40 protein-coding genes and 1 pseudogene (1 of these 41 running past the window's edge) are annotated in these 57,671 nt (G+C 68.9%); 14 read left to right on the top strand and 27 right to left on the bottom strand.

Translation table 11 applies throughout. The features are described from left to right. The 3 genes from ACFYL4_RS09710 to ACFYL4_RS09700 all read right to left on the bottom strand — a co-directional run. Nucleotides 1–620, bottom strand: the 5' portion of a protein-coding gene (locus tag ACFYL4_RS09710) for a family 2 encapsulin nanocompartment cargo protein terpene cyclase (protein ID WP_387517892.1). 637 nt of this gene lie to the left of the window's left edge; only the first 620 of its 1,257 coding nucleotides appear in the window; it begins with the start codon at nt 618–620; its stop codon lies beyond the left edge, outside the window. A 31-nt stretch (nt 621–651) separates the two neighbouring features. Continuing rightward, nucleotides 652–2,055: a family 2B encapsulin nanocompartment shell protein gene (locus ACFYL4_RS09705; protein ID WP_357763394.1), complete on the bottom strand. Its 1,404-nt coding sequence runs from the start codon at nt 2,053–2,055 to the stop codon at nt 652–654. A gap of 481 nt (nt 2,056–2,536) precedes the next feature. Then, nucleotides 2,537–4,045, bottom strand: a complete 1,509-nt coding sequence (locus tag ACFYL4_RS09700; RefSeq protein WP_387517890.1) for a cryptochrome/photolyase family protein — start codon at nt 4,043–4,045, stop codon at nt 2,537–2,539. 1,041 nt (nt 4,046–5,086) lie between these two features. Here ACFYL4_RS09700 and ACFYL4_RS09695 point away from each other — a divergent pair. Beyond that, nucleotides 5,087–5,962, top strand: a complete 876-nt coding sequence (locus ACFYL4_RS09695) for a hypothetical protein (RefSeq protein ID WP_387517888.1) — start codon at nt 5,087–5,089, stop codon at nt 5,960–5,962. A 458-nt stretch (nt 5,963–6,420) separates the two neighbouring features. Continuing rightward, nucleotides 6,421–6,495, top strand: a pseudogene (locus tag ACFYL4_RS09690) (hypothetical protein); the annotation flags it as partial. Between the two features lie 57 nt (nt 6,496–6,552). Here the strand turns inward: ACFYL4_RS09690 and ACFYL4_RS09685 are convergent. The 7 genes from ACFYL4_RS09685 to ACFYL4_RS09655 form a co-directional block, all read right to left on the bottom strand. Then, nucleotides 6,553–8,709 (bottom strand): DEAD/DEAH box helicase, encoded by a 2,157-nt coding sequence (locus ACFYL4_RS09685; RefSeq protein WP_387518216.1) that lies wholly within the window; start codon nt 8,707–8,709, stop codon nt 6,553–6,555. 32 nt (nt 8,710–8,741) lie between these two features. Beyond that, nucleotides 8,742–10,067, bottom strand: coding sequence for a BREX system ATP-binding protein BrxD (brxD, locus tag ACFYL4_RS09680; protein ID WP_387517886.1), 1,326 nt, complete (start codon nt 10,065–10,067; stop codon nt 8,742–8,744). Further along, the gene (gene pglZ / locus ACFYL4_RS09675) at nt 10,064–13,027 is read right to left on the bottom strand and encodes a BREX-2 system phosphatase PglZ (protein WP_387517884.1); all 2,964 of its coding nucleotides are present in this window, start codon (nt 13,025–13,027) and stop codon (nt 10,064–10,066) included. The genes brxD and pglZ overlap by 4 nt, the downstream gene beginning before the upstream one ends. Then, nucleotides 13,024–16,842, bottom strand: coding sequence for a phage resistance protein (locus ACFYL4_RS09670; protein WP_387517882.1), 3,819 nt, complete (start codon nt 16,840–16,842; stop codon nt 13,024–13,026). Before ACFYL4_RS09670 ends, pglZ begins: the two co-directional genes overlap by 4 nt. 435 nt (nt 16,843–17,277) lie before the next feature. Then, nucleotides 17,278–21,003 (bottom strand): BREX-2 system adenine-specific DNA-methyltransferase PglX, encoded by a 3,726-nt coding sequence (gene pglX / locus ACFYL4_RS09665; protein WP_387517880.1) that lies wholly within the window; start codon nt 21,001–21,003, stop codon nt 17,278–17,280. 155 nt (nt 21,004–21,158) lie between these two features. After that, the gene (locus tag ACFYL4_RS09660) at nt 21,159–21,491 is read right to left on the bottom strand and encodes a hypothetical protein (protein WP_387517878.1); all 333 of its coding nucleotides are present in this window, start codon (nt 21,489–21,491) and stop codon (nt 21,159–21,161) included. A gap of 107 nt (nt 21,492–21,598) precedes the next feature. Beyond that, nucleotides 21,599–22,165, bottom strand: a complete 567-nt coding sequence (locus tag ACFYL4_RS09655) for an ATP-binding protein (protein ID WP_387517876.1) — start codon at nt 22,163–22,165, stop codon at nt 21,599–21,601. A 237-nt stretch (nt 22,166–22,402) separates the two neighbouring features. Between ACFYL4_RS09655 and ACFYL4_RS09650 the strand changes: the two genes are divergently transcribed. The 4 genes from ACFYL4_RS09650 (at nt 22,403) to ACFYL4_RS09635 (ending at nt 25,301) form a co-directional block, all read left to right on the top strand. After that, nucleotides 22,403–23,266 (top strand): helix-turn-helix domain-containing protein, encoded by an 864-nt coding sequence (locus ACFYL4_RS09650; protein WP_387517874.1) that lies wholly within the window; start codon nt 22,403–22,405, stop codon nt 23,264–23,266. Then, on the top strand, nt 23,263–23,445 hold the full coding sequence (locus ACFYL4_RS09645) for a DUF397 domain-containing protein (protein ID WP_387517872.1): 183 nt from the start codon (nt 23,263–23,265) through the stop codon (nt 23,443–23,445). Before ACFYL4_RS09650 ends, ACFYL4_RS09645 begins: the two co-directional genes overlap by 4 nt. 982 nt (nt 23,446–24,427) lie before the next feature. Beyond that, nucleotides 24,428–24,697 carry a hypothetical protein gene (locus ACFYL4_RS09640; RefSeq protein ID WP_387517870.1) on the top strand — a complete coding sequence of 90 codons (270 nt, stop codon included), beginning with the start codon at nt 24,428–24,430 and terminating at the stop codon, nt 24,695–24,697. After that, complete coding sequence (locus tag ACFYL4_RS09635; RefSeq protein ID WP_387517868.1) at nt 24,690–25,301, top strand: DUF6879 family protein; 612 nt, start codon at nt 24,690–24,692, stop codon at nt 25,299–25,301. Before ACFYL4_RS09640 ends, ACFYL4_RS09635 begins: the two co-directional genes overlap by 8 nt. 733 nt (nt 25,302–26,034) lie before the next feature. Here the strand turns inward: ACFYL4_RS09635 and pglW are convergent. Next, nucleotides 26,035–30,321 carry a BREX system serine/threonine kinase PglW gene (pglW, locus tag ACFYL4_RS09630; protein WP_387517866.1) on the bottom strand — a complete coding sequence of 1,429 codons (4,287 nt, stop codon included), beginning with the start codon at nt 30,319–30,321 and terminating at the stop codon, nt 26,035–26,037. A 376-nt stretch (nt 30,322–30,697) separates the two neighbouring features. Here pglW and ACFYL4_RS09625 point away from each other — a divergent pair, with 376 nt between their 5' ends. Continuing rightward, nucleotides 30,698–31,795: a hypothetical protein gene (locus ACFYL4_RS09625; RefSeq protein ID WP_387517865.1), complete on the top strand. Its 1,098-nt coding sequence runs from the start codon at nt 30,698–30,700 to the stop codon at nt 31,793–31,795. Here ACFYL4_RS09625 and ACFYL4_RS09620 read toward each other — a convergent pair. The 5 genes from ACFYL4_RS09620 to ACFYL4_RS09600 all read right to left on the bottom strand — a co-directional run bounded on the left by ACFYL4_RS09620 (nt 31,749) and on the right by ACFYL4_RS09600 (nt 35,319). Further along, nucleotides 31,749–32,387, bottom strand: coding sequence for a hypothetical protein (locus ACFYL4_RS09620; protein WP_387517863.1), 639 nt, complete (start codon nt 32,385–32,387; stop codon nt 31,749–31,751). The two genes, ACFYL4_RS09625 and ACFYL4_RS09620, sit on opposite strands and share 47 nt — an antisense overlap. An 85-nt stretch (nt 32,388–32,472) precedes the next feature. Then, nucleotides 32,473–34,362, bottom strand: coding sequence for a DNA/RNA helicase domain-containing protein (locus ACFYL4_RS09615; protein WP_387517861.1), 1,890 nt, complete (start codon nt 34,360–34,362; stop codon nt 32,473–32,475). Then, nucleotides 34,362–34,706: a hypothetical protein gene (locus ACFYL4_RS09610; RefSeq protein ID WP_387517859.1), complete on the bottom strand. Its 345-nt coding sequence runs from the start codon at nt 34,704–34,706 to the stop codon at nt 34,362–34,364. The genes ACFYL4_RS09615 and ACFYL4_RS09610 overlap by 1 nt, the downstream gene beginning before the upstream one ends. A gap of 21 nt (nt 34,707–34,727) precedes the next feature. Continuing rightward, entirely contained in the window at nt 34,728–34,997 is a 270-nt protein-coding gene (locus ACFYL4_RS09605) for a hypothetical protein (RefSeq protein ID WP_387517857.1), read from the bottom strand. 46 nt (nt 34,998–35,043) lie between these two features. Further along, a complete protein-coding gene (locus ACFYL4_RS09600; RefSeq protein WP_387517855.1) occupies nt 35,044–35,319 on the bottom strand; it encodes a hypothetical protein in 276 nt (91 codons plus the stop codon). A 258-nt stretch (nt 35,320–35,577) separates the two neighbouring features. Between ACFYL4_RS09600 and ACFYL4_RS09595 the strand changes: the two genes are divergently transcribed. Both ACFYL4_RS09595 and ACFYL4_RS09590 read left to right on the top strand, forming a co-directional pair. After that, nucleotides 35,578–35,790, top strand: coding sequence for a hypothetical protein (locus ACFYL4_RS09595; RefSeq protein WP_387517853.1), 213 nt, complete (start codon nt 35,578–35,580; stop codon nt 35,788–35,790). A gap of 320 nt (nt 35,791–36,110) precedes the next feature. After that, the gene (locus ACFYL4_RS09590; protein ID WP_387517851.1) at nt 36,111–37,526 is read left to right on the top strand and encodes a GntP family permease; all 1,416 of its coding nucleotides are present in this window, start codon (nt 36,111–36,113) and stop codon (nt 37,524–37,526) included. A gap of 137 nt (nt 37,527–37,663) precedes the next feature. On the opposite strand, the gene ACFYL4_RS09585 is transcribed toward ACFYL4_RS09590, so the two are convergent. The 11 genes from ACFYL4_RS09585 to ACFYL4_RS09535 all read right to left on the bottom strand — a co-directional run bounded on the left by ACFYL4_RS09585 (nt 37,664) and on the right by ACFYL4_RS09535 (nt 50,151). Next, nucleotides 37,664–38,476, bottom strand: a complete 813-nt coding sequence (locus ACFYL4_RS09585; RefSeq protein WP_387517849.1) for a hypothetical protein — start codon at nt 38,474–38,476, stop codon at nt 37,664–37,666. Between the two features lie 7 nt (nt 38,477–38,483). Next, complete coding sequence (locus ACFYL4_RS09580) at nt 38,484–40,637, bottom strand: hypothetical protein (protein ID WP_387517847.1); 2,154 nt, start codon at nt 40,635–40,637, stop codon at nt 38,484–38,486. Then, on the bottom strand, nt 40,627–41,502 hold the full coding sequence (locus ACFYL4_RS09575; protein WP_357763414.1) for a hypothetical protein: 876 nt from the start codon (nt 41,500–41,502) through the stop codon (nt 40,627–40,629). Before ACFYL4_RS09575 ends, ACFYL4_RS09580 begins: the two co-directional genes overlap by 11 nt. 132 nt (nt 41,503–41,634) lie before the next feature. Further along, nucleotides 41,635–42,363 carry a Crp/Fnr family transcriptional regulator gene (locus tag ACFYL4_RS09570; RefSeq protein ID WP_387517845.1) on the bottom strand — a complete coding sequence of 243 codons (729 nt, stop codon included), beginning with the start codon at nt 42,361–42,363 and terminating at the stop codon, nt 41,635–41,637. A gap of 145 nt (nt 42,364–42,508) precedes the next feature. Then, nucleotides 42,509–43,912, bottom strand: coding sequence for a DUF5685 family protein (locus ACFYL4_RS09565; protein WP_387517843.1), 1,404 nt, complete (start codon nt 43,910–43,912; stop codon nt 42,509–42,511). A gap of 104 nt (nt 43,913–44,016) precedes the next feature. Next, on the bottom strand, nt 44,017–44,751 hold the full coding sequence (locus tag ACFYL4_RS09560) for an SEC-C metal-binding domain-containing protein (RefSeq protein ID WP_387517841.1): 735 nt from the start codon (nt 44,749–44,751) through the stop codon (nt 44,017–44,019). Between the two features lie 63 nt (nt 44,752–44,814). Beyond that, nucleotides 44,815–46,998: a hypothetical protein gene (locus tag ACFYL4_RS09555; protein ID WP_387517839.1), complete on the bottom strand. Its 2,184-nt coding sequence runs from the start codon at nt 46,996–46,998 to the stop codon at nt 44,815–44,817. Between the two features lie 142 nt (nt 46,999–47,140). Then, nucleotides 47,141–48,112: an aldo/keto reductase gene (locus ACFYL4_RS09550; RefSeq protein WP_387517837.1), complete on the bottom strand. Its 972-nt coding sequence runs from the start codon at nt 48,110–48,112 to the stop codon at nt 47,141–47,143. After that, a complete protein-coding gene (locus ACFYL4_RS09545) occupies nt 48,112–48,519 on the bottom strand; it encodes a MerR family transcriptional regulator (RefSeq protein WP_357763432.1) in 408 nt (135 codons plus the stop codon). The genes ACFYL4_RS09550 and ACFYL4_RS09545 overlap by 1 nt, the downstream gene beginning before the upstream one ends. A gap of 126 nt (nt 48,520–48,645) precedes the next feature. After that, entirely contained in the window at nt 48,646–49,305 is a 660-nt protein-coding gene (locus tag ACFYL4_RS09540) for a TetR/AcrR family transcriptional regulator (protein WP_387517835.1), read from the bottom strand. Between the two features lie 51 nt (nt 49,306–49,356). Then, complete coding sequence (locus tag ACFYL4_RS09535) at nt 49,357–50,151, bottom strand: hypothetical protein (RefSeq protein WP_387517833.1); 795 nt, start codon at nt 50,149–50,151, stop codon at nt 49,357–49,359. A 547-nt stretch (nt 50,152–50,698) separates the two neighbouring features. Between ACFYL4_RS09535 and ACFYL4_RS09530 the strand changes: the two genes are divergently transcribed. The 5 genes from ACFYL4_RS09530 (at nt 50,699) to ACFYL4_RS09510 (ending at nt 57,502) form a co-directional block, all read left to right on the top strand. Beyond that, nucleotides 50,699–52,423 carry an ABC transporter family substrate-binding protein gene (locus tag ACFYL4_RS09530; protein WP_387517831.1) on the top strand — a complete coding sequence of 575 codons (1,725 nt, stop codon included), beginning with the start codon at nt 50,699–50,701 and terminating at the stop codon, nt 52,421–52,423. Nucleotides 52,424–52,793: 370 nt separating this feature from the next. Beyond that, nucleotides 52,794–54,305, top strand: coding sequence for an ABC transporter permease (locus ACFYL4_RS09525; protein WP_387517829.1), 1,512 nt, complete (start codon nt 52,794–52,796; stop codon nt 54,303–54,305). Nucleotides 54,306–54,321: 16 nt separating this feature from the next. Beyond that, entirely contained in the window at nt 54,322–55,338 is a 1,017-nt protein-coding gene (locus ACFYL4_RS09520) for an ABC transporter permease (RefSeq protein ID WP_387517827.1), read from the top strand. Next, nucleotides 55,338–56,495: an ABC transporter ATP-binding protein gene (locus ACFYL4_RS09515; protein ID WP_387517825.1), complete on the top strand. Its 1,158-nt coding sequence runs from the start codon at nt 55,338–55,340 to the stop codon at nt 56,493–56,495. The genes ACFYL4_RS09520 and ACFYL4_RS09515 overlap by 1 nt, the downstream gene beginning before the upstream one ends. Further along, the gene (locus tag ACFYL4_RS09510; RefSeq protein WP_387517823.1) at nt 56,492–57,502 is read left to right on the top strand and encodes an ABC transporter ATP-binding protein; all 1,011 of its coding nucleotides are present in this window, start codon (nt 56,492–56,494) and stop codon (nt 57,500–57,502) included. Before ACFYL4_RS09515 ends, ACFYL4_RS09510 begins: the two co-directional genes overlap by 4 nt. Nucleotides 57,503–57,671: the final 169 nt, after the last annotated feature.

The following is a 57,671-nucleotide window of genomic DNA, read 5'->3' as shown; positions in this document are numbered from 1 at the left end:
TGGTCGATCACCGAGTGGGCGATCGCCAGCCGCTGGCCGAGCAGTTCCGGCCGGGCCTCCTCCACCTCACCGTCCATGTAGTGGTCGTCCACCGACCACTCCGACAGCGCGCACTTGGCCGCGGCCAGCAGCCGTTCGGGGTCGTCCGACTCCGGGTGGGCGAGCATGATGAGGCGGCCGAAGTCGCAGGCCCGCACACGGTCGAGCTGACCGGGGTAGACCCCGACCTCCTCGGCCCACTCGACCAGCCGGTCGTTGACCTCCTCCCCGAGCGCCGGGTCGTCACGGACCGCGGGCGGGCAGTACAGCACTGGAACGGATGAGGCCCCCTCGCCCTTGGGGAGTCCGGGACCGGCCGGCGCGGCGGGAACCGGGGACGGGATCGGCTCCGGACGCGGCGCCGACGCGGGCGGGCGTTCGGGCAGCAGGACACGGGCGGCCGACGTGCCCAGGCCCGTGGGCCCGCCGGGGAGGGCGAGCCCGCCCACCGAACGGGGCGGAGCCGCCGGGGCGAGCAGGTCGGGGCTCCCCGGTCGTTGCGGGTCGCGCAGCAGCGACCGCACCAGTTCCGCCGTCGCGTGTCCGGCGCTGGTCGAGGACATCCGGGACAGCAGTGACACTCAGTCCTCCTTCCCTGTCGGGGCCGGTCGCTCAGGCACGGGGGCGGACCTCGACGTTTTCCAGGACACCCAGGGCGTCCGGGACCAGTACGGCCGCGGAGTAGTAGGTGCTCACCAGGTAGGAGATGAGCGCCTTGTCGTCGATGCCCATGAACCGGGCGTTGAGGCCGGGCTCGACCTCGTCGGGCAGACCGGTCTGGTGCAGGCCGATGACGCCCTCGTTGTCCTCGCCGGTACGCACGGCGATGATCGAGGAGGTCTGGTGGTCGGAGATCGGGATCTTGCCGCAGGGCAGGATCGGCACTCCCCGCCACGCGGGCAGGTGGTGGCCGCCGACCTCCACGGTGCCGATGTTGAGGCCCAGCTTGTTGCACTCCTTGCCGAAGGCCGCGATGGCCCGGGGGTGGGCGAACATGAACTGGGTGTTGCGCCGCATGCTCACCAGGTCGTCGAGGTCGTCCGGGGTGGGCGGGCCCGAGTGGGTCTGGATGCGCTGCCGGAAGTCCGCGTTGTGCAGCAGACCGAACTCGCGGTTGTTGACCAGTTCGAACTCCTGCCGCTCGCGCAGGGCCTCGATGGTCAGCCGCAGCTGCTGCTCGGTCTGGTTCATCGGCTTGTTGTAGAGGTCGGCGACCCGTGTGTGGACGCGCAGCACGGTCTGGGCCACGCTCAGCTCGTACTCACGGGGCTTGAGCTCGTAGTCGACGAAGGTGCCCGGGAGTTCGATCTCGCCGGAGTGCCCGGAGGAGAGCGCGATCTCGGCCTCGCCGTACTTGTTCTGGCCGCGTCCGGGGACCGACAGGAACGCCTGGACCTGGGCCTGGAGGCTGGGCGAGTCGTCCAGGAGGGCGATGAACTCGCGGCGCGGCAGCTCCAGCAGGGTGCCCGCCGTGGCCGCCTTGACGGTGTAGTCCCAGACGGGGTCGGTGTCCAGCAGGTAGCGCTCACCGACGTTGTCGCCGTCGGCCAGGACCCCGAGGCGGTTGGTCTCCCCGTAGGCGCCGTCGCTGGTCTGGTGCACGCGGCCGTGCGCCAGCAGGAACAGCCGGTCGGCGGGAGTGCCCTCCTGCGCGAGGACTTCCCCCGGCGCGAACTCGCGCTGCGTGAAGCGCCCGGCCAGCGCCTCCAGGACCTCGATGTCGTCGTAGCCGCGCAGTACGGCCAGCTCCCCGAGCTCGCGCGGGATCACGCGGACCTGGGAGCCGGTCTGCTCGAAGTCGATCCGGCCGTCGCCGATGGTGTAGCTCAGACGGCGGTTCACGCGGTAGGCGCCGCCGTCGGTCTGCACCCAGGGGAGCGTCTTGAGCAGCCAGCGCGAGCTCTTGCCCTGCATCTGCGGCGCGGACTTGGTGGTGGTGGCCAGGTTCCGCGCGGCCGCGGTCGCCAGGCTCTGCTGTTCGCTGGTCCGAACCTCGGGGGCTGAGTCGATCGACATCGGAGGTGTCTCTCCTCATGGTGGTCGCGTGTACCCGTGCGGCGGTGGGGCCACCGTGCACGGACTGAGAGGGCGAAAGGGACGCGAAACCGCCGGGACGTGCGCGAATACGAGCACTCCCGTACCGTCCCCCACAAACCGCGGCCCACCTTACGAGGAACACCACCGCGAAATCTCAGGAATCTCATTTTCAGTCACCAGAAGCCCCATCCGGGAAACACCGATACGCACATCGGACCTACAGCCCAAAGCGTCCGCGGCGAACGCGCCACCACCGTGATGATCAGCAAAGACATCAGCCCGACCGCACACCGACCCGGAATCGGACCAGCGTGGAATCATCCCCTACAAACCCCTCATAACCGTCCTGTCCCGCCGTGCGACACACGCGTCCATGGCCACCGAACTCCTCGCTTTTCGGTCAGGTGGAGAAACACGCCAAAGTCGCAAAACGGCCATTCTCCCGCCGGTGTCCTGCCCGTCACCCTTCGGGCCCCTCCTCCCGCAGCCGTTCCTGCTCGACGAGCGCGTCGAGGTCCGGCAGGCGACGCATCGTCGCGAGGGGCCGCGCCATCCGGTGGTTGGCGGCCAGGGCGTCCTCGTTGCGCCTCATCCACGCCCAGTACCCCGCTGTGAACGGACAGGCCCGCGGACCCACCCGCACGCGCGGGTCGAACGGACAGTCGCCGCAGTGGTCACTCATGCGGTGGATGTAGGCGCCACCCGAGGTGTAGGGCTTGGTGGCCACCCGACCACCGTCCGCGTACTGGCTCATCCCGGTCACGTTGGTCGTCATCACCCAGGGGAACCCGTCGACGAACGAGGTCGCGAACCACGAGCTCAACGCGTCGGGCCGGTAACCCCTCTGTAGGGCGTGACTACCGAGGACCATCAACCGCTCGATGTGGTGGGCGTACCCCCGGTCGCGCACTCCCGCCACGGTCGTCCTCAGGCACCGGGCCTCGATCCGCTCCGGGTCGAGCGCGCGCCACCACCCGGGCAGCTCCTCGCGCGCACCGAAGTGGTTGGACCGCGTGTACTCCGGCCCCAGGTGCCAGTACAGGTGCCAGGTCCACTCCCGCCAGCCCAGCACCTGCCGGACGAAACCCTCGACCGACGCGAGCGGGGCCCGGCCCTCCCGGTACCGGCGCTCGGCGGCCTCGACCACCCGGAGCGGGTCCAGCAGCCCCAGGTTGAGCGGCACCGACAGGAGCGAGTGCGACATGCTCCAGTCGTCCTCCAACATGGCGTCCTGGTGCGTGCCGAACGTCGGCAGCCGCTCGTCGAGGAACCGGCGCAGCGCCCGCCCCGCCTCGGCGCGGCCCACCGCGAACAGACGTGGGCCGTCCCTGCCCACCACCTCGCTTCCGGCCTCCCCGCACAACGCGTCCAGGTCCCGCCGAACCCCCGCGTCGACCGCGTCCTCCCGAGGACGGTAGGGGGCGGGCACTCCGAGCGAGTCCGCCCCACGGGGCGGCCCCTCGCGGTTGCGCGTGTCGAAGTTCCACCGTCCCCCGACCGGCCCGCCGTCGGGTTCCAGCAGGACGTCGAACCTGCGGCGCTGGTCCCGGTAGAAGTCCTCCATCCGCAGGCCCGACCGGCCCTCCACCCACGCGGCGAACGCCGCCCTGGAGAGCGCGAAACCCGGAGTGTCCAGCACCTCGCCGACCAAGCCCGCTTCGCGCAGGCGCTCGACCAGCGACGCCGCCGCGTGCGAACCCGGTTCGTGCACGTCGACCACACGGCCGAACCGGCGCAGCCCCTCCCGGTAGGTCGGCGCCCGTACGTAGGTGACCCGCTCCCCCAGGTCCTCCGCCAATCGCCGCATGGCCGCCAGGACCAGGTGCAGCTTCTGCCGGTGGTAGGGGCGGCGGCGCAGGGCCAGCTCGGACTCGATCAACAGGATCGGGCGGCCCCGGTTGCGCGGGGTCCCGTGGAAGTGCCCGCCGAGCTGGTCACCGAACAACCACAACGGCCTGCCGTCACCCATGGGACCCACCTCCGGCGTCGAGGCCCGCAACCCACCCTGACCTGGGGGGGTCGTCCCCGCGCACCCGACCATGACCCATCAGGCCGGGGCGGGCAAGCCCTGACCCACGCGTGTCCGCGGCGATACCGACGACGGCCCGACCGGAACCGTGGGAACAGAGCGGGCTCCGCGCGCACCGGCGGGGTCGGGACGGGTGGCGCCGGGGCGGTCCTCCGCGGGTCCGGCTCGCTCAACCCACGATGAGCTCCTCGGCCACCCAGGCCGCTACCAGCACCGATCCGGCGCCCAGGAAAAAACGGACGTAGGGGCAACACCATGGCCGAAGACCAGAGTGCGGCTCGGCGGGTCGGTGTTCATCGGAGGAGTCTTGCAGGACGGGCCGTCTCCGCTGGGAGCACTGCCGACTCGACCGGCGCAGAGGACTCAGGAATACCGTCCTAGGGACTCCGCGGACGCCCCTTCATACCGAAGGCCGACTCCCCAGAGCCGTCACGATCGGCGGGAGCGCGCACGTTATCGCGATCTTCACCGGTGCACACACCTATGAGCACGATGACCTGAACCCCCGAGCGACCCACCCGCGCACCTTCACCGGCGACGACGGGGCAGTCTACGGTGTGCTCGCCGCTGTGGCGGTCTCAGTTCACGCGGAGCCACTACGAGACCGCAGCGGACTCATTCTGTGTGACCGCCCACGACTACCTCTCACAGCGTCCCTGCTTCCAGGGGCCCGCGGCGCAGCCCGTGATGCCTGAAAAGTCCTCAGAACGGCGTCCCGCGTGCACGATTCGTGCGTGACGGACACGCCCCCCAGGGATTCACTAAGAGAGTCACGAAGAGCTCCGCATTCCCTACCTCACCTTCCTACATGGAACACGGTTCTATCCGAAAGGTGATACCGCGATACCTCCCGTCGCTGGTAATTCTTGGCCAGCAGCCAAGCGAATCACGGCCACCGCTTGCCCGACGCAACTCCCCGAATGGAAAGCCCGACGGGCTCGCGCCGAGCCACCAGGTAAATCACCTCCCAAGGGAGAGCACTTGCCCGCTATTCCCCCCAAGCCGCACACCAAACACAACCACGCCTGTGAGAAGGCCAAGCAGGCCGACTGCAAGTGCCCCTGCCGCGGTGCCGGGCATCAGAACGACCTACTCGAGCGTGCCTCGACGTGCTCGAACCACACCGCCTATGCGGACCTCCAGGCCGACTTGAGGAGCATCTTCGGTGGCTTCCACCGGAGTGCAAGGGACGTCACGACCCACTCGCGCGGCGCGCGCAGGGTTCCGAGCCCGAACGAGATACCGCATCTGCGGCTCACCGTGGGTAGGGGCGCGACTTGGCTGGAGACCCTCCTGGTCGACGAGGCCCTGCACGCGGCCCTTCTTCTCCTCGCGCGAAGGAGCCTCCGACTCGACGACGCGGAACGCCAGGCGCAGGGTCTGTACATCGCATGGGTCACACAGAGCGCGATCGACGTCGTCCGATCGCCTTGGCCCTCCACCAGTTCAGTGGACGCGCACGTCTGGTGCGGCATCGTCTCCGAATACCTGGCGTCATTGAGCTCCCCGGAATGCGCAGCGCCGCACCCCGACAACTTCGCCGACATCCGGTATCCACGCAAGAGCAAGGGGCGGACCCCCGTTTCACTGGAGGGCGTCCAGAAACGAGGACTGCGGCACCTCGCCGACACCTTCGAGGCGCACGAACTCCTTTCGCGTGTCCGAAAAATCGAACTCCTACGACTCGTCGGAGCGGCTACCTGCCCCGACCTGTGGAGCCATTCCGCGGCCGTCCGCTTCTGTCTCGACCCCTTCGTTCGAACGGAGTCCTGGCCACCGGAGAGCACGACGAGAGTCGCCGTGAGGCCCAACTTCGATCAGCTTCGCGACCGGTGGAGCCGCAAGAAGAACTGGTGAGCCGCCGCGTCGCCTCGACCACGCCTACTGCGTGACTCGGTTCTCACCACCTCGACTCATCCGCGTGGGTCCGGCCCGGAGGAGAACCGGACCCACGCACATTCTCTGATCCGGCCTGGGTTTGTGGGCGGCCTTCGAGCGCACCCGGCCTATCCGGCGTGCTCCTCCCATGGGAGGGCGTTGACTCATGCCGGGCAGGCCGCCTTCCCCTGGACGGTGAGAGGCGGTCTCAGTTCGCCTCTGGCATGGCGGGATCTGACTCCAGAGGACACGATTACCTGACTTGGGGCTCTCTCGTCGTGCTGTGGCGGGTGATCGGTAATCCTTCCTGGGGAGGGCTGCGCCATACCCGAACAAGGGAAACCACGAGTGGTGTCTCATTGACGGGCCCGACCTGCCGAGTGGTACCAGCATCCTGCCCCGGCTGTCCGAACCACGCGAGCTGACCAGCGCATCAGCTGCGCTACGCACCGGAGATCAATGCTCCGCTAGCGCTCCCCTACCCCCTCCACATGGCCAAACTGGCAGTGGAATACGTGTTGCCAACAGCCGAGAACTACATGCGTGTCGAGTGCCAAGTGACTCGCAGGCTACGTCTGCACAAAACGGGTGGGAGCCCTCAGCAGGGCTACGGCACCTTCGACGTCGGCCAGCCTCGCGGACAGGGTGCGTTCGGCGAGATGCTTCGGAAGCGCAGCGTTGAACTTGAGGCCGTCCAGTGCCCGGGCGGAGACCCCGGGGAGCACCACCCGTTCCCGGGCCGCCTGTTTGGCGGCGGCCCAGGAACGCGGGTCCAACTCAGGGTTGAGGCGCAGGCACGCGTCCGTGGGCTGCTGTTGGGGATCGGCGGCAGGACCGAGGGTGGCTGCCAGGGTCAGGTTGGCCCGCGCCCCAGCCCAGGTCCACCAACGTAGGTCGCCGTTGGAGGCACGGACGATGACCGTTCCCCCGGGGTGGACCATGTCCATATGGTCCTCGCGGGCCTCCGCCAGAGCCTTGACCGCGCGCTGGGTGAGCCGCACCTTGGGGTCGGCTCCGAGCAGCACCTCCCGAACGGCTCGGGTCAGGGCGAAGAAGGAGCCCAGGTGACCGCCCGAGTCCCACTTGGCCTTGCCACCCCCGCCTTCGACCGGTTCGACCTGGCAGCGTTGCCGGCGCCAGTCCACCCAGGTGACCATCCAGGTACGACCCGCGAGGAGCAGTCGACGCGGCCCGGCCTCCTTCTCGTCCGCGGCCAACAGCGACGGGTCCACACGGCCGATCTCGGTACGCCCGTGCAGGGCGGTGAACTGGGGCGGCGCGGTGAAGACGCTGGTCAGTTCCATGAAGTGGCGGTGCCCGAAGCGCTTCTCCGCTTCGGGGCCGACCATCATCAGTCCGCCGTCGAGCTCGATGAAGCCCTCGCGAACCAGGTGCCCTGCGATGGGCTCCCCCTGGCAGAACGGTTCCAGGTCGCCCCACCACTCGGGCCACAGCTCTCGTGCCACCTGGGGTTCCTGCAGGCACAGGGCGAGCAGTTGCTGGGCGACGATGTGCCGGGGTTCCGGGGTGGGAACCACCGGTTCGACCCAGTGCTCGCCCCACAGGTGCAGGAGCGCGGCGGCGTCCAACAGGCCGGGCTTGTCCACCGCGAGGAACAGACAGTTGCGGACACTCCCCTGGCGGCGCCCGGTGCGACCGATGCGCTGCAGGAACGAGGCGACGGTCCCTGGCGCGTTGATCTGGATGACCCGGTCGAGGTCGCCCACATCGATGCCTAGCTCCAGGGTGCTGGTCGCAACGATGACGCAGTCGCGGGCCTCGGAGAAGGCCGCCTCGGCGCGGCGGCGTTCGTCCAGGGCAAGGGAGGCGTGTGACAGGAAGGTGGTCACCCCGAACTCGCGCAGGGTATGGCCGAGTTCCTCCACGTACTTGCGGGAGTCGCAGAACACCAGGCGTTTCTCGCCCGCGTGAAGGGAGGCGATGACCCTGGCGGCGTTGCGCAGCGAGCCCACGTAGTCGAGTTCGACCTCCCCGGGTGGCGGCTCTTCGGGAACACGACCGGCCTGGGGCAGGCGTACCCCGGGGGCGACCACCCGGCCGGGTCGCTTGCCCGCCTGCGAGCCCTGCAGCCAGGTCAGGAGTTCGTCGGGGTTCCCGACGGTCGCGGACAGCCCCACCCTCTGGATCGGACGCCCCGCCACCCGGCCGAGGCGTTCCAGGACGGCGAGCAGGTGCCAGCCGCGGTCGTCCCCGGCGAAGGCGTGTACCTCGTCCACGACGATGCCGTGCAGGTTCTTGAAGAACGCCCGGTGGTCGACCTTGGTACTCACGAGCATCGACTCGAGGGACTCGGGGGTGGTGAGCAGAATGTCGGGCCGGTGACGCAGGATGCGCTGTCTCTCTGCCGAGGAGATGTCACCGTGCCACAGCTCGGCGGTACGGCCCATCCACCCGGCGTAGGCCTGGGCCCGGGGCAGCAGGTTGTTGAGCAGCGCCTTGATGGGGCACACGTACAGCAGGGACAGCCCCTCCCCCGTTCGCCCGGCCATGGTCGTGAGTAGGGGGAACAGGGCCGCCTCGGTCTTACCTCCAGCCGTGGGGGCGAGCAGGATCGCGTCGTCCCCGTCGATGAGCGGGCCCAGGGCCTCGCGCTGCAGGGGGCGCAGCCCCGGCCACCCCAGGGTGTTGACGACGTGGTGGGCGAGCGTGGGGTGCAGCAGGTCCAGGGTGCTGGGCTCCGCACCGGCGGGAGCCGAACCACCCACCCTGCTGCCCTCCCCTGCGGCGGAGGAGGCGTTCACAGGTCGAGCTCCACCTCGTCCGCGCTACTGGCCCGCTGCACGTGGGCGCCGCGTTCGACCTCGGTCAGTTCACTGCCCCCCACGGTGAGGTGGTAGTGCAGACGGGGGTCGAAGTCCTCGTTCTGGTCCACCCGGTCCATCACGTCCACGAGTTTGCGCAGGTACAGCCTGGGCGCGATGCCGACCTTGCCCCCCAGCTCGCCCGCGACCGTCTCGGCGAAACCGAGCAGGTAACTGTCGTCCACCCGGCTCCGGACCCGCTGGGGCGCGTCGGCCCCGTCCGCGTACAGCTCCCGCACGGACACTCCCAGCTCGTGGAGCTTGTCCAGGTCGAATCCGCCGAGGCGGATCTGGGAGGCGTACAGGTTGTCGTGCCGGGGGTCGGGGAGGAAGTCGGTGTGCAGGCGCTGAGCCAGGGGTGCCAGCCGCTGCACTCCCTGGGGGCCGTCGAAGAACGCCGGTGTTCCGGTGATGACCAGGTACAGCCCGGGAAACTGCCTGTTGGCGATCTCGTCCAGCAGCTGTCGCAGCGCGTTGAGCCCTTTCTCCCGGGTGTCGGTGCGAGCCCGCTGGAGGGTCTCCAGCTCGTCCAGGACGACCACCAGTCCCGGGTGGCCGCAGTCGCGCAGCAAAACCAAGAGCCCCTTGAGCGCCGCCAGTGCGCCGAAGTGGTCGAGGTCGCCCTTGATCCCCGCGTAGCGCTTGGCCGCGGCGGCGACGTTGGGTTGTCCGCCCAGCCAGGCGATGAGCGCCTCGGCGATGGCCGGCTGGCCTTCGGCCTGGGCACGGTGGTAGCCGCGCAGTGCGGCGGCGAACCCGGGGTTGGTGGCGGCGACCTCGGTGAGCCGACGCTCGAGGAGAGCCGTCACGGCCTGGTTGAGCGCCTCCTCGTCGGTCTCCTCCACCGTTCCGTCGGCGAGGACGTCCTCCTCCAGGGAGTACACCCAGTTGTCCACGATCTCGCGCAGCGCGCTGGGGGGCTGGGTGGACGTGGTGAGCCGTTCGGTCAGGCGCCGGTAGACGGTCTCCAGCCGGTGCAGCGGCGTCTCGGTCTCGGAGATCTGGATCTCGGTGACCGCGAAGTTGGCCCGCTTGGCCCGTTCACCCAGCCAGCGAACGAAGAACGTCTTGCCGGAGCCGTACTCACCGCGCACGGCCTTGAAGTCGGCTCCGCCGGTGCTGACGTTACCGAGTTCCTTGTCGAGGGCGTTCTCGTAGCGGTCGAGTCCGACGGCGAACAGGTCGAGGCCGCCGTGCGGCACGGTGCCGCGACGCAGGGCACTGACGACCTCCTCACGGCGTGCGGCGCTGACGGAGTTCACGCTCGGCCCCCTCGGAGGAACTGCTGCTGGAGCAGGGCGGTGTTGAGTTCGACGCTACGGTCGCCGTCGGTCAGGGTGAGGACCGGGTAGGCCTCCACGTTGAGGACCTTGCCGACCATCTTGAGGAAGCGCACGGCCCGTGGATGGCTCTGGGGCCCGTTGGCCGCGCGGGAGGCCGCGCCGACCGGGAGACGCGGGTTGCCTCCGCCCACGGCGGCGAGGGCGTCGACGAGCGCGGCGATCTCCTCCGCTGCCGGGGCCCGACCGACTCTGCTGAGACTGGCCTTGAACACGGAGGTGTCGATCACCTGGGCCCCGAGGGTCTGGTCACCGAAGAGGGCGGGGGTCTGCTCGGGCTGGGCCTGCTTCTTGCCCTGCCGTCGTTTCGGGGTGTTGGCGCCCTTCTCCTTTCGGGGGTCCCGGGTGACGGACCCGGTGAAGTCGTCGCACCGCGTGTGGGGCCCGCTGTCGGCCGCCGGGGTGCTCTCCAGCGGTTGGGACCACCAGACCGGCTCGACCTCGGCAGGGCCCAGTCGCTGCCAGCCCTGCGGGGCGGTGGCGTGACCGCTCTCCCCCGAGCCTCGGCGAGCTGCCTCCACGGGTACGAACACCAGCACGGGGATGACCATCTCGGCTGCGGAGAAACCGCCGTGGTAGCCGTCCTTGCGGTCGGTGTAGCGGATGTCCTCCCGGTAGGGCACGACGAGGGTGCCGTCGCCGAACAGGACGCGGTCTCCGCTCGCGAGGATCTCACCGTCACCGGGTTCCCCGACGCGGTAGCGGGCGGACTCCCCCGAGACCGTCTTGGTGGCCTGCCCCCGGTCCCACACGTGACCGTGGTCGGAGGTGAGCACGACGGGGCGACCGGCCCGAGCCGCGGCGTCCAGGAGCGAACCGAGCTTGCCGACCTGCTTCGTGGACCAGGTGGCCTGGTCCGCTTCCCGGCCACGGGAGAGGGCGTCGTCGATGGTGTTGAGGACGACTCCGACGACGGTCTCGGTGTCGTCGATGTCCTCCTGTACCCGCGCGGGAAGGTGGAGTCCGGCACCGACCTCCAGGTCGCGTTGGTAGTAGAGCACCGCTCTGCGCTGACCGAAGGCCGTGCTCTTCCACAGGGCGGTGAAACCGGAGCGTTCGCGGTCCTGTTTGCCCGTGGCGAGTTCACCGGTGAGCAGGGAGGCACGGGAACAGTTGGTGATGGAGGGAACGGTGGCCAGGGCGCCTTCGCGCGCACCGGTCTGGGTTCCCTTCGCGGTGCGGCCGACCTCGGCGAGGCGTCCGCCTCCGTTGACGTCCTCCGCCAGCTGGACGGCGACCTCCACGCTCATCCCGTCGAGCACGATGACGAGCGGTGCCTGGTCCTGTGCGAGCGGCAGGGCCACTCGGCTGAGGAGGTTCTCGGCCCGCAGTTGGGTGTCGGTGGGCGCGTGCCCGCTGTTCCAGCGGTTGACGGCGGTGGCGAACGCCGCGTCGACGCGAGCACGCCAGGCGCGGACCCGCGTGTAGAGGGTGCTCAGGGCCTGGACGAAGGCGGGCACGTCACCGTGGTGGTGCCAGATCGCCGAGGCCGCGCGGTCCACCCATCCGGTCTCCTGCACGTGGACCTGGATCCACCCGCGCGCGGTGGCGGGTGTGGTGGCACCCAGCGGGCGGTCCGAAGAACCGAGCGCCAGGCGGCGCAGCAGTCGTACCGCGTTGGTGGCGGCGCTTGCCTGCTCCTGCTTGTCCCGGGAGCCGTGGCGGCGATGGTCGCGCAGCAGCCCCAGTGCCCGTTCCACCTCCCGCAGATCCTGCGGCAGGGGCCCTCCTCGGCCGTCCTCGCCCAGGGCGAGGGTGATCTGACGCCCCAGTTCGGCCAGGCGGGTGTGCAGCCCGGCGTCGAGCAGTCGGCTGGCCTGGGCCACGGGCGCGGCGTCGAGCTGGAAGAGGAGCTCCTCGGTGCGGCGGACGGTCTCGTCGGCGTGGTCCTCCTCCGCACCGTCGAGCAACCGCACCAGGGACGCCGTGCAGGCGTTGCCGAACTCCCTCAGTTCTCCGGCCTGTGGCTGGTTGGCTCCGAAGTACCGTTCCTGGGCACGGATCAGGGCGTGCTGGGCCGCGCGGGCCGCGTCCCGGTCCCCGTCGGGGCGGTCCTCCTGGGCGGCCTCGTCGAGTTCGGACAGGGTGAGGCCGATGGGGACGGCGTCGAGCGCGTGGCCGCGGTCCAGGAGTTTGAACAGCACCCGCGGGACGGCTCCGAGGTTCTCCTCGACCTCGCGGCGCAGGTCCTCCCGTTCGTCCTCGTGCAGACGGGTGAAGGCGGACACGGAGGCGGGGTTGCGGGTCCAATCCAGGAGCGCCGCGCTGTCCACCTGTTCGCCGGGTTTGCGGCCGAAGCGCGCGGAGACGGCGATGGACAGTGCCTGTTCGAGCTTGAGCACACCGGTGCCCAGTTTGAATTGGTGGGTGGCCCTGACCTCGCGCAGGGTGTCGGCCAGCCAGCTCAGTCGGCCCGAGTACAGCCGTGGGTCGATCCGGGTGACCTTGAGTTCGCCGCGCAGCAGCTCCCAGTCGTCGAGGCGGACCACCTCCTCACCGAGGAAGCGGCCCAGCAGCGCCTCACCGAGGTCGGCGGGGTCGAGCGGGGTGAGGACGACCACGTGGTCGACGTCCTCGTGGTTACCGCTCAGCGCGTGCACGAGGGTCAGGACGCTGTCGGCGCCCACCACCCGTACGGTTCGCCGCTCGTTCGTGCCCTGACCCGTCTCGATCTGCACGGTGAGGGTGTCGGGGCCGTCCCAGTGGGGGGCCGCGGACAGGGCCAGAGCGGTGGCGCCGGAACGCGGGTGGCCCTTGGCCACCCGACGAGCCTCGGCGTCCAGCGCGCGCTCCAGCGCACCGGCCAGGCTCTCCGCGCTCACCCGTCCCAGGGCCGGGGCGGTGGGCCGGGAAGCACCTTCGCGGGTGGTGGCGCTGTTCACTCGGCCTCCCGGATGGTGATCTGGATCTTGCGGTCCTCGGGGATACCGAGCCGGGTACGTAGCTCGGCGACGGCCACGTCCACGCCGACCCCGGGGTCGACCGTGGCCCACGCCCCGGCGGAGGTGGCCGGGGGCTGCGGCAGGGTGGGACCGGCTCCACCTGTCACTCCGGTGTGTTCCGGCACGGTGCCGCCACCCGGCTGCGTACCCGGCGGGGTCCCCTGTCCTCCGGAGGCCTCACGGATGATGAGGTTGTTCAGCGCGCTGGCGGCGCTGTTGGCGGAGCTGAGAGCATTGGCCAGTTTCTGGCTGCTCTCGTTGTGTCGTGCCGCCTCCCGGAGCGCGCCCAGGATCTGTTCGGCCCGGGTGGAGTGCTTCCCGCCCGACTGGATGATGGTCTCCAGCGCCTCCAGCAGGTCCCACCGGGCAGCGGCCAGGGCCTGAGCGAGGTTGCCCGCCCCCGTGATGCTGAGGTGGTAGACGCCGCTCTCCTCGGGCAGGTCGGCCTGGCCGAGCGCCCTGACCAGTTCGGTGTCGTCCGCCAACCCGCTGAGTCGGCCGAGGAGCTCGTCCGAGGCCCGTGCGGTGCGCAGGCGTGGGGCCTCGTCGTTCAGGCCGAGCACCTGGGTGTGCTTGGTGAGTTCGCGGACCAGGTGTTCGCTGCCCGCCTGGAGCCGGTGCGCCTGTTCCTTGAGCTGCTCGGCCATGCGCTGCACGGACCGGCTGTTGAGCAGCGGCTGGGCGGGGAGCCCGAAGATCCGCTGGGCGCGTTCGTTGGCCCGTTGGAAGTCCTCCTCGGAGGGCAGTTCCTGGCGGCGGAGCACGATGTCGTCGGCTAGCTGGCCGATCTCCGCGCCGGTGTAGCGCTTGCCCGCCCGGATCCAGGCTCGGTCGCTCTGCACGGCATAGACCAGGACGAGGAGGTCGACGATGTCCTCGGGGAGCCCCTGCCCGTCCTCGCGGGCGCGGATCCACTTCTTGAGGTCGCCGACGCGCACGTCGGTGCTGGTGGGCATGTTGACCTTGACGAACCGATCGATCTCGCGCTGCCAGTCGTCCCGCAGCACGAAGACCTCGCCGACGGTGGCGATGCGCAGCGGACCGGCGATGTGTCGCAGGGTGGGCAGGTCGCTCTTGGGGGCGTTCTCGTACCGGTTGAGCCTGTCGGCCTTGGCCTCTTCCACCGCCTTGAGCACGATGCTGAGGTCGCCGCGCCGCAGCGCGGACTTCTTGGTGGGGCTGGCCAGGTCGGGGTGCTCGGGGTAGAGGTGGTCCAGGAGCTTGGTGGTGATCCGCTCGAGGGCGGCCGGGAACTGGCTGCCGGCCTCCAGAGGGATGTTCAGGCCCTGGGGCATCGGCTCGATGTGCGGGTCGGCGGGGGCGCCGTAGTCGCTGCTGTCCCGCTCCACCTCCACCAGGCCGTAGGCGCCGCGCAGCAGGTTGCCGATCTGCGTGGTGAGCTGGTTACGCTGGTTGTCGAGCTGGGCGCGGGCCTCACGGCGGTCGTCGCTGCTCCAGTCGGGTGCCTTCTCCTCGATCACGTTGGGTTCGAGGAGGTACTCCATCATGAGGATCCGGCGGGCGTCCTCCAGCTTGCCCGGCGACAGGAACGTCGGAAGCCAGACCAGACCCGGGACGGTCTCGCCGAACTCCTCCCGCAGGGCCTGCACACGGTAGCGGTCTTCGGAGGGGCTGTGGTCACCGTCGTCGAACGGGTAGTCGATGACCACCCGGACGGCGTTCGTGGCGACCGGCCGGAACTCCTCCCGGCCGAGGTCGTCGGTGGAGCGTACGTTGCCGAAGACCAGCTCGACGGAGCGCTGGGTGCCGCGCCAGACCACCCCGGCGCGCTCGGCCCCCGGCTCCAGACCGAACTGCTGCCACAGCAGGCGCTTGAACAGCCGACGCAGGGCGTGGTCGTTGGCGGCGGAGTAGGCGCTGCGCATCAGGGACTCGGTGTCCACCCGCAGTAGGTTCAGGGACAGGGTGGGGTTGTCGCTCTGCGCGCCGACCCGCACCTCACCGAACTGGGCGGCCATGTCCTGGAAGAACGTGGTGGCCGCCTTGACGTCCTGCCCAGGGCGGCGGGCCTTGACGATGCCCTGGTTGAGCGCCATCGCCCGACCCACGGTGAGGTCCTTGAGCGCGGGCACGTTGGGGGTGAGCGCGCTCAGCAGGAGGGTCTTGACCAGCAGGTCGTCCCGGCGGAACGGGGAGCGCACGTCCAGACCGGCCACCTCTGCCTTGGTGACCTCGTGCTTCTCGAGCAGCCAGGGCTGGACCTTGTTGAGGTAGAAGTTGCTGATCTTGGCGTACTCGGCGCTGAGGTGATCCTTGAAGGGCTTGGCCTCGCCCTCGATGAGCACGTCGAAGACGGCGCCGATCGGCACCATCTGGCCCACGGGCAGGGTGGTGCGGTACTTGACCAGCAGTTCCAGGAGGAGCTTGATGGCGCTGCGCTGGCGCTGCAGGGCGTAGGACATCTCCACCAGGACGTGCAGCGCGGCGGGGCTGAACGGGTAGAGGCTGCGGAAGTCCTCCCAGGTGCTGGTGTCGGCTCCGCCCGCGCTGTCGAGGAGCGTGTCGCGTACCTCGGCCCGGCTGCCGCGCATCCGCTCGAAGGCCGCGTCGATCTCGGCGGCGGCCTCGTCGCTGCGGGGCTTGATGAGGCGGTGGCGAGCGATCTCGGTGAGGTTGGCGTCGGCGAGCTTGATGTGGCCGAAGCGGCCGTCCCAGTAGCTGATGGTCTGGGAGATGCCCTCGGTGCCTCCGCCGAGCCCGACGAGCTCGCGCAGGTCCCGCTGGCGGGGCACGAAGCTGATGATGGGCGCCGGACGGTGGCTGTGCGAGGACTCCACCAGCTTGGCGATCTTCTGCACCTCGCTGCTGATCCGGCCCTCGTCGCCGATGAAGGCGGTGAAGCGCAGGATCAGCTCGTCCAGGAGCAGGACGACGGCGTCGCAGCCCAGGTGCTTCTTGGCGTGGCGGCTGATGACGGACAGGCCCTCGTCGATGCTGACGTAGGCGCCGCTGGAGTCCCCCACCGCGCTGGTGTAGCGCTTGAAGGGACCGCTGATCAGGGCACTGATCAGCTCTTGGCGCAGACCCTGTTCGGTGGCGACCTCGGTGTCCGGGTGGACGGCGAAGGCGGCGTCGAGGGTCTCGGTGCTCCAGGTGGAGGGACCGGCGAGCTCCCCCCAGACGTCGTCGGACTCACCCTCGGCGGAGTCGCCGCGGGACGGCAGCAGGTCGATGAACGCCTCGTCCCCCGTGCGGGCGCGCTGCTCACGAGCGTCCTCCAGCAGTCCGTCCGCGCGGTAGACCGCCGGGACCGGAGCGTCCGGGTACTCGTGACGCACCTGGCGCACGTACCCGCCGAGGATGTTGGCCTCGATGGAGACATCCTTCTCGACCAGGTGCGCCTTGACCTCGATGAACTTCTTCCCGGACAGCCAGCTGTCGTGCTTGGCGAGCAGGTCGGCCAGGCCGGGCTTGCTCCGGGCGTCCGGGTGGTGGTCCAGGATCGCGGAGAGCACCGCGAGGAAGTGGCTCTTACCGGCACCGAAGGAACCGTGCAGGTAGGCGGCCTGGGACTTGCCGTCGGTGACCGAGGAGCGGATGGTCTCCAGGGCCTGGTCGAAGCTCTCGGCCAACTGGGGGGTGACCACGTACTCGGCGAGGGCCTGGGCCTGGCGGGTTGAGGTGCTCTCGGTGAGCTTGACGACCAGGTCGCCGTCCTGGACGGCGAGGGGGATGTCGATCAGGTCGCTGATCACTCGGCCGGTGCCGCTCGAACCAGGGGAAGGGGTCGTCATCGCCGGGGCGCGCCTTTCTGCGTTCTGCTCGGGGGGGGTGGGAACCGTGGGCGCGGCCAGTGCGAACACGCCGGGCGCTGGGGCGTCCGGTGGGGCGCACGGTTCCCGATTTGGGCCGGGGTTCCAGCCTAAGTCCGGGTGAGGACAGGAACACCCTGTGCGGTGGAGCGGTGAAGCGCGAGGTACTGGGGGAGGTTCGTCTTGCCGTGTTGGAAGGAGGGTTGGGGCACTGATGTGACGAACGGGGTGGGATTCGGGTTGTCATACGGTTTCAACCCACTGCTTGCCCACAGGAGCGGCGGCATGAGCACGCCGCGTCCAAGGGATGGACGCGAGTTGAGGGGTGTTGTGCGTTCCCGGGCCGGAGACCAGCGGGCGGTCTCCGGCCGTGAAGTGGGGGTGACTCCGCATTGTTGAAGCGGAGGGCCCTGGGGCTCAGGCCTTCTTGCGCCCTCGGGCGGATTGCGGACGCCAGGCCTTCATCTCCGACTCGGTGATGCCGGTGGTGTCACGCAGTTCGGCGAGGTCCGCTTTGAGGTGGTCGGCAGGGGTCTCGCCGTACTCGTCGGCTTCGGTGTGCCACTGCTGGACCCAGGGAAGCAGCTCGAGCATCCCCGCGAGAAGCGGAACCATCCTGTCGCGGGTGTCCTCGTCCTTACCCCAGCCGAGTTCGTCGAGGCGCTCATGGGCGAGGGTTCCGAGGGCGTCCGCTTGCTCGGCGTGGTCCCACCCGGCCCAACCGAGCAGGAGGGTCGAGTCTGTGTCCGTCTCCGCACCCGGGTAGGAGACGAACCGCTCCTTGGGTACGTCGAGCTTGCCGCGGTTGGACCAGTACTCGTTTCGACGGAAGTCAGCGGACGTGTACTTGGGCGGGACGGGGATGTCGAGGCGGTGTTCCTTCTCGCCCTCAGCGAGATCGGCGTTGAGCTTGTCCTCCTCACGCTGGAGGTCCCAGACCTGCTCCCAGTCGGCACGCTTGCGCATACCGGTGTCCTTGTAGCGGAGGGCGGCGAGGTAGGGAACGTGCTCGGTTTTGACGATCTCCACGATGACCTCACCGAAATCCTTCGTGGAGTCGTAGAGCGCAGCGACTTCAGCTACCTCGGGGAACAGGTCCCGGACCCGGTTGGCAAGGGCGCGAAGCGAGAGCGGGTGGGCCCGCTCGTCCCCGTAGTCATCGGTGTTGAACCAAAGACGCCGGTCTTCGCACTTGTCCAGCAGCCAGGACTTGAGTGCCGCCTTCTGCTTCTTCTCCCAAGGCTCGGACTGCCAGCGGCGCTTGTACTCGGGGCGTTCGAGGAGGTTGATGTTCTTGTCCGACTCGATTAGTTCGATCCGCTTGGCGACGACCTTCTTGTATGCGTCCGGCCAGTAATCAGGGATCTCCGTGATGGGATCAGAACGATGCCGATTAAACCACACCGTTGTGGTTTCACCAGCCGCCACCTTGCGAGCAAGCACGATCTCAAAGGCCCGTTCCCCTGCTTTGATCATGGGGATTTCAGAATCATCTGAAACGACCAATTCCCTGAGTTGATCATCAGAGATAATCCCGTAGAGATTGTAAACTTTCCAGTCAAGTTCTTCTTGAAGGAAAGTCATACGCCGCAAGACAGACTCTTGCCGCATCCGACCTTTCTCCACTAGAACCGTACTAGGAGTGTTCAAATTAGCCAGAGAAGCTGGCTCAGCAGAGACCAATTCCTGCCCCAGGGCATCGATTTTTTCGACTTCACTCGGAAGAACGCCACCAGCGAGCGGAAACTCTTTGACTTTGGTTCCGGTAAACTCATAGAAGACTTCCCATTCGTCATGCATGAAACCACCACTGCCAGACTGGCTTCCTTTGTCATGACACACTTGCTTGAGCCAAAAGCAAGCCAATGATGAATTCAACACTCCCAACAGAGACAAATACTGCTGCTCTGTAGCATCGACAGGGAGCTTGATCAGTGGCGCCGATTGCTTAAACGCCCTACCCTCCCTCTCTAGAGAGAAATTCGCGTGAGTGGAAACGAAGGAAAATGGAATAGCCCAAGGATGCGCACCAACATCACGGGGAATCTGGTGCCACTCATACCAAGTCTTCCCGGACGAGAAGTACGTCATTTTTCCGAAAGTTGCACGCGATCCCAGTAGCGCTCGATAACGCCACAAATAAGACCACTCTCCCCCATCCCCCACAGAGATCAGTTGACGACACTTGTCATAAGGAAAGAAGACCGAAAAATCGCTAATAGCAGTCCAGTCACGAACACTCTCACCCACAACTAGCGCCTTGTGCAGGCCCTCGGATCCCGGCATTCGCTGCCAAACTCGTTTATCCAGCTGCATGACATCATCCGCGTGCGTCATACCGAAAAACCCCACACGCAACGCCACATCAGACAAGGTTTTAGAGGAGGCTTCTTCGATTTTTTCCCTAAGCCGCGAGGCACCTCCTCCACTCAAATTCCACGGATGCACAGAAAGGCGAGACCATGAAAGCCCTTCCACGCTGATCCAACTTGACTCAGAGTCTCCCGCAGTTGACATCTGAGACACAATGGAATTCCAAACCAATCCCTCAGCAGGATTCCTGGGAAGGTTCGGTTCCCCACGAATCCCTAGAGCCGCACGAACCGTTGATCTGTGGGAGTTTTTCTCGTTCCGACCAAAAAGAACTACAGTCGGAGTCCCGTGACCTGGAACATGCGCACCTGACGAATCGATAACATGCGTCAATCTAACATCATTGCGAAAGAAGACTTCGATCAGCTTCTTTCCAAACTCCCTGCGCATGAATGTATTTGTAGTTATTTTTCCAACAAACCCAGAAGGACCATCAGAAGGGGCCCGCATCGCCAAATTGAAAAACCGTTCTGCAAAAGGAACGGAGAGCGAGTACTCTCGATGGCACGATGCATAGCTGGCCCGATAGGCTTGATTTTCCGCATCGTCGGAGACTTGCACATATGGCGGATTTCCGACAACGGCATGATAGCTGGACCGCCCAAGCAGATCAAATTCTTTCACATATTCATGGAAATCTTCAGTAGCATACGAATGCGATAGATCTCTGCTCAAAAAAAGTGAGTCTTGAACACCAGAAGCTCCACGACCATGAATAAGCGAGTCCCCCGAGGCAACTACGATTGGCCACTCGGGCGTGCTCGCACTTAGTTCCCAGATTCCACCTTCCTTCATCGCGGCGATGAGGAGACGGAAGCGTGCGATGGCCACTGCGTAGGGGTTCTTGTCCACGCCGTGGACGCTGCGCAGGCTACGGCTGATCAGGTCCCAGTCCGAAGTACCCGGCTCAGCCTCACGCCATTTGCCAAGAAGACGATGAAACGCCCCCAAAAGGAAGTGCCCTGACCCGCAGGTCGGGTCGATCAGGCGGAAGCCCTTGTTGTCCCTCTGGTAGATGCGGTTACCGTCGAGGCCGAACTCCTCGACCGCCGGTTCCAGGGTGTAGTCGAGGATGAACTCCTCAACGAACTCCGGTGTCTGGAGCAGCGCGTACTTCTTCCGAGTCGCCTCGGACAGATCCTGGTAGAGGTCGCCCAGGAAACGGGTGTTCCACTCGGAGTCGGTGAAGTCATGGACCAAGTGGCCGTCTTCGCCCACGGCACGCCAGAAGTCGATGATCTGCTTGGCGGCCGAGTGGGACGGGGTGATGGTCCACATGGGGTTGTGCCGCTTGTCGAAGAGCCCCGCCATGACCGAGGACACGCTCATCTGTTCGAAGGCATGCTCCAGCCAGTCACGGTCAGTTCGCTCGGGTGCATCAGGGTCCTCGCTCCGTCCTTGGAGAACCCATGCCTCCTTCAGCTCCTGGGCGACGCCGTACCGGTCACGCTCATCCTTCGGACCTGCGATGAACGGCTGCTCAAGAAGTCCGTTGTCCTCGCAGAAGCGCAGAAAGACCGTGGACAGCACCCACGCCACTGCGGCCTGGGTGATCTGACCCTCGCGCCACTCCGCCTCGGTGACAGCCGTACGCTCGGCGTCCCGCGCGCGCTGGTACTCGCGCTTGAGGGAGGCATCGAAGGTCTCAGGCTCCCCGGTGGAGTCGGTTCCCTTGATCGCTGTCGGGTCCTGACCACGTTCGCGTAGGTCGTCCTCCAACAACTTCACCTGCTTTTGCAGGTCCTTCAACAGCGCCGCCTGATCGACCACGGGGGGCTCCAACCACAACGAGAGGGACGGGGTACCTCTCCATTGTCACGCGTGGAGCACCTTGGTCACACCGGCATCCTCGATCGTGATCCCCACGGTGTGACGGTGGTGGACATCTAGGTATGGAGGTCCACCACCGTCTTCGACCGACGCGGCTACCAGAGTTCGACGAGGGGCGGCAGGAGCCGGGTGAGAGTGGGGGCGTCGGGGACTTCGGTGAGGCCGGTGGGGTTGGCGATCCAGTAGGAGCCGGTGTGCTCGCCGTACCAGATGATCAGGTGGGGGTTGCGGGCCTGGAGGGTGGCGGCGAGGGCGTGCTCGGTGCGGTACTCGGCCAGGTGTCCGCCCAGGCGGGGCAGGCGTTCGGCGCGGCGGTCACGGCAGGAGCGGTGTGCGCAGGAGGCGCAGGCCGGTCCGGTTATGGAGGTGCGGTGGAGCGGAGCGTCGGGAGTGTAGGGCTGTCGGGGTGCGGGGATAGGATGCGTCACTGATCCTGCTTTCTTACATGTCGCAGTGTGGAATTCGGGGTTGTGTGGGGGCCCGGGAAGCGTTGGAGCGCTTTCCTGGGCCCTTTTTCGTGCCTGCGTTCGTGGGTCTAGTGGGTCAGGTGGGGCCAGGCGCTGCCGTGGAGGTCGTAGGCGAGGAAGCCCCAGACTTCGCGGTGGCTGGGTCGGCCGTTGTCGCCCCAGTCGGTGGCCAGGGCCTCGATCATGGCCAGCCCGCGTCCGGAGTCGCTGGTGGGGTCCAGGCCGCCGGGGTCGGTGGTGAGGTGGTGGCGTTCCCTGTAGTCGATCCTGCGGTCGGTGGCGACGCCGTCGTCGCGGCAGATGACGCGAAGTCCGTCGCGGTGGCGTTCGCACAGGAGCCGGTAGGAGCGTCCGGGCAGGCCGGAGCGGGAGTGTTTGAGGGCGTTGCTGGCGAGTTCGGAGCCGATGAGGGTGAAGAGGTAGCGGTAGTCGGGGTTCTGTTCGGCGGCGCAGGTGTTCAGGAAGGCGCGGACCAGTGGGAGGAAGAGCGGGGAGGCGCCGAAGTCGTAGCGGCGGGTCCGGTAGTAGGGGCGGTCGGGTCGGCCGTTGAAGTAGTGCCGGTAGGAGTGGGGCACGAGTTCGTGGAGGGCGATGGTCACCTGGGCCATCGGGGGTACGGGGGCGAGAACGGGCATGACGAACGGACTCCTGACGCAGAGGGAAGCTGCACGTGGGTCGAGGGAGTGCCCGCAAGGCCGATGACCTTCACGTTTTCCCTGCGGAGGGAAAGGGGCACGACGTAGCCTGAGTGCCAGAGATCCTGTGGACTGTCAGTGAGACCCCGATCACTGGCTACAGTCAAACTCTACTCTCAATCACACTCCAGTCAAGCAATAATTCGAAAATTGAGAGTTTCCGGCTAGGATCCTGCCATGGCCATCGAACGAAGCCCCTCCCTACGACTGCGTCGCCTCGCTGCTGAGCTGCGACGTGCACGCGAGCGCCAGAATCTGACCGGCTCTCAGGCTGCGAAGGCTCTCCAGTGGAGCGCAGGCAAATTAAGCAAGATCGAGAAAACCGAGACAAAACGCATCTCTGGCGGCGACCTTGACAAGATGATGGACCTGTACGAGGTCAACGAGCCACGGATGCGCGAAGCCATGCATGCGCTGGCCAAGGACGCCAAGGTCAGGGGTTGGTGGTCCAAGTACAAGGACGTCTTCGGCGATCGGGCTCTACCTGACTTCGAAGCCGAAGCTTCGGTCATCCGAACCTTCACAACTCAAACCATCCCTGGGCTTCTCCAGACTCCTGGGTATGCCGAAGCCATCTTCCAGGGCGGCAGATACGTCAGCCCTGACGAAGTTCGACGTCGCGTCGAGTTTCGGATGGCACGACGTGAGATCTTGACCAGGTTCCGTCCCGTCCAGCTCCGAGCCGTGATCGACGAGGCAGCCCTGCGCCGACAGATCGGGGACGCAACAACCATGCGTGAGCAGCTCGACCATCTGCTCTACATGGCACAGCTGCCGAACATCGACATCCAGGTGCTCCCCTTCTCCGCTGGGGCACATGCTGCCCTCGCTGCGCCGTTTACTATCTTGGAGTTCACGGAACCCCTGGATACGCCAGTCGTCTACGTCGGCACCGTGACTGACGCCCTCTTCATCGAAGAGACTGATGACGTCTCCCAGTACTGCGCTACCTTCGGAGACGTCCAGGGTTCCGCGCTCAGCACAGCCCTGTCTGCCGGCTTCGTAAGAGAAGTGGTAGCGACTCAAGAGAGCAACCATTGACAGACCTCGTGTTTCGGAAGAGCAGCTACAGCGGCCAAGACCAAGACTGCGTAGAGGTCGCTGACTTGCCCTGCGGAGCGGCTGTCCGCGATTCGAAGAACCTTGCCAGGGGCCACGTCCCCTTCCCTGTAGCCGAGTGGTCCGCCTTCCTGACATCGGCCTGCGCATCCCAGAGCTGACCTCAGGGTCACGTGGTGGTCGACGGACACAGTCCAGTCGGCCACCACGCTGTTTCTCGCAGCCACGGTCCCCCTGACCGCCGACGACAGCGCGACTCCACCTCTCGTCGACGACCAGTCAACTCGACGCCGAGCTCTCGCGCTCATCTCCCGCGAGCGGCAATACGAACACCCAGGGGAACCACCAGTCATCTCTGCTGGGATCCGGGGCATCCCTGGCACCGCTCGGGAGGCAGGCACAGTGGTCAGGTTCCCGAAGTCTTCCAGCTGGGAGACGGGTAGCGTAGGCGAGCCGGTACGACAAGCAGGGTGCGTTCCTGGAGGGCGATCGGGTCACTGGCCGCGCCCCACCGCGAGAAGCCGCGCGGAGATCGCCACCCTCCGCCACACCGGCGAAAAGCTGGTGCACCACTCCTCCCCCGCGACGTCGAGGGGACCACGCTCCAACGCGACTGACTGCGGGTCCTCCGAATCCCAGGAGGCAGCTCGAAGCGCGATCCGGCACCGGACGCACGCACGGGCGTTTGATCCCCTCTGCGCCCTGCTGCTTCTTGAGCCCATATTTGACTGATCGCGCAAATACCCCACATCGGGGTTCTTGTCGCTTACTCCGGCCCTGACAGCATCGCAACCGATCAGTCTCCTGAACTGCGGACAGAAAGACTTCAGATCCACGCTGGCGACCACTCCTCAGAAGCACTCAAGGACCTACGGAGACTTTCAGGGATCTCCCACCTCATCCGGCCCAGGCCACCCAAGGGAACCGGACATCAACCGTCCACGCTCCAGGCCCGCATCTCGCCATGAGCTGCTACTTCCCCGGCGTCGACCGACTGTCTGGCAGGATCCGGAGGCCCTGCCACCACGGCGAACCCGACCTTGGATCTCCCCCACCAAGACCACTCTCGGCCCGCGACCGGTACATGTTATTTTGCTTGCAGCGCGCTCACCCCCCATGCCGGAGCGCGCGGGAGGGGAACCCATGGCAGACCCTTGGGAAGCGGATTCATCAGCGGAAATGAAGCGCAGGCTCGGAGCGTCACCAGCTGAACTCGGCAATTCCAACCACATCGACAAATGCCCGGACATCTGGGAGCTCGACAACGGGGACATCGCGGCCATAGGCCGTGACCTCACTGATTCCTACGCTCCGCGCCTCCCTGAAGGTGTGGATATTGCAGAAGACGAACGGCTGGTCATCATCCCCCGTTCCACACTCGTCTCAGCGAAATCGGACATCGCAGATGCTTGACTCTGTCAGCTCCCTCCCCGGCGACCATCTGAGTCTCTCCGAGTACGGCGATGACTTCGGAGACCGCTTCCGATCGCTCCGCAACGCCGACGTCTGGAAACTCGAACGGCAGCAGACGTTCCACGAGCCGGAGAGCGAGAGTTGGATGGCCTTCCTCCAGGGCCGCCGGGAGGAGTCCCTTCGGCTGATGGAGGCTGATCGTCCCGCGCTACGCCAGATGTTCGAAGGTCTGGCCCAGGCCGGGTGCCGGGTCCGGCGGGTTCGGGTCGTCGAGCAGCCCTTGTCGACCTACCTGCTGTGGGAGCTGCACTCCGCACGGATCCGAGCCCAGTGCGGCGAGGACATCCGTGTCGTCACCCCAGAGGCGCTCTCCGCCTTCGAACCGGAAGGCCCCGTCCCGGAGATCGTCATCCTCGGTGAAGAGGTGACCTACCGGATCCTCTACGACGCTCACGGAGAGGCCGAGGGAGCGGTTCGCTATACCGACCGTGCTCTCCTCGAACAGTGCCGGTCCGAAATCGCCGCCCTGCACGAGCGGGCCGAACCCGTGGAGGACTACTTCATCCGCGAGGTGGCCGAAGTGGGAACGCCCCGTGCTCGATGAGCACACGCCTCTTCCGGGCGAGGAACCCGAGGAGGGTTCGACCAGCGGCCATCAGCCACGGATGTCGGGTGTCTCCGGACGAGCGATCCAGGCTCGGGACGTCCGTGGTGGAGTGCACTTCCACGGGGACGGCCAGGAGAGCTCCGGTGCCCTGGTACCGCGACAGCTCCCCGCGGACGTGCGCGGATTCGTGAACCGCACCGGTGAGCTCGAGCTACTCAGCAACCACATGCCCGGTACCGGTCAGGAGTCCGACGGGCGAGTAGAGGCGGCGATGCCCGTCATCGTCGGTACCGCCGGGGTGGGCAAGACCGCCCTGGCACTGCGCTGGGCACACCGGGTCCGCGGCCGCTTTCCCGACGGACAGCTCTACGTCGACCTCCAGGGGCACGGCCCCGGGCTGCCCCTGCCACCAGACCAGGTGTTGGAGCGGTTCCTCCGGGCCTTTGGCGTCGCCGCAGACTCACTCCCACCCGACACCGACAGTCGGTCCGCCCTCTACCGCTCGTACCTGGCGGAGAAGCGTCCAGGCACTCAACGACCTATTCGCGTTCCTTCGTCAGACGGATCCTCAGCGCTCCGCAGCATGTGGACGGTCTGGAATCCGCAGGGCACATGGGGCAGGTCACCAATGAACAGCGGTTCGGCAGCGGGAAGGTTCACAACGACGCGAGACGCCGCCACCCCGTGGAGAGGGGTGACGGCATGTGTCACCTGGCTATGTGTCACCTGACTACCCGACCAGCGTCGCCTCCGGGGCGGTGAAGCCCCTCGGAAGCAGCACCTGCTCGGAGTCGGCGATGATGCCGGCGGGCTGGCCGTCCAGCGTGGCCGGGGTCTGCGGGCCCCGCATGGGGCACAGCAGCCACAGGCCGTACGGTGCACGGTCGGCCTCGCGAGCCTCCTGGATGAGGCGGCCCAGGAGGGACCGGCCCGCCTCGTAACGGGCCAGGGGCGTCGCCCGGTAGAGCATCACCACACCGCTCCCGGCGGGAGACTCCGCGCTCGCGGTGCGCACCCTCTCCCCCAGACGCTGGAACACCTCCTGGAGCAGGGTCTCGAAGGGCCTGGGTCGGGGCTCACTGTTGTCGGCCTTGGCGAGGTGCTCCCAGGTCAGTCCCCTGCCCTTGGCCTCCATGACCTCGTCGACCACGCGGACGAACTCGGTCGAGACGTCGAGGGGAACGGTGCCGGGCATACGCGTGAGCATCCGAGCTGAGCGCTCGGTGTCGGGCAGCCAGGTCTTGAGCGCCCGGTAGCCGCCCCGCTGGACCGCCTGTTCCAGTCGCTGCCAGGCCTGCAGGGACGCGGTACCCACCTGGTCCAGCTCGTGGTGGTGTCCGGTGTGGGTCGAGGGCTGGTAGGTGGTGAACTCCGGCTCCAGGTACCAGCAGACGGTGTCACCAACCCGTTCCTCACGGAGTTTGGGGTGGCGGTGCTTGAGCAGTGTGTGCAGCTGCTTGCGGCTCGGCGCGGGCAGGGCGGGGAAGCGCGAACGCACCCGGTCGCTGATCTGCTCCGGTGTGATCCCGGGTTTGCCCAGATAGCCGATGGCCTGGGTGATGCGCAGGGCCCGCTCGAGGTCGAGGTCGACCGGGTACAGTTCCAGTCGCGGGGTCGCCGCCGCTCGTTCCGATGCTGCCGCGGCGAGCTGCACCAGGGCAGTGTCGGAAAAGGGCTTCATGCCCTCCGGCGGCTCCGTTCCGCGCAGAGCCTCACGCACCGTTCCGGGACCGGGCAGGGCGTCGGAGCCGCCGAGTGCCACGAGCTCGTCAGCGCGCTCGCCGAGGGATTCGGCGTAGTCGAACAGGTCGCCCTCGACCGGTACCAGGGGGTCGTTGTCGATAACCCGAGCGACGATCACCCTGCGTGGGTAGCGCCGTGCCACGAAGCGCTGTTCGGTCCGCTGCTCCTCGTACTCCACCACCGCGCGGACCGCGGCGAGCGCGTACACGGAACGCTCCTCCGTCTCCAGGGTGGAGCCGCGCATGGACAGCAGCTCGGAGGCGATCTGGCGCACCTCCCGGAGCCGGTTGTTGCGGTCGAGGATGTCCGTGACGTCGTCACGGACCGACCCCATGAGTGAGGCGTTCTTCGCCCAGTAGGCGAAGGCCTCCTGCAGCGCCTCCTCGACCCGCTCCTGGGGAAGAGAGAGCCGGTTGGCGATCTCGCGCCGAGTAGGCCACCAGTCCAGGAGACCCTTCTTGCCCTCGGGGGTGCCCAGAAGCTCACGTGCCACCCGGACCCACCACCGGTTGGCCTCGGTCGTGTTGGGCAGCAGCTGACGAATCACCTGGTCGAGCAGGGCGTTGCGTTTGGTCTCGTCATCGGCGCCGCTGGGCAGCTTGGCCTTGGCCGGGACCGCGTACTCGGCCACGTCCAGGCTCTTGCGCCAGTAGGCCGTGGCACTGCTGAGTTCGTTGCGGATCCCCCGGGTACTGCCCCGCATGTGCGTGATGTCCCGGACCGGGGTGCGCAGGAGCTGACCCACGGTCTCGCAGCGCAGGATCCGCTGGGCGGTGTCCACCGCGAGGGGGGTCAGGCCCGCGAGGTGGAGAGGGGTCTCCACCGTGGAGCTCTCCATGTTGCGCCGACGGGTCTCCTCCGTGTCCTGCGCCGCTTCGGCGGGGGGCGCGGCGTGGAAGGAGGCCTGCCACGCGGTGCGCATGTCCGCGAGGGAGGCGAAACGCTTGCCGATGTCCCGGTGCAGGGCGCGGTGGAAGAAGTCCACCAGCGCGGCACGGCTCTGTTTGGGGAAGGCCTCCTCCGTCAGACGGGGCACCTCGACGTCCTCGCCGAGGAACTCGGGAGAGACACCGTCCTCGTCCCAGAACGGCAGTTCGCCGGTGGCCATCTCGTGCAGAGTCACTGCGGCCGCGTAGCGCTCGGCGAAGTCATCGTAGGGGCGGCTCTCACCGAGGAAGGGGTCGAGGTAGCCCCGGGTACCGGCCGAGGTGTGGGTCAGCGGAGCCTTGGACAGCGAGAAGTCGAACAGCAACAGGGCGCGCGCCTTCTTACGGGTCTGCGCCACCCCCAGGTTGGCGGGTTTGATGTCCCGGTGCAGGACGGCCCTCTCCTCCAGGTGCTCCAGAGCCTCGAACAGGTGCTGACCGAAGGTGTGGAGTTCACCACTGGTGAGCGCCCCCTCCTCGCCCAGGAAGTCGGAGAGGGTCTTCTGTCCGGCGCGCTCCAGGACCAGGACGGTGCGATCCCCGATCTCCTCTAGACCGGGGTCGGCCCCCTTCTCGGTGGCGGCCATGTCCACGATCCGCGGATGCGCGCCCACCTCGCGCAGGGTCTCGGCCTCACCGCGCAGAGCGGCCGCCGCGGATCCTGTGTTCAGCGCCACCTTGTAGACGATCTCGCGTCCAGCGGCCTGGTTGCGCATCAGCAGGGCCCGGGAGGTCGCGCCCTTGCCCAGGATCTCGCCCACCTCCCACCCCGAGGTGATCTCGTCCCCCGTCCGGGCTTCGAGCGGGTCGGTCGTGACCTCGGGCAGGGTCAGGCGTTCCTCGACCTCGTCCAGGCCGCGCAGGAACGCCTGCACGGTCGCCAGCCGGTCGTTCGGGGAGCGCTGGGTCGACTCCCGCACCAGGGTGTCCAGCTGCGGGACGATGTCGTCACTGACCGCCGCCGGGGTGAGGCACTCGTGCTGCTGGATGGTCTGGCTGAGCTCGGCGCGGTCCCTCGCGGGGGGACGCCCGGTGAAGATCAGGTACGTCAGGGCGCCCAGTCCGAACAGGTCCTGGGCTGCCGCCCGGCCCGCGTAGTCGGGGAACTCGGGTGCCAGGTACACGGCGGCGGCCTTCTCCACGTGCGCGGCGAGGGCCCGGCCTCCCAGAGCGGCGTCCAGGTGCTCGGTGGCTCCGGTGCTGGAGGCGGCGTGCGAGGTGCGGTTGCCGCGCAGGCGCAGGCTCTCCCTGGAGGCCACCTGCCAGTCGGCGATGTACAGGTGCGGGTAGTTGCCGTCCATCTCCACCCACACGCTGCGGGCCGCCAGCGCCCGGTGGTAGAGCCGGTTGCGGTGGGCGTGGTTGACCGCCTCAGCGAGTTGGCGGACCATCACCATGCGGGTGTCGACGTCCAGGCCCTCGCCGTGTTCGGCCATGAAGTGGTCCAGGCGCTGCCAGGACTTGTGGTGACGGAAGGCGATCGCCGGGCCCAGATCGGTTCCGCCCTCCTCGATGAGCCCGTAGTACTCGGCCTTGACGATGCCTTCGTGCGAGATGCCCTCCAGGGACATGTACTCGCGTTTGGCCGCGCGTTCGACGGAGCGGCGTTCGTCCTCGTTCGCGTCCTCGCCGTAGTGGTACAGGCGCACTCGGCTGAGTCCGCCGAGACGCTGGTGCTTGGCCTTGAAGTCGGTCCAGGTGGGTCCGCTGTCGAAGGACCGCTTCTCCAGTGTGTACTCCCCCAGTTTGAGGGCGCGGTCCATGGGCGTGATGCCGATGGTCTCCATCAGCCGGGTGACGTGTTTGAGGAACCCCGGATCGACCCTGCTGTGGGGGGTGTTGATCAGCCCGTCCGACACCCCGGGCAGGTCGGTCTGCTTCTCGAGTCCGTCGCGCCCGTAGACGTTGGCCTTCTGGACCTCGTCGAACTTGCATTGCAGTCCGGGGTCGGAGAGGAACACCCCCGCCTCGATGAAGGGGATCCGCACATTCCGCAGACCGAGCTTGTTCACCGCCCACTGCAGGCGGTTCTTCAGCTCCTTGGCCTTGAGGTCGGTCAGGTGCAGGGGGTTGCTGATGGTTCGACGGCGTTCGTCGCGGTCAACGAAGGTCCACTCACTGCCCTGGTTGGTGGCGCGTCCGGGGTGGCTCTTGATCTCGATGAGGTAGGCACCGGTGGGCGTGACCGCGAACAGGTCGCACTCCCGGATGCGCTCGTTGCGGGCGGTGAAGGTGAAACCGGCCCAAGCACGGTAATTGCCAGTGGTCGGGAACCGTTCCCGGATGTGCTCCAGCGCGGCCTGCTCCCAGGGGAACTCCGAGGGCTTCCCCCACCACCGGTTCGACATCCGATCCGCTCCCTGTCCGGTTCTGCGACGCGCGACTGCCCGCCCAGCATAGGACTCTCGTGAGACAGGAGGGGTTGTCACGAATCCCTGCGACTCCCCTCCGGACCCGAGAAGACCAACAAGCGCTGTCAACAGCGTCGGCGGGGTGCGAGCTCACGCGGCAAACTGATGCATCAGCCACTCAAAGAGCGCACTGTCACTCCAGCAACGCGGATGGCTCTCGCCCGTGACCGCTACCGGTCATTCCCGTGAAGCGACATTGGTCAGGGGGAAGAGACACAGCACCGACAGAGGCGGACTCTCATGAGGTGAAGCGGTGCAGGTGCCCCCAGTTCATCCCCCTGTACGTCAGACCGCTGAAAGCCCGCTGGACTCCGTGCGCGACCAGATCCTGTTGCATGTCAAAGACCCTCGGTCCGCGCCATTGGGGCGATTGTCCTCTTCGACCCAGGGAGTGGTCTTCTCCGGGCAGGAGGCACGGAAGAATCTACGGAACCATGCCCTGCGGCACGGATCCCTGGGGCCTCTGGTCCTGGATCCGTCAGCGTACGAAAAGGAGCTGGCCACTCCTGACGCCCCGTTCGCGTTGGCGCAGCCCAGTCTCTTCGAGAAAGATCCGCTGACCGAGACGCTGGGGCAATTGGAAGACGATAAGGCGGCTCTGGTCCTGACACCCACCAGGTACCTCAACTCGTCTTCCGAAGGAGTCAGCGCGCTACGCCGAGCAGTGAAGATGATCAACACGGTCGAAAGAACGAACCTGGTCCTCTCGGTGCCACTCGATGCGGCGTGGTTGACCGAACGTCCTGACGACCTCATCTCCCTGCTCAACGAAGCCACACTGCCGAAAGCACTGATCCTGGGATCGACAGGCAACCCCGTTGGCAGCAGAGCCCAGGCAGCCTCCTTGCGCAGAATCATCAGAGAGACCGAGGACACCGCGTTACTGCGGACCGATATGACAGCGATCGACACCATGATCCATGGCGCGGCTTTCGCGTCCATCGGCGACACGAGCTCGACCAGACGCACCTACCCACCACGACAACGATCCTTCGTACCGAATCCGTCGGACACCAGCCCGAACATCCTCGTGCCAGGGCTCCTGTCCTACTACCGAGGCGCGAAGCTGGCGGTACACCTACGCGAGGACATTGCTTTCTGTACCTGCTGGTCCTGCGTCGCTTGGTCCGAGGGAGGAAATGGGAACCTGGATTCGCCAGGCAGGTCGATCACCAGCTTCCGGGACAAGGAGGACACAAACGAGGCTCACGCCCACAATCTCGACGTATGGTCCGAGATCTGGCGAGAGCTCCGAAAGGAGCGCAACCCCTACGTCGCACGCCTTGCGTGGCAGCAGCTCTGCGCCGATGCGCTCAGCCACCACGAGGTGTACAACAGGACGGTCACTCCGAGGGGAAGTGTCTTCAGACCTCCGCCGGCGCTGCGATTCTGGGCGGGTTCTGTGTCTTGAACTTCCCTTGAGACGCCGCGAACACCCGCTCGGCCATCCTCCAGCGTAGCGACGCTAGGGACTCGGGCACTGTTGTCCTCGGCGAGACCAGCACTCGCAGTTCCCCATCTCGGTGCTCGGCCAGCCCCACACCGCGGTAGTCGGCTTCCCACACGGCACGCTCCCTGTCCCCCGAGAGACCTGAGCAGACCGCCATCCGTGGAGCACCCAGACTCAGCACACAGGCGCGTTCCAGGGAATCCAGCCAGTCCGCTCCTACGGTAACGAGCAGGCCGAGTCGCACAGGACGGTCGGCGAGTCTGAGCAGTTGACCGCTCCTGCGCCTGCGGGCCCACGTGGGAACGGCCGGGAGGATTCTTCGCTCGCGGTCGCTCAACGTGTTAATGGGAACCCACTCACCCAGAGGCAGTGCCTGGAGGAACTCGTAGACGCCCAGACGCGGGCCCAGGGCTTCCCCGGCTGTGCGCAGTGCCTGCTGCTCCTCAACCGGACGGTAGACAGCGGTCACACTGCCTCCGCGCAGGTTCATCTCCACGGTGCTGACGTCCGTGGAGCCAACGAACTGATGGAAGTGAGCGGGTTGGATTTCCATCCAGACGATGGTGGCAGAGAAACCCGTCGCTGTCTCGGGCTCTCCACAGAACGGGTGACGGGCCCTTGGGCCCGTCACCCCGAAGTCATCTGAGGCCTCTCGGCACGAGAGAGGTCAGGAACGCCTGAGTCTCCTCGTCGGTGGAGTACACGCGACACGAACCCATGCCGCGGGTCATGAGCACCCGGTAGATGTTCTTCGCCAACGGCAGGTAGTCATGGGCGTCCACAGACCGCATCGCCGGGTCGTGGCTACGCCGCGGCTCGGCAATCCACTGCTCGCCACGACGGACGAGATTGGGGCCGAAGATGACACCGGCGGCCTGGTACTCGAGCCCTTGCGCGCTGTAGACACAACCCACCTGGTGCGCACCCCCCGGATCGGTGGCCCAGAACCTGCTAGCGGGAAGAACCGTCTTCCCTTTCTCGTCGTACTGTTCCTTGTACAGGTTCCAGGGCATCGCCCAGTGACGGAGCGAACCAGTCTCGTGGTCCCGCCACTCGACACTCACCCCGGGCAGCTCGAGTCCTGGTGCCGACTCTGCCCAGCTCCAGCAGTACCCCGCAGCTACCCGGGCCGCCACCCGTTCTCGAAGACAGGCGTGGAGCCACTCTTCCATCTGTGAGGGGTCGTTCACCATAGCGAAGTCGTAGTCATCACCTTCCCACGGTCCAGGGTCACCGTAGAGCAGTGCGTCCACCCAGGTGGCGAACCGCTTGGACCCGTTACAGCGAAAGCTCCCGTTCAGCTCGTGGCAAACCAGCTCGATACCCGCGCTGTCAACGACTTGACGGACCTCACCCGCCTTCACTCCCTCGTCCGGGCGCACCTTCTGTCGCTCGTCCAGGAACACCACCACGACCGGGACATGGGCGTAGTTCCCAGAGATCAGGGTCTCGAATCCGCTTGCCCCGCCGTCGAGCCGGTGCGCTTCGTCGAGAAGGACGAGGCTCGCGTCCTGAACGGCATTTTTCGGCAGGCCGAAGAGCGAAGCGGAACCGATCACCTCTTTGGTACTTCTGCGGAGATTGCTGTTGAGTGCCCCTGAAGGACTCCGGAAACGAGCGCCGAACTCTCCACCCCTGGCATAACTGCCGAGCAACCTCATGGCCAGTGCGGTCTTGCCACTTCCCGGACCTCCCTGAACTAGGACGATGCTTCTGCGTCCACTCTCGAGGGCTCGATCCACCTTCGCCTTGATACCGAGAAAGGCCTCTTGCTGGCCTCCCACCAGACGGAACGAAGGCTCCCGTTCGATCGCATCAGCGACCATGGACAGAAGCTCCCGGTTCGGGCGCCAAGATGACGCCTCGAAGGACTTATGGGCGTCCTCATCGATACCTCGGGCATCGGAGCAGAGCAGCCGTGCCCGCAGTTCCGCCTCTTCCACTCCCCGAGCCAATTGCTCCCTGCTCAGCACAGAGCACGCGTATTCGGGTTGAACAGAGTCACGGAACACCTCGACCTGCTCCTCATCGGCCTCATGGAGATACGCCAGGCCACGGACGTCCAAGTCGAGATTCTCAGAGTCGAACCAGAAACGGAGGAAGGCTGTATAGCTGGCGACCTGCGAGGAAGGGTGGGTCCTCACACTGTTATCCCACTTCAGTCGAACCCGGTCATAAGGCAGTGACTCGACCTCAGTCCACTGTTTGAGTTCCACGACGACGGCGACGAGTTCGTTCGTGCGCCGTTGACCCAGGAGGAGGGCGTCGAAGCGGCTGTCACCTTCGGGAGTACCGAACTCGAGGTAGATCCACAGGTCGTCCAGGCCCGCCCGAAGCAGCGCGTCCAAGAGCGGAGGCCAACTCTTGACCCAACTATGGACTTCGGACTCGCCCGGCTCACCGAATCCGACCTGCTGGTAGGCCTCCACGCAGCGCCGGACGAAGCCTGGTCGCTGGAGTCTCCGGGCCACGTCGCCCACGCGGCCCGCGTGTACGTACCTCAAGGGGATGGGGGAGGTTTCCGGCATCAGCTCTCGTTCACGTTGGCGATGTTCTCACGGTGCCAGGCGAAGTAGTGCGCACTCTTGTTCGAGAAGGCTGAGCAGTCGTCCCCGACGCGCAGGGACGCGATGGTGAGGCCCTCACCTTTGACCTGATCCGACGCGTGGATGTAGCCATCGACGTCGACATACACGAAGCCGTGTTCGAAAAGGGAGTCACAGCCCAGGACACAGGCGTTCATGACGTTGTTCAGGTCGCCGCGCTCGTAGGGTGAACTCTCGCTGCGCCGCTTGATGTGCGCGGTGTGCACCAGCCGCCTGGGCAGGACCAACTGGCACAGATCGCAGGCCACCTCGGTCTTGTCCCCCAACTTCTTGGCGCGAAGCTTCTTCTACTCAGCACGGACATAGATGTAGGCGGGACGGTCCAGTACCGGGGGAAGATCGAGATTCGCCTGGTCAGCGGGGTCGTCCGGGTCGAGGAGATCACCCTTGTGCGCCTTGATCGCCTCGTCCAGGAGCTGCTCCACAACCGACTGGTAGGCCTCCGGGTGCTTGGGGCCGCCCTGGCCGCTCGCGGACTTGCGAAGCGCCTCGATCGCCTCGGCACCGATGTCCGCGCGAGTGACGTCGTACCGGGTCTCCACGACTTCCAGCGGCACGCGATAGGGATGGGTCTCGTCATCCCAGACCGGCGCCTCGTCATAGTTAGGAAGCGCCGGTCAGTCGGGTGACCACGAGCTCGGAGACCGTTCGCGTCTGCGCTTCAGGACCGGGCATCCTCCCCAGCCCGAGGTGCCCGAGGTAGAGGAGGTCCCCCTCCTTGAGCGAAGAGATCACCGCATGGTGCCCCTTCTGTTCCGCGGTCTCCGGCTTCCAACCCCAGACCGATGCGTCAATACCGCGACGCAGATTCTTCGCGCCGTCCTTGCCGACGTAGACGTAGACCTCGGCGACGTCCTTCTTGCCCGCTTCTTCCGCCACAATCCTCCTCAGCGTGTTCCCCCGACCCCTGTGGGTGGGGCGTCGTGTCCTCCGGCCGACGGCAACCGACTCCCGGGAATTCCTATGCTACGGAAATCCAACGACATTCGGAGTGCTCCGTTGAATCGCCTGTTCACAGCCATCCCGGAGCGTGAATTGGCGGCCTACCACCGATTCTCCGCACCCCTGTGCGTTGACGAACCCGTTCTGGAAGAGGGGCGCGGGAGGCGGGTTTCCGAACACGTACGCCGTGCCTTCATGCACGTTCGCGCACTCGTCGAGATCCGCACCTGCTATCGGAGCTTCCTCTTCCCCGCCAACGACCTGATCGACATCCGGGTCGGGCCCGACCGTGACCAGGACCCTGCACGCGGACGTGATCCCCACCGGGTGGCCGGGTCCGGCGGTGAGCGGCGCTGGGGCGTTACGCGCGACGCCCTCGCACAGGTCGCGTACCCCGCGGGGCCGTAGGCGGAGAACACGGCTCCCCCGTCACCGTGCCCGGCGAGGGTGGGAACGGTGTGAACTCGCGCGGATTACCACAAACCCCAACGCGGATTCAACCCCCGAACCCCCTACAGCTTCGCGTGGTTTACCTCACTGTTCACCATTTCCCCGACCGTCGCTTCGGCACGAGGATGACCGACGTGATCGACCGCCCGACCAGCGGTAACGACCCCACCGACGCGGGACGTCCCCCAGCCACCGGACGACCGCGCCCAGCCCTTGGAGACGCCCTCGTCTCCCGGTGAGAATTCGGCACTGGTTGCCCCAACCCCCCGAGGAGTCCCATGGCACTGGGAATCATAGGCATCGTCACGTCCCTGCTCCTGCTCATCACCCTCGCCTACCGCGGCGTCCCCGTCATCCTCGCCGCCCCTCTCGCCTCGGCGGTCGCGGTGGTCTTCTCCGGGGCACCGATCCTGGCCTCCTACACCGAGATCTTCATGCCGGCGATGGCCGGTTTCGTCGGCAGCTGGTTCCCGGTGTTCCTGTTCGGTGCGATCTTCGGTGTCCTGATGACCGTCACCGGCTACGCGGAGAGCATCGCCCGCACCGTGACGAAGCTGGTGGGGTCCCGGAGCGCGATCGCGGCGACGATCGTCACCTCGGCCCTCATGACCTACGGGGGCGTCAGCCTCTTCGTCGTGGCCTTCGTGATGTACCCGCTGGCGCGCGAGCTCTTCCGGGTCGCCGACATCCCCCGACGCCTCATCCCCGCGACCATCGCGCTCGGCATCTTCACCTTCACGATGACCGCGCTGCCCGGCAGCCCGCAGTTGCAGAACATCATTCCGGGACAGTTCTTCGGCACCGGTTCGTTCGCCGGTGCCGGGACCGGGCTGCTGGGTGGTGCCCTCATCTTCGGTCTCGGCCTGCTGTGGCTCGAATACCGGCGCACCGCGCTGATCCGCAAGGGTGAGAGCTTCGACAGTCCCGAGAGCGCGCGTGCGGTCGGCGGTGCCTCCGACGTCGGCGCCGGACACCAGGTCACCACGCTCGAACCGCCGAACCGCCTCGTTCCGTTCCTGCCGCTGCTCACGGTGTTCGCGGTGAACTTCGCGTGCACCCTGATCATCTTTCCGGCACTCGACTGGTCCTACCTGGCGGACGAGAAGTTCGGCGGGATCACCATCGAGCAGCGCCTCGGGCTGTGGGCCGTGTTGCTCGGGATCATCGCGGCGATCCTCGTCCTGGTCGCCCTCAACGTCCGCCAGCTCGCCACGGTGTGGACCGGATGCGTCGACGGGGCCAAGCGGTCCATGCTGCCGATCTTCAGCACCGCCTCCGAGGTGGGTTACGGCGCGGTGGTCGCCTCGGTCGCCGCCTTCGCCGTCGTCCGCGACTCCGTCTTCGGTCTCGGTGTGAGCGCACTGTGGACCTCGGTCCTCTCCGTGTCCATCACCGCCGGGCTCACCGGTTCCTCCTCGGGCGGTATGACGATCGCGCTCAACGCCCTCGGCGACGACCTGCGGATCATGGCCGAGCAGGAGGGCGTCAGCATGGAGGCGATGCACCGGCTCACGGCCATGGCGGCGGGCGGTCTCGACACGCTGCCGCACTCCGGTGCCGTGGTCACCCTGCTCATCGTCTGCGGGCTCACCCACCGCCAGTCCTACAAGGACCTCGGTGTCGTGACCCTGGTCATCCCGGTCTTCGTGGTCATCGCGCTCGTGAGCTTGGTCTCCGTCGTCGGATCGTTCTGAGCGAAGAGGAGTGGAGCACGGAGAACCCGGTCTGGGCATCGCCTCGATCGGGTTCTCCGTGCGGGCGCAACCCGCGGTCACGGTGCGTCCGCACCCGGCGCACACGATGGCCGGAGCGGAGGTGCCGCCCCCGGGGGTCACCCTTGCGACCAACTCTGTTGGAGTTGTCGGATGAGGTCGGGGCGGCTGTAGGCGTCCAGGATGTCGGTCAGGCGGATGAGCAGGGCCTCCCGCTGCTGGTCGGTCACCCCTGACAGGAAGGCCGCCAGGATGGGGTCGGCGGGCGCGTCACCGTTCCCCTCGGCCACCGCCTCCTCCGCGGGCGTGTCCGCCTCGACGCTGCCGGTCCCGTCACGGCGGGCGCACTGGTCCACCAGCAGGTCCAGGGCCTCGCCCGCGCCCCTGATCTCGCTCCACCGGTCCTGGTTCTGCTCGAACCACCACATGCGCGCGGTCAGCGGGTCCGTGAAGACCTCGGTGACCAGTTCCCGGACGCGGTCCATGCGGGCCCTGTGCTCGGCGCGGGCGAGCTGGGCCCGCTGGCCGACGCGTTCGCGCTGGCGTTCCAACGCGACGTCCTCCTCGTGGACCTTCAGCACGGCGCGCACGGACGTCTCGCGTACCCCGGCCTCCGGGTAGCCGCCCGGCCCGTTCAGGGCGCGGAAGAGGGCGGCCTCGGCGAGTCCGTGGTCGCCCAGGGCGTAGGTGTCGGTGGTCCGGTGGGCGACCTCCAGCACCTCGCACTTCATGCTCTCCATGACGCGGTTGCGCGCGAGCTCGTCGGGCAGGGCCAGCCCGGCCTGGAGGGTGAAGGCGGCCTCGAACCGGAGCCCGTCGCTGGCACTGGGCAGCCGCGCCGTGAAGGTGAGCGTGTGCTGAACGGGTCTGGGTCCGGATTCGCGTGTGCTCCACTGCGGGGTCGGCAGCCCCTCGGTCAGTCGTGTCCACATGTCCGGATCACCTCTCGTCGTTCTGGGTCAGGGAGCGGCGCAGTTTGTCCACGGCGACGGACGCGCGCGTGTGGGAGACCGTCCATCTGCGCACGCACCGGGCGAGGTCCTCCGCGAACGCGGGTTCGGCCCGCGCCGCGCCGGACAGGCTCTCGACGGTCCTGCTGGATCTGGGGCCCTCGGCCAGGGCGTCCACCCAGGTCCAGAGGAGATGGCCCAGGTCGGTGTTGTCGGGGCCGGGCAGGTGGCGGTGGAGCGCCACCCACACCCGGGAGGCGGTGGTCGCCTCCAGGTGTCCGCGTTCGAGCGCTCGCGGCAGGTCCAACGCCGTCCCGCCGCCCAGGAGGCAGGTGAGGAACCTCGTGGCGGCGGCGCTGGCCCGTGGTCCGGCGGCCAGCCAGTCCGGCATCGCCTCCAACACCACGGGGAGGTTGCCGCGTTCGGCCGTGATCTCGACCAGGGCCCGGTCCAGGTTCTCCGTCCACCGCCCGGCGAGCCGGTCCGCGACGTGGCGGAGCCGGGTGAGGGCGGTGGTCGGTTGGAGCCTGCCGTAGACACGGCAGGCCTCCAGCACCATGACGTGGCGCGAGGTCGGCTGGTCGGTGGTGGCGATCCGGTAGAGGTGGGACCTGATCTCGGGACCGAGCTCGGCGGAGACCGCGGCCTCGGCCACCACGGGCACGGCGGCCCAGGTCAGACCGTCGCGCAGCCCCCAGTGGTACAGGAGGGACAGGACGGGGGAGGTGTCCCGGTGCCGCCTGGCCAGGTCCAGCCAGCGGTCGGCGACCCGAATCCGCCCGTGCCTGGGCAGGTGTGCGACGGCCTCGTCGGCCCAGCGCTGGTAGGAGGATCGGGCCTCGGGGTGCTCGCGCCACAGGTGGTCCAGGGCGTCCCTGGCGTGGTCGCCCCTGTCGAACCGGACGTGGTCCCCGTCCAGGTGGGCGCCGATCTCCTCCAGGAGTCCGCTGAACCCCTCTCCTGACACGGGGGTGGCGTGCCGGGGCGCCACACCCCAGCTGTCGGCGAGGGCGCGGGTCCGCTCGGCGATGACGGCGGCGGAGGCCCCTTCCAGAAGGGCGACGGTCTGGATGAGGGCCCGGGTGTACTCCGTCCGCTGTCCCTCTCCGTCGCTCCCCGGCTCCTGGCGCCACCCGGGCAACGGTTCTCCCGCCTCGGTGAAGGACTTGAGGGCCCGCTCCAGCCAGGCCTGGTGGTCCTCCTCTCCGGAGGGCCCGTACGGCGGACGCGTGTGGTCCACCTCGCGGACGAACCGGACCGCGCGGGCCGCTCCGCCCTCGGCGAGGAGCCCGCGCACCCGGTCGTCCGACGTCCACAGGGCGGTGTGGGGGTCCGCGCCGTGCAGTCGGCGCATCGCCGCCGCGAAGACGTCCTCGGGGTGGGGCTGAGCGGTCAGGCGCAGGCGGGCGCGGCGGGCGACGAGTTCGTTCTCCCAGACGCCCGGGCGGGCGACCACCACCAGACGGGCCCCGTTCGTGCGGACCTGTGTCATCAGGGTCCGCACGGCGGCACGCTGGGAGGCGTCGGGGGCGGGCAGGACCGTGAGGTCGAGAAGGCGCGGGCGATCGGAGTCGAGGGTGATCCCGGCCAGCCCCGCGTCGGGGGAGTCGGGGTCCACGACGATCTCGTCGACGCTGCTCTCCGACTCCTGCTGTGGGGTGAGGCCCCTCCGGAAGGCGTCGGGGTCGGGTCCGGCCAGGGCGCGGATGGCGGTGTGGGTGCGGCCGCTTCCCGGTTCGCCGGTGATCAGCCCCAGACCGTGGGCTTCGAGGTCGGTGACGAAGCGCTCGAACGCCTCCGGGTCGGCGGGCCGGAAGGTGAGCCGTACCTCGCGAATCCGGTCCGCTCCGAGTCCGGCCGCGTGGCGCAGCCTCCGGGTGGCGACCTCCCCGAGGAACTCCCGGTAGTCGGGGCGTTCGTGGAGGTTGACGTCACCGTTGAGGACGCCGACGTTGACCGCCTGCCCGTGGTTCTCGTCGACCCGGTTCTCGTGGGTACCGGGAGGGGGCGGGGGAACTCCGTCCCGCTCCCCCGCCCTTCCGGTACCGCCACGGGGGTCCGTGGCGGTGTCGTGGTGCCCAGGCGTCCCCGGCCGGTCGCCGTGCCACCCGCCCGCGGTGCGCGGCAGTTCCTCAGCGGTCACGGCGCAGCCCCCCGAGGTTGATGTCGCCGTGGTTGGAACCGAGCTGCACGGCCTGCCCGTGGTTGGTGTCGATCCGCTGCACGGTCCGGGGTCCGTTCGGCGCGGCGGGCGCCTCCTCGGGTCCGGGCTCGGCGGCGCCCCCGGTGCCCCTGTCGGGGGCGCCCCCGTCCCCGGACCGCTCCGCGCGCCGTTCACCGTTCTCACCCGGGTCGGTTCCCCAGGAGGGGGTGGGGACGTACAGGTAGCCCTCGGCCTGGAAGCTCTTGCCGCCCACGGTGGCGTTGACCTGGCGCCACCGCGAGGGGCGGATCGGGGTGAAGCCGCCGAGGACCACGTCCTCGTAGACGCGCCGGGAGATGATGACGGCGACCAGGGTGGTGTCCGGGTCCGTGCGCCGCAGTTCCTCGCGGACGGGCTCGGCGTCCAGCAGGCGGTGGGTGCTGATCATGGCCTCGCCCATGGCGTTGACGGGGCTGCCCTCGCCGAGGTCCGGCAGGGGGCCGACGTCGATGCTCACCCGCAGGCGCATGCGCAGGCCCCGGTCGAGGTGGGCCAGGTGGGGCTGGATCTCCTCCAGCTTCTCCTGGAGGTTGTCCAGGAAGGGGCTGACCAGGTAGGGCAGGTGTTCCGGTTCGGTACCGAACACGTAGCCGTCTCCCCCGTGGCGGGCGAACCGCCGGTCCCGCCACACGTGGGCGAGGTCGGAGCGGCTCAGGGCGTTCTCCAGCAGGTTCGGGATGAGCGCGCCGATCACCTGCTGGTCGCGCCCGCTGGTGCGGCTGAAGTTCTCCATGTCGACGGCCAGCACTCCCCGGTAGGGCGGCAGGGGCGAGCTCTTGCCGCGTTCGGGCAGGTCCAGTTCCATGCGGGTACTCCTTCGGCGCGCGTGCGCTGGGGGGCAGGGGGCGTGGGCGTGCGCGGCGTCGGCCGCACCGTCCGGAGACAGCATTCCTGGCAGGCGGAGGACGTTCCGTTCACTTCTGAACAGAACGGCGGATCAGTGGCGTACGGCACCCGGACCGCGGTCCTCACCGAACGCCAGGGCCTCCAGGCGGTCCAGGTCGACGACGGCCACGAACTGGCGTCCGGTGCGGATGAGCCCGAGCTCCCTGAGCTGGTTGTAGGCCTTGTACACGGAGGTCCGGGAGAGTCCGGTGAAACCGCCGACCTCTTCCTGGGGCAGGGGGATGCGCAGGATTCTGCCCGGGCCGGGGCGCTCGGGCCCATCGGTGAGGGCGGCCGGAGCCGGTTCGCCGAGCATCGCGGCCAGATGGACCAGGGCCGCGGGAAGGCGCCGTTCGGCGGGCAGCCGGGCGAGTTGGACGCGTACCTGGTCGCTCTCGTCCTGACGGTTGAGGACGCTCTGCCACAGCACGGACACGAGGTCGAGTTCCCTGAGCCTGGTCTGGAAGCGTTCGGCGGACAGGTAGGCCGTGCGGCTCTCGGCCAGGGCCGTCACCGTGGCGTTGCACGCGCGGCCGCCGCCCGCCAGAACGGACTCTCCGAGGATCTCTCCGCGCGTGCGGTAGGCGAGCGGGGCGGAGGTGCCGTCCGGGTACAGGGAGACCACCCGGACCCGGCCGCTGAGGACCAGGTGCACGCCCAGCCCGTGAGCCCCCTGGTTCAGCAGGGCCTCGCCGGCGCCGTACGAGCGGCGATGGGCCGTGGAAACGAGCTCACTCCACTGCTCGTCGGTGAGCAGGCTACCGAATCCGTGTCTGGGCATGGGGGACAGTCCTGTTCTTCGCTGTGACCGGCCCTCGGATTCTCGCGCCGGGCGCTCTCCGGTATCCGGGCTTGGCCGACTCCGGCCACAGCGGTGCCTCCCCCGCCGCCCGCTGGGAACGCGGGGCGGCGGGGGAGGCGGCGGGTCAGCCGCAGTCGCAGCAGGAGCAGTTGCTGCAGCAGTCGCACGCCTGGCAGCAGGTGCCGCAGGTGTCGGACACGCAGGCGCAGGCCTCGCACCAGGAGTCCCGGGGCTCGCCCGACCACGGGCCGGGGTGGGGGTCACGGCAGCAGAACTGGCAGGTGCAGCACATGAAGAGCGCCGCGGCGCACCCGGCCAGGAGGCCCCGGCCGCGCTGTGGCTCCCGGAACCCGGGGGTGTCGCAGGAGCAGGCGCCGCAACAGCCGCCCTTGCCGGGGCGCTTCGAGCCCTCTCCGCCGTGACCGGAGTGCCCTCCGTGACCGTGGTGATCGCCGTTCCCACCGTCACCGGGGTAGTCGACGTGGTCGCCGCGACCGGGATGGCCGCTGTGTCCCCCGTGCCCCGGGTGCGGACCGTGGCCCGGGTTGCCGGGGTACCCGCCGTGGCCCGGGTGTCCCGGGTGGCCGCCGTGTCCCGGGTGGCCGACATGACCAGGGTGCGGCTGGTGACCGGGGTACGGACCGTTTCCCGGGTGGCCGCCGGGACCCGGGTGGCCGCCGTGGGCGAAGGTGCGGGTGACGGCGCGGCGCAGTTCCTGGACGAGGAGGACGCGGACCAGGCGGTCGTCGGCGAACTCGGCCTCGCCGAGGGCGAGGTCCACACCGAGGACGGCGTCGTCGCAGAGCTCCCGTGCCCGGCCCACCGGGGTGCCGGTGACGGTGAGCGGGTTCCAGGAGCCGTTGGCCAGGTCCTCCTCCCGGTCCTCGACCGCGTCCAGCAGGTGCGCGACACGGCCGAACAGACGCCCCGCCTCCCGGAGCGGGGCGGCGTTCCCGGGAAGCCCGGCCAGGACGGCGGTGTGCGCGAAGGCCTCGCCCGTCGCCTCCTCGGTCGGCCGGGTCACGGTCAGTACGTCGGTGCCCTCCCCCGCCGCGCGTTCGGCCGCGCGCTGGCGGTCCACCACCGCGGTCAGGGCGCCACCTTCGAAACCCAGCCCGCTCCCGGCCTCACGGGCCCCGTTCCGCCAGCGCGCGGCCACACGTCCGGCGACGGCGCGTACCCCGGGTCGGGCGTAGGCGCCGTCGCCGTCCTCGATGTGGTCGCTGATCTTGGCCGAGGCCAGCATCAGAGAGACCGCGGCGGCCAGGTGCGCGCCTGATCCGTCCGCCACCGTCGCCCCGCGCATACCGCGCAGGAGACAGCGCCCGGCCGGGCGTGTGCCCGCCTGGTCGGCGGACTGGGCGGCGGTCAGGACCGACACGACCAGGCCGTCGTAGTTGGTGGCGACCCTGGAGGCCTGGCCGTGGTCGTCGCGAAGGGCCAGGCACAGCCCGCACATGTGGGACATCCACTCCCGTGCCAGGTCCTCGGACAGGGTGTGCCGACAGGGCCGCAGGATTCCGAACACGAACCGCTACCTCTTCTCCCGGTACGCCGAGCGCGCACCGACGCGGGATGTGACTCCCGGAGAAGGCATCCGGTTCTGGTGGGTTCGCTCTGGTTCGTGACTGGTCAGCGAGCCAGGGGGGACGCGCAGCACTTCTTGGACTTGCGGCCGGACCCGCAGGCGCAGGGTTCGTTGCGTCCGGGCGGCGGCGGGGTGGCGCGCCGACCGGGTCCCGTGGGGGCTCCGGAGGCCTCCGGTCGGGGCGGGGCGGCCCGGAGGTCGCCGTGGGCCTCCAGCGGGGGCAGGTAGGCGTCGGTGGAGCGGGTCGCGAGGTCGTGGGCGTCCGGGGCCATACCGAGTTCCTCGCGCATGCGCGCGCGGCCGATCAGCGGCATCAGGCCCAGGCGGTTGAGCTCGGCGACGGTCTCCGGCGGCTGGGCGAGCATGCCCCGGCAGACCACGTTGTAGCAGTGCAGGGCCCTCTCGTAGTCTCCCCGTGCGGCGAGGTCCTCGGCGAGGAGCACGGCCACGCCCCGTTCCAGTCCGGGGCCGAGGAGCTCACCGAGGAGGTTGTCCGCCTCCTCGGCCCGGCCCTGCGCCCGCAGCATCGCGGCGATCTGGTGGGTGGCGAACTGGCGGTGTCCGGCTCCGGGGGCGTGCGCCCGCAGCGCCTCGGCGAGCGTGCGCGCGGCGGGGAGGTCGCGCTCGCGCAGGACGTCGACCGCTTCGAGGAGGATCTCTCCGGCCTCCTCGGGGAAGGCGGTCAGGTCCCGACGGTGCCGCTGGGGCAGGTCGAGGTCGCGGACCGCGTCCCAGAGCGGTTGCGGGAGTGCGGCGGGGGCCGGGGCTGTGTCGGTCATCCTTCCAGGTTAGGCGTGTCCGATGGGTGCCGCCCGTCACACGGCACGCAGGCCGCGCGCGGTTCAGTCCGTGGGGGCAAGGAGGCCGAGGACGCCGCTGCCGGTCGCGGAGCCGACCTCGAGACCCGCGACGAGGGCGAGGGCGACCAGGGCCAGGGCGAGCAGGACCAGCGGCCAGCGTCGCCTCGGGGCGGGTACCTCGTCGAGGGGTTCGGTGTCGATCCAGGACTGGTCCAGCCGGGCGATCTCCCTACGCAGATCCTGCACCTCGGTGTGGTAGCGGTCGCGTTCGTCGCGGACGCGCTGGAGTTCGGCGCGTTCGGCGCGGACGGCGGCGCGGGCGTCCACGATGTCGACCCGGGCGCCCTCGGGGCCGCGTTTGGCGTGCCACCGTTCCAGCCGGGAGAGGGGGAGGTCCACGTACTGGGTGGGCCAGTTGTCCTCGGGGGCGTCGACGTCCTCGTCGGGTTCCGGTTCGGTCTCGACCGCGTAGTCGTCGGTGCCGTGGTCGCCGACCGTCCGGACGCCGAGGGGCGGCGCCTCCTCCGGGGCCCGGGTCTCGGAGGGAACGGTGAGCGGGGCGCGCGGCGGGGGCGGGGTGGCGGAGTCGGACCGGGGCGCGGGGGCCGGGGGTTCGGGCGAGTGTGCGGGGGCCGGGGGTTCGGAGGTCGGGGAGGGGTGGATCTCGGGTGCGGCGGTGTCGGTGGCCGGTTCCGAGGTCGGGGACGCCGCGGCGCCCGGGGGCGCCTCGTCCCAGAAACCCGGTCCCGGGAGCAGCGGGGGCCGTGCCGGACCGTCCCCGGCCGACCAGGCCGTGTCGGGCGATCCGAGAGCGGCGGGAGGGTCCGTGGCCCGCTCCCGGATGGCGCGTTCGCGCTCTGGTCCGGGTGGGGACGGGCGCCGCGCCACGCCCAGGAAGGTGCGGCCGCGCGGGGCTCCGGAGCCTCCGGAGCGACCGGCCCAGGTCTCCTGGTCAGCGGTGTCCTGGGAGTCGTCCTCGGCGAAGGGGTCGGGGGCTTCGGCGAGCACGGTCTCGGGTTCCGGTGCGGGGGCGGCGGCCTCGGCGTCGGTGAGCACGTCGGAGCGGGACGGGGCCCCGTCCGTGCGTGCGGGTTCGATGGCGCCGGGAGCGGGCTCGGGTGCGGGCGCGTCCCCGTGCGGGGGCTCCGTCACGGACGGCGTCTGGAGGTCCGGCTCGGGCTCCGGGGCCGTCACGGCCTCGGAGTCGGGGGCCTCCTCCGGGTCACCCGTCCCCGACGGGGTTCGGGAGACCGGGTCGAGCCAGTCGCGCAGCAGTGCGCGGCGTTCGCCGAAGGTGGCGGCCTCCGGCACACCCCGCTCGCCGAGGTGGTCGGCGAGTGCCTCGCCGCCCTCCTCCCTCAGGAGCGCGACCAGCCCCTCGGCGACCCTGAGGTACTCGCGCGGCAGGGGTGAGAGGAAGGGGGTCCCTTCGGTCGGGGCGGCGGAGGGCGGCGCGAAGGCCAGGTGGGGACCGCCCTCGCCCCCCAGGGCGGGGTCGTAGGTGGAGAACGACCAGTTCCACCCGGCGGCGGGCAGGGCCGCGCGCGGAGTGAGGACCTCGTGGAGGGTCCGGTGCACCCCCCACAGGAAGCGCAGTTGGACGGCCTGCCACAGGTCGGCGCGGTCGGGGTCCAGCGCCAGGTGGAGGGGTCGGTCGGGGTGGGCGAGCGCCCGGGCCACCGCCCCGACGAGCAGGGGTTCGCCGCCGATCAGGGTCTCGGCGGCGCGGCGGTCGCGAGTGCGCGGGGCCCCGGGAGCGGCGGTGCGCTCCCAGGGCTCGGGGGCGGGCAGGGTGCGCATGGTGGCCCAACCCGGTGCCGGGGGCCGACTGGCGGCGGGCCGGGTGTGCGGGTTCTCGTGCAGGGCGAGGACACGGGGCAGGTCGAGCCCTCGGGTGGGCCCGACGATCGCCCAGGCGTGGGCCTCGCGGACCCCGCCCGGCCACCGGTAGACCAGTGCGCTCTGGCCGTCGGGGTAGTGGTGGGCCCAGAGGGTCTCGGGCAGGGCCGCCGGATCGGTGTCGGGCAGGGCCGCGCGGTAGTCCGCGGTGAGGGCGGGGATCAGCCGGTCACGCCAGGAGCGCAACACGGGTTGGTCCTGGTCGGGGAGGGAGGTGGCCGCCGGTCCGGGTCCGACGCGGCCGAGCAGGGTGGGTTCGGCCCAGGCGAAGTGGATCTGGTGGTAGGCACCGGGGTCCGCTTCCAACGCCGTCGTGCTCTCGGGCAAGTGGCCCCTCCCCCTGATTGGCGGATGCTCGGTGCGCGTGGCCGGTGCCGCACGCCTTCCTAGGGAAGGTATCCGCCGCAAGCGTCAAGAAACCGCGAAAGCGGAGCTATACGCCCATCCGAGTACTTTGTCGGCTTTCCGTTCAGTGTGTGGCGGTGAGCCGCGCGTGCTGCTCCGGGGTCAGGATCAGGTCGGTGGCCTCCAGCGCCTCGTCCAACTGGGCGGTGCTGCTCACCCCGACCAACGGGACGACGACCGGGTCGTGTCCCATCAGCCACGAGAGCACCACCTGGTTGCGGGTCGCCCCCGCCTCCACGGCCACCTCGTCCAGGACGGCCAGGCGGGCGAAGGTGCCCGGGTGGTCGTAGGCGTACTCCAGGGGCCGGTCCGGGCGGGTGTAGGCACCGCTGAGCAGTGAGGTGTAGGCCACCACGACGTGTTCGCGCCCCTGGGCCGCCTCGGCGCGGACGTAGTCGAACAGTTCGGGGGTGGCGTGCATGTGGCCCGTGGACTCCAGGGGCGCGTCCAGACGGGGCTGGAGGTAGCTGTAGCGGTACTGGAGCACACGGGGACGCGGCCCGCCCCGGGCCTCGGCGGCGGCCCGGGCCCGCTCCAGGCGCCACGTGCGGTGGTTGCTCAGGCCGAGCTCCCGTACCGTTCCCTCGTCCACGAGTCGGGCGAAGGCCTCCATGGTCTCCTCGACGGGGGTCGCGGGGTCCTCCCGGTGGGCGTACAGCAGGTCCAGGGAGTCCACGCCCAGGCGTTGGCGGCTGCGCTCGGCGGCCGTCGCCACGGCCTGGGCCGAGAGGCCCTCCTGGGTCTCCAGACCGGTTCCGGGAACGGTCGGCTGGGCGCCGACCTTCGTGGCGATGACGACCTCGTCGGTCACGCCGCGTTCGCGTCGCCAACGGCCGAGGAAGGTCTCACTCTCGTGTCCGTGTCCTCCCTCGACCCAGAACTGGTAACAGTCGGCGGTGTCGACGAAGGTGCCGCCGGCGTCGACGAAGCGGTCGAGGAGGGCGGCGGAGGTGGCGGCGTCGGTGGTGCTGCCGAACTGCATCGCCCCCAGGCACAGGGCGCTGACGGTGCGGCCGTTGATCGTGGTGTGTCGCATCAGGAGCCCTCTCCGTTCACGGAGGCCGCCTCGGGCACCTGCTCGGCGAGCACCTCCACGTAGTAGTCGATCTTGTGCTGGATGGTGTCCTGGCGTTGGCGCAGTTCGGCGATGCGGGCGTCGAGGTGCCGCTGGTGGGCCACCAGCACGTCGAGGCGCTCGGGGATGGTGTGGTCGCCGTCGCGGACCAGCTCGGCGAAGCCGCGCAATCGGGAGATGGGCATGTCGGTGTCGCGCAGGCACCGGACGAGGTGCAGGAGTTCGACGTCGTCGGCGCGGTAGCGGCGGTGGCCGCTGGGGGCGCGCTCCACTCTCCGGAGCAGGCCCTCCTTCTCGTAGTAGCGCAGGGTGTCGAGGGTGAGACCGAAGCGCTCGGCGATCTCGCCGGGGGTGTGGTAGTCCTTCATGACCGCAAGCATGCGACCTGGAGCGCGCTCCAGGTCAAGTCCCAGCGGCATGGCGCCCTCGCGGGGAGGGCGAGGGGACGTGTCCACGGCGGGTGGGGCGCCGTCGGCCGGGTGGCTCCGGTTCCCTCAGGTTCGGCTGCCCCGAAGGGCGCCGACGACGGCGTCGGTGAGGTGGTCGATGATCTCGGTCTCACTCACCTCGGGGTGTTCGAGCCACCACTCCCCCGCCGCCTGGACCATGCCCACCACGGCGTGGGCGGCGATCTGGGCCCGCAGACGGCCGCTGATCCGTCCCTCCGTGATGAGCAGGTCCGCGAGCTCCTCGCCGAGGCGGCGCACCATGAGCCCGAGGTCGCTGCGGGTGCGCACGTCCTCCGAGGTGGCCCGGTCCATGAGGAAGCGGTAGAGGTTGAGGTTCTGCGAGATCATCGACAGGTACGCGCCCACCGTGGCGCGGGCCCGCACGTCGAAGTCGGTGTGCTGGTGCAGCTCGGAGCGGATCGTCTCGATGAGCGGGTCGACGTGGCGCTGGGCCAGCGCCCGGTAGAGCCCGCCCTTGTCGCCGAAGTGCCGGTACAGGATCGGTTTGCTGATCCCGGCCTCGGTGGCGATGGCGAGCATCGAGGCGTCGGGGCCGTCGCGCTGGATCACCCGGTCGGCGGCGTCGAGGATGGCCCGCCGTCGTTCGGGGTCGCGACCGCGACCCCGACCGCCGCGACCGCGCCGGGGCGCCGTGGCGTGGGGGTCGTCGTCGGGCGCGGTCTGCTGAGCGTTTTCGAGGGCCACAAGGGTTCACCGTACTGGAGGGGACGCCCCGGCGGTCCGAGGCGAGGGCGCTCACCCTCGGGTTCGGATCGCGATCCAGGTCGCGCGGGCCACCGCCAGTGGACGGCCGTCCCCGTCGTGGAGGGCGCTGAGGGTGTGAACCTTGCGGCCGTCGACGGACTCCAGGTGGCCCATGACGACCGCGGTGGAGCCGACCGCGGGCGCGGCCAGCACCCGCGCCGTGATGCGACCGAGAACGATGGGGCGGCCGACGACGTCGCTGGACCAGCCGCCGGGGCAGTCCAGGGCGGCCCAGACCTGGGCGAGGGCGGCCGTCCCGTCACCGCCGTCCGTCTCCGGGCGCACGTGCCAGGGGCAGGCGACGGTGTTGCCGACCCCGTCAGGGCCCCCGCCCGGGCGCACCGATCCGGCGAACAGGCGCAGGCCGTCGCCCTCGGCGCGTTCGGGCCCGCAGGAGTAGCAGCGGGGGAAGGGGTGTTCGACCAGCCCGGCGTACCGCTGACGCGCCTCCCGGGCCTCGTCGGCGCCGACCGGACCGCCGGGGATCAGATCGGGGTCCAGGGGGTCGGCGACGACGGCCTCGGCCACCGGTCGGGCACGGTCGGCCGAGGCGGGGTCGGTCGAGGCGGGGTCGACCAGGAGCAGACCCCCGCCCGGGGCGTCCTCGACCAGGAGCGGGCGGTCCAGCGGCGGTGGCGAGCGCAGGGTGACCTGGACGGTGGGGCCGCCCGGTCCGGTGAGTCGCGCGGCGAGCAGTCCCGCACTGTAGCCGCCGTTGCCGGAGCCGTCGGGGCCGTTGTAGGCCGCCGGAACGGTGAGGGTGGGGGCGCCGTTGCCTGGTGTCATGGGTCACAGGGTAACGGGGGCGTGCGGGGGCGGCGGCGGTCGTCCTCCGCTGGACGGCGGGAGGGGCGGGGCACGGAGCCGGTCGCGGGACCGCTTTCCCCAGGCGTGCCCGACGACGCTGGCCGCCAAGGAAAGGAAGGGGAGTTCGCGCGGGCGGAGGTGGAAATGCGCGATAGCGGCGCTCCCTGCTTCCACATTCTTCTCTCTTCTTTCTCCCTTTTCGCCCGCCACACGAGCTGACTGGAACCACTCCGGGAAAAGGTCCGCGCTCCGTTTCGAGGTGCGCTCCGTCCTCTCATGGGATGACGCGACCAGGGACCATCCCATCGTCCCCATCGCCCGTCGAACCCGGTGATGATCACCGGACGAGCGGACGCCGGGCCGACCGTTTTCCTCCCCGAAGTTCTCTTTCTGCGCATTTTTCTCCCCCCATTCGCGTCAGGTGGATAACAGCACAAGCCGGACTATTGCCTCAGACCCACCCTCTGCCCAGAATCCGTTCTACTTCGATCCTGGATTCGTCCCCCGAGCGGCAGAGGAACACTGCGTGAGAATCACCGGGAAGATCACCAAGGCAACGGCCGTGGCGGCCGCGGGAGCGCTCGTGCTCTCCGCGTGCTCCACGTCGGACGGCGGCGACAGCGGCGCCTCCGCGGACTCCACGACCATCACCCTGGCGTGGGACCAGGAGTACGACAGCTTCAACAACACCACCGCCGGAGCCAACTCCAGCAAGAACGCCATCATCAACCACCAGCTGACCAGCGGCTTCTGGTACTACGGTGAGGGCGGAGCGGTGACGCCGAACACCGAGTTCGGGACCTACGAGCTGGTCTCCGACGACCCGCAGATCGTCGAGTACTCGATCCACCCCGACGCCGTGTGGTCCGACGGGGAGGACATCGACTGCGCCGACGCGCTGCTGTGGTGGGCCCAGCAGAGCGGCCGCTTCGCGTTCTCCTCCAACGGTACGGCGGGCACCGAGGACACCCTCCTGCCCGACTGCGAGATCGGGGACAAGGACTTCGCCCTCGAGTACGAGGTCCCCTTCTCCGACTGGAACAGCAACGGACCGGGCAACGGCAACAACACCCTCATGCCCGCGCACGTGGTCGCCGACCAGGGCGGACTCACCGTCGAGGAACTCGTGGCGGCCATCCGCGACGAGGACCACGACGCCCTCGCCGAGTCCGTCGAGTTCTTCAACGAGGGCTGGACCGTCAGCGGAGCCCTGCCGGACCCCGCCCTCACCCCCTCCTCCGGCCCCTACCAGCTCGCCGGATACGAGGCCGGGCAGTCCCTGACCCTGGAGCCGAACGAGAGCTGGTGGGGTGAGGCCCCGGCCACCACCAACATCGTCGTGCGCTGGATCGCCTCCGACGAGCAGACCCAGGCCCTGGAGAACCGCGAGATCAACATCATGCGGCCCCAGCCCACGGTCGACCTGATCAACCAGATCGAGGCCCTGGCGGGCGTGGAGTACCAGGTGTACGACGAGTACATCTACGAGCACCTCGACTTCAACTTCGACTCCAGCCCCTTCGAGGACTACGACCTGCGCGAGGCCTTCGCCGAGTGTGTCCCCCGCCAGCTCATCGTGGACAACCTGATCAAGCCGGTCCAACCGGACGCCGAGACGATGGACGTCCGCAACATCGCGCCCTTCGACCCGGGCTACGCGGAGGCCGTGGCCGCCAGTGGCGGCGACCAGTGGGCCGAGGTGGACCTCGACCGCTCCCGCGAACTCCTGGAGGAGCTCGACATGGTCGGCCAGGAGGTGCGCCTCGGCTTCATCGGCGGCAACCCCCGCCGCCAGCAGACCGCCGAGCTGATCAAGGACTCCTGCGACCAGGCCGGGTTCGACGTACAGATCAACGGCGAGGACACGTTCTTCGACACCGACGGCGGGCTGTCGCAGAACACCTACGACGTGGCCATGTACGCGTGGTCCGGGTCGGCCCAGGTGAGCAGCTGGAACTCCACCTTCCGCTCCCCTGAGGAGTGCACCGGCGAGGCCAAGGGCAACAACAACGGCTGCTACTCCAACGACGAACTGGACGGGCTGCTGTCCGACGTCCTCCAGGAGGCCGACTCCGACGCCCAACTGGAGATCATCAACGAGATCGAGACGATCCTCTGGGACGACCTGGTGACGATCCCGCTGTTCAGCCACCCCGGCACCGCCGCGTGGAGCGACAACGTGGAGAACGTCGTCCCCAACCCCGCCCAGACCGACATCGTCTGGAACGTGTGGGACTGGTCGGTCCGCTAGGGCGTGTTTTGTGGATCATTCCGCGCTCGCGTGGCCAGGCTGCCTCTCGCTGCGCCGATGAAGCTCGGACAGCCAAACCCGGGCGGGCCCCCGCTGTGCGACACTGCGGAGCTTGCGGAGCAGAGCACAGTAGGGGCAGCTTCGCTCATCGTCTTGCGAGAGATGGCCTGGCGGCCGCTCGCGGAGCTGGCGGCTCCGCCGCCAGAAGGCGAAAGCACCCACAAAACACGCCCTAACCCGCCCCCGCCCACAGCGCGTGAGGCCGCGCCGTCCGGTCCCCTCCCGGACGGCGCGGCCCCGACCAGGGCCCCGCGAGGCCGCTGCGGTCGGGCGCGCGTGAACGTCCCACTGCCCCCAGGAGTCAGCACACGTGCTCGTCTTCATCGCGCGAAGGCTCGTCGTCTCGGTCTTCGTGCTCTTCGCCGCGACCTTCGTGATGTTCGTCCTCGCGACCAACACCGGGGACCCGCTCGCCGACCTCAGGGAACTCCCGGAGAACGCCCGCGAGGCCGCCATGGCGGAGCGGACCGAGCGGATGCGCCTCGACCTGCCCGTCCACTCCCGTTACCTCCTCTGGCTCGGCGCGGTCGCCACGGGCGACTTCGGTGTCAACCGCCAGGGCCAGGACGTCAACGTCCTGCTCTCGGACGCCGTGTCCGCCACCATGCAGCTGGTGGTGGCCGCCACCCTCCTCGCGATCATCATCGGCATCGCCATCGGCATCGTGTCCGCGCTGCGTCAGTACAGCGGCTTCGACCACTCGGTGACCTTCGGCGCGTTCGTCGCCTTCTCCCTGCCGATCTTCTGGGTCGGGGTGCTGCTCAAGCAGTACGGAGCCATCGAGTTCAACAACTGGTTGGAGCAACCGGTCATCCCCGCCCCGCTCATCGCGGCGGTGGCGCTCGCCGCCGGTCTGGCCTGGAGCTCCCTGGTCGTCGGCGACCGCAGGACCCGGGTGATCGCGTTCGCCGGAGCCGCCGCCGCCACGGCGGGGGTGCTCACGTTCGTCTCGGTCACCCGGTGGTTCACCGACCCCGGTCTGGGTCCGGTGGTGGTGGCGATCAGCGCGTTCGGCGCCGCCGTGGGCTTCAGCGTGCTCATCTCCGGTCCGCGACCGAACCGTCCCATGTACGCCGCGCTGGCCTCGGCCGGGACCGGCACGGTCCTGTACTTCGCCCTGTCACCGGTCCTGGCCGACCCCGGCCTGGTGGTCATCGTCGGCCTGGCGGCGGCCACCGTGGTCGTGTGCGTGGTCCTCGGCCACGTGATCGGCGGAGTGCTGTACCGGCGCGAAGCCGTCGCGACGGCCCTGTGGACGGGTCTGTTCACCGGCGGAGTCATCTTCGTCGACCGCATGCTCCGCTCCTTCGCCTCCTACAGCGCCTCCATGCAGGGCCGCCCCATCTCGACGGTGGGGGCCAGCACCCCCAACTACCAGGGCACGTTCTGGGAACTGTCGCTGGACTCGGCGGGTCACCTGGCCCTGCCCACCCTGGCGCTGATCCTGGTCTCCCTGGCCACCTACACCCGGTACAGCCGCGCCAGCATGTTGGAGGTGATGAACCAGGACTACGTGCGCACGGCCCGCGCCAAGGGCCTTCCCGAACGCACGGTCATGACCCGGCACGCCTTCCGCAACGGCCTCATCCCCGTCACCACCCTGGCCGCCTACGACTTCGGGACCGTGATCGGCGGGGCCGTGGTCACGGAGACGGTCTTCGGCTGGCGCGCGATGGGCCACCTGCTGCTCACCGGGCTCAACGAGGCCGACCCCGCACCCGTCATGGCGTTCTTCGTGGTGGCGGGCGGCGCGATCGTGCTGTTCAACATGGTCGCCGACATCACCTACGCCTACCTCGACCCCCGGATTCGGCTGTCGTGACGGAGGGAGACACTCGATGACGACGCACCACGGCACACCGCCGCCCGACCCCGAGGGCGGACCGGCGGAGCCCGGGGTACCGGCCTCCGACGCGGCCCAGGGCCTGGACATCGCGGCCCGTACCCAGTGGCAGCTGATCCGCTCCCGCTTCTTCCGGCACCGCGCGGCGCTCCTCGGCATGGTGCTGCTGGCCGGGGTGGTCCTGCTGTCCTTCAGTTCGATCGGCTTCGGTCCCGTACCCGGCTGGTGGGACAAGTCGCCCTCGGCGACGGGTCCGCTCAACGACGGCGGCGCGCCCACGCTCGGCCTCGTCCCGGGGTTCCTCGGCGGCTCGGGCGTGACCCTGGGGGAACACCCCTTCGGTCAGGACAACGTCGGCAAGGACTACTTCGCGCTGACCATGCGCGGCACCCAGGTGTCCCTCACCATCGCCTTCCTCGTCGGGGTCGTGGCCACCGTCGTGGGCACGGTCATCGGCGCCTGCGCGGGCTACTTCCGCGGCTGGACCGAGACGGTGCTGATGCGGGTCACCGACGTCCTCATCGCGATCCCGCTCCTGGCCATCGCGGCGGCCGCCGCCAAGATCGCCGGTCAGGCGGGCATCCTCTACCTGGGCGTCGTCCTGGGGCTGGTGACCTGGACCCAGACCGCCCGTCTGGTGCGCGGCTCGGTGCTGTCCCTGCGCGAGAAGGAGTTCGTGGAGGCGGCGCGCTCGGTGGGCACGTCCTCGGCGCGGATCATCTTCAAGCACGTCCTGCCGAACACGGTGGGCGTGATCATCGTCAGCGTGACGCTCGCGATCGCGGCCGCGGTACTGCTGGAGTCCGCCCTCTCGTTCCTGGGTATGGGCGTGCAGCCGCCGGACACCTCTCTGGGCCGCCTCATCACCGACTACCGGAGCGCGATGGGCACCCGCCCCTGGCTGTTCTACTGGCCCGGCCTCTTCATCATCCTGATCGCGCTGTCGGTGAACTTCATCGGCGACGGCCTGCGCGACGCCTTCGACCCACGACAGAACAGGGTGCGTGACTGATGACCCGGACACCCCCCGTCCCACCTCCGCCGGGGATACCGCCGGGCCGGGCCGCGAGCCCCCCGGCCGGTGACGCCTCCGGTGGGGCGCACACCGCCCGCACCCTCGCCGAGGCCCAGGCGCCCACCGAGCGCGAGGTGCTGCGGGTCGAGAACCTGTCCGTGGAGTTCCCCACCGACGACGGCGTGGTCCGCGCCGTGCGCGACGTCTCCTACACCCTGCGCGAGCGCGAGGTCCTGTCCATCGTCGGTGAGTCGGGATCGGGCAAGTCGGTCTCCTCCATGGCGCTGCTGGGCCTGCTTCCGCGCGGGGCGCGCGTCTCCGGTCGGGTGCTGTACCGGGGACGCGACCTGCTGTCCGTTCGGCAGAAGGAGCTGCGCTCCCTGCGGGGCCGCCGCATCTCGATGGTCTTCCAGGACCCCATGACCGCGCTCAACCCGGTGCACACGGTCGGGGACCAGCTGGCCGAGGCGGTGCGGGCGCACGACCTGGTACCGCCGAGGAAGGCGCTCGAACGGGCGCGGGAGATGCTCGACCTGGTGGGCATCCCGCAGGCGGCCCGGCGTCTGCGCAGCTACCCGCACGAGTTCTCCGGGGGCATGCGCCAGCGGGTGATGATCGCCATGGCGATCATCAACGGCCCCGACGTCATCATCGCCGACGAGCCGACCACGGCGCTGGACGTGACCGTGCAGGCGCAGATCCTGGAGAAGCTGCTGGAGGTCAAGGACGCCGTCAACGCGGCGATCCTGCTCATCACGCACGACCTGGGCGTGGTGGCGGGCCTGGCCCACCGGGTCCTGGTGATGTACGCGGGCCGTCCGGTGGAGATCGGCGACACCGACGAGGTGTTCTACCGGACCCGGATGCCGTACACGGCCGGGCTGCTCGGCTCGACGCCGTCGATGACCTCCGAGCGCGGCGAGCGCCTGCGCCCCATCCTCGGGACCCCGCCGTCGCTGATCCACCTGCCGCCGGGGTGCCCGTTCTCGCCGCGCTGCCCGCTGGCCGACGACGCCTGCCGCGCGAGCGAGCCCGACCTGGCCCCGGTGGAGGGATCGGGCGGCGCCCACCTCGCGGCCTGCCACCACGGCGACCGGCTCGTCGGAGTGGCGGACCCGACCACCTTCTTCCGCAACGGGGGGACGACGCGATGACGACCGCTTCACAGGAACGGTCCGCGCCGCCGGACCGGACCCCCCTGCTCGAGGTCCGCGACCTGGAGGTGCGTTTCCCCGTGTACGGGAACGGCCTCCTGCGCCGGGTGGTCGGACAGGTGCACGCCGTGAACGGGGTGAGCCTGAGGCTGGCCGAGCGCGAGACCCTCGGCGTGGTCGGGGAGTCCGGGTGCGGCAAGTCGACCACGGGGCGGGCCATCCTCCAACTGGTGGCGCCCACCGCCGGGTCGGTCCGGTTCCGCGGCGAGGAGCTCACCACGATGTCCTCGTCGGGGATGCAGCGGGTCCGGCGCGAGGTCGGCATGGTCTTCCAGGACCCCTACGCCTCGCTCAACCCCCGGCTGCCGGTGAACGACATCATCGCCGAGCCGCTCAAGGTCCACCGGCGGTGGCGGGAGGGCGGGCCGGGGCGGGTCGCCGAGCTGCTGCGCATGGTCGGGCTGAGTCCGGAGCACGGCAACCGCTACCCGCACGAGTTCTCCGGCGGTCAGCGCCAGAGGGTGGGTATCGCCCGGGCCCTGGCTCTGGAGCCCCGGCTGCTCGTACTGGACGAGCCCGTCTCGGCACTGGACGTGTCGGTGCAGGCGGGTGTGGTGAACCTGCTGGCGGAACTCCAGGAGCGGCTGGGGTTGTCGTACGTGTTCATCGCCCACGACCTGTCGGTGGTGCGGCACATCTCGGACCGGGTGGCGGTGATGTACCTGGGCGGGGTGGTGGAGACCGGCACCCGCGAGGACGTCTACGACCGGCCGTCGCACCCGTACACGGTCGCCCTGCTGTCGGCGGCCCCTTGGGCGGACCCGCGCACCGAGCGGACCCGGGAGCGGATCGTCCTGACGGGGGACGTGCCCAGCCCGGTGGACCCTCCCAGCGGCTGCCGGTTCCGTACCCGCTGTTGGAAGGCGCGCCAGGTGTGCGCGGAGGAGGCGCCGGAGCTGGTGGACCGGGGGGCGGGGCACCCGGTCGCCTGTCACTTCCCCGAGTAGTCCCGGCGGGGCGGGCGTCCGCGGGGTGCCCGGGCGGCGGGGGTCCGACGCAGGGCCCCCGCCGCGACGCACCGCCCGTGCGTCAGCGGACGGGGAGGCCGGTGACGGTGCGGCCGATGATGAGTCTCTGGATCTCGCTGGCGCCCTCGAAGATGGTGAAGATGGAGGC

The organism is Nocardiopsis sp. NPDC006938 (assembly GCF_042869555.1).
In the GTDB taxonomy this organism is placed as follows: Bacteria; Actinomycetota; Actinomycetes; order Streptosporangiales; family Streptosporangiaceae; genus Nocardiopsis.
Note: the sequence above shows the minus strand (reverse complement) of the source record. Positions and strands in the feature narration are given on the sequence as shown.

Bases quoted from the DNA above. Each gene is read 5' to 3' on its own strand.
- ACFYL4_RS09705 (WP_357763394.1), bottom strand. From the start codon at position 2,055: ATGTCGATCGACTCAGCCCCCGAGGTTCGGACCAGCGAACAGCAGAGC.
- ACFYL4_RS09700 (WP_387517890.1), bottom strand. From the start codon at position 4,045: ATGGGTGACGGCAGGCCGTTGTGGTTGTTCGGTGACCAGCTCGGCGGG.
- ACFYL4_RS09670 (WP_387517882.1), bottom strand. From the start codon at position 16,842: ATGACGACCCCTTCCCCTGGTTCGAGCGGCACCGGCCGAGTGATCAGC.
- ACFYL4_RS09655 (WP_387517876.1), bottom strand. From the start codon at position 22,165: ATGCCCGTTCTCGCCCCCGTACCCCCGATGGCCCAGGTGACCATCGCC.
- ACFYL4_RS09650 (WP_387517874.1), top strand. From the start codon at position 22,403: ATGGCCATCGAACGAAGCCCCTCCCTACGACTGCGTCGCCTCGCTGCT.
- ACFYL4_RS09640 (WP_387517870.1), top strand. From the start codon at position 24,428: ATGGCAGACCCTTGGGAAGCGGATTCATCAGCGGAAATGAAGCGCAGG.
- ACFYL4_RS09635 (WP_387517868.1), top strand. From the start codon at position 24,690: ATGCTTGACTCTGTCAGCTCCCTCCCCGGCGACCATCTGAGTCTCTCC.
- pglW (WP_387517866.1), bottom strand. From the start codon at position 30,321: ATGTCGAACCGGTGGTGGGGGAAGCCCTCGGAGTTCCCCTGGGAGCAG.
- ACFYL4_RS09620 (WP_387517863.1), bottom strand. From the start codon at position 32,387: ATGGAAATCCAACCCGCTCACTTCCATCAGTTCGTTGGCTCCACGGAC.
- ACFYL4_RS09615 (WP_387517861.1), bottom strand. From the start codon at position 34,362: ATGCCGGAAACCTCCCCCATCCCCTTGAGGTACGTACACGCGGGCCGC.
- ACFYL4_RS09595 (WP_387517853.1), top strand. From the start codon at position 35,578: ATGCACGTTCGCGCACTCGTCGAGATCCGCACCTGCTATCGGAGCTTC.
- ACFYL4_RS09590 (WP_387517851.1), top strand. From the start codon at position 36,111: ATGGCACTGGGAATCATAGGCATCGTCACGTCCCTGCTCCTGCTCATC.
- ACFYL4_RS09585 (WP_387517849.1), bottom strand. From the start codon at position 38,476: ATGTGGACACGACTGACCGAGGGGCTGCCGACCCCGCAGTGGAGCACA.
- ACFYL4_RS09575 (WP_357763414.1), bottom strand. From the start codon at position 41,502: ATGGAACTGGACCTGCCCGAACGCGGCAAGAGCTCGCCCCTGCCGCCC.
- ACFYL4_RS09570 (WP_387517845.1), bottom strand. From the start codon at position 42,363: ATGCCCAGACACGGATTCGGTAGCCTGCTCACCGACGAGCAGTGGAGT.
- ACFYL4_RS09560 (WP_387517841.1), bottom strand. From the start codon at position 44,751: ATGACCGACACAGCCCCGGCCCCCGCCGCACTCCCGCAACCGCTCTGG.
- ACFYL4_RS09550 (WP_387517837.1), bottom strand. From the start codon at position 48,112: ATGCGACACACCACGATCAACGGCCGCACCGTCAGCGCCCTGTGCCTG.
- ACFYL4_RS09545 (WP_357763432.1), bottom strand. From the start codon at position 48,519: ATGAAGGACTACCACACCCCCGGCGAGATCGCCGAGCGCTTCGGTCTC.
- ACFYL4_RS09535 (WP_387517833.1), bottom strand. From the start codon at position 50,151: ATGACACCAGGCAACGGCGCCCCCACCCTCACCGTTCCGGCGGCCTAC.
- ACFYL4_RS09520 (WP_387517827.1), top strand. From the start codon at position 54,322: ATGACGACGCACCACGGCACACCGCCGCCCGACCCCGAGGGCGGACCG.
- ACFYL4_RS09515 (WP_387517825.1), top strand. From the start codon at position 55,338: ATGACCCGGACACCCCCCGTCCCACCTCCGCCGGGGATACCGCCGGGC.
- ACFYL4_RS09510 (WP_387517823.1), top strand. From the start codon at position 56,492: ATGACGACCGCTTCACAGGAACGGTCCGCGCCGCCGGACCGGACCCCC.